Raw genomic sequence first — 57,671 nt, forward strand, 5'->3', positions numbered from 1 at the left:
CAAGAACCCGGACGTGTCGGCGGCCATGGGCACCGACAAGGCGGACAGCGCGCTCGCCACCGGCGCCGAGGTGCTCTGCGGCGCCGACAGCTCCTGTCTGATGCACCTCGGCGGCATCCTGCGCCGCCGGGGCGACCCCCTGCGGGCCCTGCACCTCGCCGAGATCCTGGCCAGTACGGAAGCGGAGCCCTACGTATGAGCGGCACCTTCGTCGGCATGCCCGCCTTCCCCGCGGCGGCCAGGGACGCGGTCCGCGACCCCGTCCTGCGCGCCAACCTCCGCCACGCCACCCACACCATCCGCGACAAGCGCGCCGCGGCCGTCGCCGAGCTGGCCGACTGGCAGGAGCTGCGCGAGGCGGGCCGGCGGATCAAGGACCACACCCTGCGCCACCTCGACCGGTACCTGGTGCGGCTGGAGGAGTCCGTCGTCCGCGCCGGGGGCACCGTCCACTGGGCGGCCGACGCCGACGAGGCCAACCGCATCGTCGCGGACCTGGTCAAGGCCACCGGCGAGCGCGAGGTCGTCAAGGTCAAGTCGATGGCCACCCAAGAGATCGGCCTCAACGAGGCGCTGGCCGCCGAGGGCATCTCCGCGTACGAGACCGACCTCGCCGAACTGATCGTGCAGCTCGGCCACGACCGGCCGTCCCACATCCTCGTCCCCGCCATCCACCGCAACCGGGGCGAGATCCGCGACATCTTCCGCGAGGAGATGGGAAAGTGGGGCCGCGCCGCCCCGGAGGGCCTGAGCGACAGCCCCGCCGAGCTGGCCGAGGCGGCCCGGCTGCATCTGCGGGAGAAGTTCCTGCGCGCCAGGGTCGGGATCTCCGGCGCCAACTTCATGGTGGCCGAGACCGGCACCCTGGTCGTCCTGGAGTCCGAGGGCAACGGCCGGATGTGCCTGACCCTGCCCGAGACGCTGATCTCCGTCGTCGGCATCGAGAAGGTCATCCCCACCTGGCGGGACCTGGAGGTCTTCCTCCAGACGCTGCCGCGCTCCTCCACGGCCGAGCGGATGAACCCGTACACCACCATGTGGACGGGCACCACCGACGGCGACGGCCCCTCCGCCTTCCACCTCGTCCTGCTGGACAACGGCCGCACCGACGCCCTCGCCGACGAGGTGGGCCGCCAGGCGCTGCGCTGCATCCGCTGCTCGGCCTGCCTCAATGTCTGCCCGGTGTACGAACGGGCCGGCGGCCACGCGTACGGCTCGGTCTACCCGGGCCCCATCGGCGCCATCCTCAGCCCCCAACTGCGGGGCACGGCCAGCGAGATCGACGCCTCGCTGCCGTACGCCTCCTCGCTCTGCGGGGCGTGCTACGAGGTGTGCCCGGTCGCCATCGACATCCCCGAGGTGCTCGTGCGACTGCGCGAGCGCGTCGCGGACGCGGGCGGCAGGGGCCACCGGCTGGAGAAGGCGGCATGGAAGGCGGCGAGTTGGGCCATGGACCGGCCGGCCGTGATGGCGGCGGCCGAGCGGGCGGCGACCCGGACCCGCAGGGTGCACCCGGCCAACCCGCCCGGCGCCGGAGCGTGGACGGCGAGCCGCGCCCTGCCCGAGATGCCGCCGGAACCGTTCCGCGACTGGTGGAAGAAGAGGAACCGATGAACTCCCGCGACCGCGTCCTGGCCCGCGTCCGCGCCGCCGTGGCCGACGCCCCCGAGGCGCCGGAGCCCGCCCGCGACTACCTCACCAGCCACACCCCGGACGACGACCCCGGCGCCCTCGTCGACCTGCTGCACGCGAACCTGGCCGACTACCGGGCGCTCGTCCACCGCACGGACGCCGAGGGCCTGCCGGCGCTGCTGGCGCGGCTGCTCGCCGAGCGCGGCGCGGCGACGGTCCTGGCGCCTCCCGGACTGCCCCCGAGCTGGCTGAGCGCGGCCGGGGCCGTCCAGGTGCGGGACCGGGCCGCGTCCACCCCGGCCGAACTCGACGCGGTGGACAGCGTGGTGACCGGCTGCGCGCTCGCCATCGCCGAGACCGGCACCCTCGTCCTGGACGGCTCCCCGGACCAGGGCAGGCGCCGGATCACCCTCGTCCCGGACCACCACATCTGCGTGGTCCGCGTGCCGGACCAGGTGGTGGCGTCGGTCCCGCGGGCGATGGGGCGGCTCGCACCGACGCGCCCGCTGACCTGGATCTCCGGGCCGTCCGCGACGAGCGACATCGAGCTGGACCGGGTGGAGGGCGTGCACGGCCCGCGCACGCTGGAGGTGGTGCTCGTCGGCGGGTGACGCCCCTGGCGTCGGCGGGCCGGCCGGGACGCCTCGGCCGCCGTGCTCCCCCCCCTGGCGTCAGCGGGTCAGCCTTGGCGCCTCGGCCGCCGCGTCCACCGGGCCAGCCAGGCGGCCGGCCAGCGCCCGGGCCCACGCCACGAGCCCGGCCCGGTCGATTCCGTACAGCGGTGTCCCCGCGTACCGCCCCAGCGAGTCCGCGCCCCGCGCGAGCAGCGCGGCGCCGCCCCTGGCGTTGCCGCGCGCCGCGTGCGTGAGTCCCACGGCGAGCTGGGCGAGCCCCCGCCACAGGTCGCGCTCGCTCTCCGGCCCCGCCTTCCAGGCGTCCTCGAACACCTCGTGCGCGTGGAACGGCATCCCCGCGTCGAGCAGCCGCTGCGCCTGAGCCACGGTCTCGCCCGGGGTGCGCGCCACGCCCTCCGGCTGCCGCTCCACTCCGGGCGAGCCGTACGGCAGGGGGCGCCCCAGCCCGTCCCTGGGCCGGGCGTTGCGCGCCCGCCCCTCGGCGTCCCGGTCCCGGCGCGAAGAAGTCTCCATGCGCCCATTGTCCCCCGCCGTCGCTCCCCGTACCGGAACACCGCCCTGAGTGAGGTATGGTTCTCATGCACGACCGGCCGGGGGAAACCCCAGGTCAGACGGGCACCGGGACGTGGCGCAGCTTGGTAGCGCACTTGACTGGGGGTCAAGGGGTCGCAGGTTCAAATCCTGTCGTCCCGACTTGCGAGAACGCGAGTCAGAGGCCGTATCGGAAACATCCGATACGGCCTTCCGGCATTTTTGGGGCCGTTGGGCGCCCCGTCACGGTCACCCGGGGCCGAGAAGATGCCGCCACCCGGTCGTTCCGCCCCTTCGCGGCGGGGTTTTTCCGGTAGGACGCGCGGCCCCGATAGGGGGCCCAATTCCCAGGGCTAGGGGTGGTTTAGGGGAATGACTGTGCCCGGCGGGCGTGAGTAATGTTCGCCGTAATTCGGTAAACGGAAAAGGGTGCAGAAGTGGCTAACTTTGACCAGGAATTGAGTCTGCCGGCCTGGCCGCAGTACGGCGACGAGGAGCGCGAGGGACTCATCCGCGCCCTGGAGCAGGGCCAGTGGTGGCGCATGGGCGGCAGCGAGGTCGACACCTTCGAGGCCGAGTTCGCCGCCTACCACGGCGCTCCCTACGCCCTCGCGGTGACCACCGGCACGCACGCGCTGGAGCTGGCCCTCGAAGTGATGGGGATCAAGCCGGGCGACGAGGTCATCGTCCCCGCCTTCACCTTCATCTCCTCCTCGCAGGCCGTGCAGCGCTTCGGCGCGGTCGCCGTTCCGGTCGACGTCGACCTCGACACCTACAACATCGACCCCGCCGCCGCGGCCGCCGCCGTCACCGACCGGACCCGGGCGATCATGCCCGTCCACATGGCGGGCGTCGTCGCCGACATGGACGCCCTCGGCAAGATCGCCGCCGACGCCGGCATCCAACTGGTCCAGGACGCCGCGCACGCGCACGGCGCCGGCTGGAAGGGCAACCGGATCGGCGAGCTCGGCTCGATCGCCGCCATGAGCTTCCAGAACGGCAAGCTCATGACCGCGGGCGAGGGCGGCGCCGTACTCTTCCCCGACCGCGAGTCCTACGAGCTCGGCTTCCTGCGGCACAGCTGCGGCCGCCCGCGCGGTGACCGCACGTACCGGCACGCCACCTCCGGCTCCAACTTCCGGATGAACGAGTTCTCGGCGAGCGTGCTCCGCGCCCAGCTGAGCCGGCTCGACGCGCAGATCGACACCCGCGAGGAGCGCTGGCCGCTGCTGTCCCGGCTGCTCGCCGAGGCCGGTGTGGTGCCCCAGGGCGACGACGAGCGCGTCGACCGCCACCCGCACTACATGGCGATGTTCCGGGTCCCGGGGATCACCGAGGACCAGCGCAACGCGCTCGTCGACGACCTGATCGCCCTCGGTCTGCCCGCCTTCGCCTCGTTCCGCGCGATCTATCGCACCAACGCGTTCTGGGAGCACTCGGCTCCCGAGGAGACGGTGGAGCAGATAGCCGCCCGCTGCCCCAACAGCGAGCTGATCAACGCGGAGAGCATCTGGCTCCACCACCGCACCCTGCTGGGCACCGAGGAGCAGATGCACCAGGTGGCCGAGCGCGTCGCCGCCGCCGTGGCCGCCCGGTGAGCGAGTCCGCCCCGCCGATACCGGTGGCCGTCGTCGGCCTCGGGTGGGCGGCCAGGGAGATCTGGCTGCCCCGGCTGCGACGGCACCCCCGCTTCACCGTCGCCGCCGTCGTCGACCCGGTCGCCGAGGCCCGCGCCCGGGTCGCCGAACTGGCCCCGGGCGCACGGGCCGTGGCGTCCATCGAGGACATCGACCCGGCCGAGGCCCGCCTCGTGGTCGTCGCCGTACCCAACCACCTGCACGCCGCCATCGGCGTCGGCCTGCTGGAGCGCGGGCACACCGTCTTCATCGAGAAGCCGGTCTGCCTCAGCTCCGAGGAGGCGCTCCGGCTCGTCGAGGCCGAGGCCGCCGGGGACGGGGTGCTGCTCGCGGGCAGCGCCGCCCGCGGGCGCGCCGACGTACGCGCCCTGTACGAGGCCGTGCGCGGCCTCGGCGCCATCCGGCACATCGACGCCTCCTGGGTCCGCTCGCGCGGCGTGCCCGGCGCGGGCGGCTGGTTCACCAACGGCGAGCTCGCGGGCGGCGGCGCCCTGCTGGACCTCGGCTGGCACCTGCTCGACGTGGTCGGCCCCCTGACGGGCGACGCCGACGCCGAGCAGGTCGTCGGCGCCGTGTCGGCGGACTTCCTCGCGGACGCCCGGGCAGCGGCCGGGTGGCGCGGCGACACGGACACCGGACGGGCGGCCGGCGTCGACGTCGAGGACACCGCCCGCGGCTTCCTGGTGTACGACAACCGGATCTCGCTCGCGCTGCGCGCGAGCTGGGCCTCGCACGAGGAGTTCGACACCACAACCGTCACCGTCGAGGGCACGGCCGGAACCGCCACGCTGCGCTGCACCTTCGGCTTCAGCCCCCGCCGCTCCGGCGTCTCCCGGCTCCTGCTCACCCGGTCCGGCGAGACCACCGCGGTGCCGTTCGCCGAGGAACCCATCGGTACCGAGTACGACCGCCAGCTCGACGACATCGCGGACCGGCTCGCCGCCCCCGACAGCAAGGGCCGGGCGGCCCGGGAGGCCCGGCGCACCGTCGGTGTGATCGAGCGTCTCTACCGCTCGGCGGGCTCACCGCGCCACAGCGCGGAGCCCGCCGCCGCGACGCGGGTCACGCGGTGACACCGCACCCGATCCGTACCGGCACAGCCACAGCTCAGGAGTTCTGATGAAGATCGACATCGCTTCTCTGGCACGCGAAGGCCGGCCGACCGCCGTCGTCTTCGACCTGGACGGCGTGCTCGTCGACAGCTTCGACGTGATGCGCGAGGCGTTCCGCGTCGCCTACCGCGAAACCGTCGGCGACGGTCCGGCCCCGTTCGAGGAGTACAGCCGTCACCTCGGCCGGTACTTCCCGGACATCATGCGGACCATGGGCCTGCCCCTGGCCATGCAGGAGCCCTTCGTGAGGGAGAGCTACCGCCTGGAGGGGAAGGTCCGGCTCTTCGACGGCGTCCGGGAGCTGCTCGCCGAGCTGACCGCGGGAGGCGTCCGCCTCGCCGTGGCCACCGGCAAGAGCGGCGACCGGGCCCGTTCCCTGCTGCGGCGGCTCGACGTGATCGACCACTTCGAGTACGTCATCGGCGGCGACGAGGCACCCCGCGCCAAGCCCGCGCCGGACATGGTGCTCAAGGCGCTGCGCCTGCTCGGGGTGGGCCCGCACGAGGCCGTGATGGTCGGTGACGCGGTGACGGATCTGATCAGCGCCCGGGGCGCCGGCGTCTCGGCCGTCGCCGCGCTGTGGGGGGAGACCGAGGAGAAGGAGCTGCTCGCCATGCTGCCCGACGCGGTGCTGCGCGAGCCGGCCGAACTGCTCGACCTGGTCCACGTACGCGTCGCCATCTGAGCCTGTCTTCGCACCCCCGCCGTCCGCCCGGAGGGCGGGGTGCGAAGACAGGCTCCGCCCCCACGGGGAAGGGCCCGGAACGCTTCGGCGTTCCGGGCCCTTCCCCGTATTCCCCGGGGGGTTACGCCGCCACCGGGGCCTCGCCCAGCACCAGCTGGTACGCGGTCGGCGCGTCGCGGTGGTCCGGGCCGGTCAGCGCGGAGCGCAGCGCGCGGGCGGCCGAGGCCGCGGCCTCGGGGCCGATGCCCAGCCGGGTGTGGACCTCGTGGGCGTGGTCGAACAGCTCGTAGTTGAGGGTCGGGGTGGTCCGTACGGTGTGCCGCAGGTCCTGCGCGTACCGGGCCCACACCGGGCGCAGCACGGGGTCGAGGGCGGTGGAGGCGGTGGTCGCGAAGAGGGCCTGCGCCTCCTTGCCCGCCCGCTTGTGCAGGTCGCGGCGGGCCGTCGGAGCCAGGGTGCGGCTCCAGTGCTGCCAGCCGAGGAAGAGGAAGGGCAGCCGGTCCCGCTCGGGCAGCAGCTCGGTGAGCAGCCGCAGGTGCAGGGAGGCGACGGAGAACTCGTCGGCGGGGGCGAGCCGCTCGCCGCCGAGCAGGCCGAGGGCCAGATCGCCGGTCAGGATCGACAGCGCCGGGGGGCCCGCGGCCGCGCGCTCGGGCGTGCGGGCCACGTCGACGGCGAGGCCGAGCCGCGCCGAGTCACGGGTGAGCCGCCGCTCCAGCGCGTCGACGGCCTCGGGCACGGCCTCGAAACGCACCTCGATGCCGGCGGGCTGCTGCCCGGCGGCATCGACGTGGTGGAAGCGCCACCGGCCCGAGCGGTCGGCGGCGCGCAGTTGCTCCACGAGGCCGGGAACGAGGTCGGAGACGAACAGCCCGACCGGGTCGCCGGCCGCGCGGTGGCCCGTCGCGGGCAGCGGGCGGATGGACAACGAATGATGCGTCATCGCGGGAATTCCTCGCGCTTCTGGGGGCGGAATGAGGGAATGGCTCGTCACGGACCCTAGGCTTCGTTCTCCACCCCCCGACACCCTTGGAATCCCCTTATTCCGAAGGTGAATCCCCCCGGTCCGGAACGAGCCGGAAGAATTCCCGGTACGCGTCGAGCTGGTGGTCCAGCATGTGCGTTCCCGGGTGGGCGAGGCGGCCCAGGAGCGCCGCCCGCTCCAGGAGGGCGGTGCGCGGCGGCTTCATGATGATGTCGGCGACCACGGCGCCGGCCGGCAGCCCGCCCGGCTCGAACGGCAGCGGATCGTCCGGCCGCATGCCCAGCGGGGTCGCGTTCACCGCCAGATCGGCGTCGGCCAGCCGGGGCGCCGCCGTGGCTCCGGCCCGGCCGGGCCAGTGCGCTTCCAGCCGGGCCAGGAGCGCGTCCACGCGCGCGGTGTCGGGGTCGGCGACGGACAGGCGCGCGACCCCGGCGGAGAGGAGGGCCGCCGCGATCGCGCTGCCCGCGCCGCCGGCGCCCACCAGGGCGACGCGCCGGCCCGCCGGTTCGTGTCCGGCCGCCCGCAGGCCACCGACGAAGCCGGTGCCGTCGAAGTTCTCCGCGTACCAGGTGCCGTCCGGTTCGCGGCGCATCGCGTTGGTGCTGCCCGCGACCGCCGCCGCGGTGCTCACCCGGTCGGCGAGCGCCAGGGCGGCGGCCTTGTGCGGCACGGTGAAGAGCATCCCGTCGAGGTTGCCGATCGCCTTCAGGCCTTGGACGACCCGGGTGAGGTCCGCCGCGGCCGCCCGCACCGGCACCAGGACCGCGTCGGTGCCCAGCCGTGCGAAGAGCGCGTTGAGCAGTGCGGGGGCGCGGACCTGGGCCACCGGGTCGCCGAGGACGGCGTAGAGCCGGGTGGTCCCGGAGACGGCGGGGGCGCTTGCCGGACCGGACGTGCGGGACGTGGTCATGCCGCCAGCAACTCCCCGACCGTGAGGGCGAGTTCGATGGACTGACGGGTGTTCAGGCGCGGGTCGCAGAGGGTCTCGTAGCGGGCCACGAGATCGTCGTCGGAGAGCTCCTGGAGGCCCCCGAGGCATTCGGTGACGTCCTCGCCGCTCGACTCGACGTGCAGCCCGCCCGGCCAGGTGCCCAGCTCCCGGTGGACCTCGAAGAAGCCGCGCACCTCGTCGAGGATGTGGTCGAGCCGCCGGGTCTTGTAACCGCTGGGCGACTCCTGGGTGTTGCCGTGCATGGGGTCGCACTGCCAGACCACCGGGTGGCCCTCGGCCGTGATCCGCTCCACGATCGGCGGCAGCGCCTCGCGGATCCTGCCGTGCCCCATCCGGGTGATGAAGGTGAGGCGGCCGGGGGTGCGGTCCGGGTCGAGGCGGCGCGCGTACTCCACGGCCTCGTCCGGGGTGACGTTGGGGCCGATCTTGACGCCGACCGGGTTGTCGATCAGCTCGGCCAGCGCGATATGGGCGTGGTCGAGCTGCCGGGTGCGCTCGCCGATCCACAGGAAGTGGCCGGAGCCGCCGTAGAGCCCGGGGGTGCGGCTGCCCGGCGGCCGCTCGCGCAGCAGCGCCTGCTCGTAGGGGAGGACCAGGGCCTCGTGGCTGACGAAGAGTTCGTGGCCGTCGTGGGCCGAGCCCCGTACGACGCTCATCGCGGCGGACGCGTGGGCGTGGGCCCGTACCAGCCGCTCGGGGTCGGGGACGCGGGCGGCCAGGTCCGGCTCGAAGGAGTTGACCATGTCGCCCCGGTAGGCGGGCAGTCCGAGCGCGTCGGTGTCCGAGGAGCGCGGCTTGGCGTACTGCCCCGCCATGCGGCCGACCAGCACCACGGGCGTGCCCGCCGTGCGGGTCAGGGCCGCGCCCATCGTCACCAGGCAGCGGACGGTGGCCCGCAGCCGGGCCTCGGTACTCGCCGCGAAGCTCTCCGCGCAGTCCCCGCCCTGGAGCAGGAACGCCTCGCCGCGCGAGACCGCCGCGAGGCGCTCGCGCAGCCGGTCGACCTCCGCGGGGGCGACGATCGCCGGCGCCTCGCGCAGCCGCTCGACCACGGAGGCCACGTGGTCCTGATCCGGCCAGCCCGGCTGTTGCAGCGCGGGCTTGGCGAGCGCTTCGGCGAGGGCCGGCCGGCGCCCGCCCTGTGCGGGCCCGAAGGGGCCCGGCCCGGCAAGGGCCGTCGTAGTGGCGGTCACGCCGACTCCCAGTGGTTCCTCGATGTCCGACTCAAGCTGACAGCCAGATTGTTTCGGCGCCCGGGGCCGCGAGGTACCCCACTTCGCCCCCTAACCGCCTCGTGGACGGCCGGGGAAGGCGGCCGCGCGGGGCAGGGTGGGACCATGACACGCACCATGACATCCGACGAAGCCCAGAACTGGATACGCCCCTTCGGCCCCGCGGGCACGGCCGACGACTCCGTCCCGAGGCTGGTCTGCCTGCCCCACGCCGGCGGCTCCGCCAGCTTCTACCGGCCGCTCGCCGAGGCGCTGGGGGAGCGCGTGCCCACCCTCGGGGTGCAGTACCCGGGCCGCCAGGACCGCTACCGGGAGCCGGTGATCAGCGATCTCAGGGAGCTGGCCGGGGAGGTCTTCACGGCGCTGCGGACGCTCAAGCCGGGGCCGGTGGCGCTCTTCGGGCACAGCATGGGCGCCGTCGTGGGGTACGAGGTGGCGCTGCTGATGCGGCGCGCGGGGCTGCCCGGGCCGGTGCGGCTGTTCGCCTCCGGGCGCCGGGCCCCGTCCCGCTACCGCTTCGAGAACGTCTGGCGGCGCGACGACGCCGGGATCGGGGCGGAGCTGCGGCGGCTGGCCGGCACGCACGCCGAACTGCTCGCCGACCCCGAGGTGGTGGAGCTCGTCCTGCCCGCCGTACGCGGCGACTACCGCGCCATCGAGAACTACCGGCACGACCCCGCCGAACGGCTGGGGTGCCCGCTGTCGGTGCTCACCGGCGACGCCGATCCGATGGTGAGCGCCGACGAGGCCGAGGACTGGCGCGGCCACACCGAGGGCCCGTTCTCCGTGCGGACCTTCACCGGCGCGCACTTCTACCTGCTCGACCACATCGCGTCGATCGCGGGTGCCGTCGAGGCGGACCTCGCCGCCGACCGGGTGGCGGGCGCGGTCTGAGCGGAACGCCGGACGCCCGTCGTCCGGGGCCGTGCGGGCCCCGGGCGACGGGCGGTTCAGCTCGCGGCCTCCAGGTGCCAGCTGAGGTCCGACGGCAGCTGCTTGCGGTGCTTGATGTTCAACTTGCGGTAGACGCGGGTCAGATGCTGCTCGACCGTGCTCGGGGTGACGTAGATCTTGGCCGCGATCTCCCGGTTGGTGTATCCCATCGCCGCGAGCGCCGCCACCCGCCGCTCGGAGTCGGTCAGGGCCGCGAGGTGATCGGTGCCGCCGGAGTCGGCCAACACCTCCACCAGCTCGCGGCTGACCGACAGCAGCTCCCGGACGAGCGGCTCGGCCTCGCACATCCTGGCCATGTGCAGCGCGCGCCGGTGCAGCATGCGGGCCCGGCGGTTGTCGTCGAGGCGGTGGTAGGCGTCGCTCAGATCGGCCAGGGTGCGGGCCTGCTCGTAGCGGTCGCCGCAGCTCTCCATCAACTCCAGTACCTCCAGCAGGAGTTGCGGGCGGCGCGGAGCGGGGCTCACCGCGGCCATCAGCCGCAGGGCGAGCGCGCGGTTGCGGGCGCCGCGGTCGCCGGTGCGGGCCAGCAGGTCGCTGACGAGCTGCCGCGTCTGGTCGTGGTTGCCCAGACCCAGCCACGCCTCGGCCGCGCCCGCCGCCCACGGGACGATCCCGACCGGGTCGAGTCCCCAGCCCCGGACCAGGTCGCCGCAGGAGAGGAAGTCGGCCAGCGCCACATGGTAGTGACGGGTCATCAGATAGAGCTGGCCGCGCCCGTACAGATAGTGCAGCCCGTACCGGGTACGGAACATCGCGTCCGGCACCGGCTGCGCCAGTACCTCCGCGGCCTCGTCGAACCGCCCCAGCCGTGCGTACGCCTGGAGGAGGTTGCCCAGCGGCAGCCCGGCCGCGACGCCCCAGGCCCGTACGTTCAGCTCCTCCAGGGCGGCGGTGCACGCCTCGACCGTGCCGGTCAGGTCGCCTCGGCGCAGCGCGACCTCGGACTGCACGGCGAGGACGACGGCCCGCCACGGCAGGGTCCGGCCGCCCTTCTCGCGCTCGAAGAGCCGCTCGCACCACTCCATGACGCTGTCGAGCTGGTTCGCCGCGGTGAGGGTGGAGAAGGAGAGCAGCGCCGCCTCGTCGACCCAGCAGGTGTGCTGGCCCAGGTGGAGGTCGCGCAGGGTCTCCTTCGCCCGGGAGACCGCCTTCGCCGACTGCCCCCGCGAGAGCAGCCCGGAGAGCGCGGCGGTGGACTGGAGCCAGGGGTCGGCCAGGGGTGACAGCAGGTGGACGTTGCCGTCCGGGCCGCCGGACGGCGGTCCGACGCGCCGGGCCAGCGTCGGGTGGGTGATCGCCAGCCACTGCTCCAGTCCGCGCAGCTCGGCCGCGGCCTCGCTGTCCTGTTCGGCCTGCGAGCGCAGCAGGTCCAGCAGCTCCACCGCCTCGTCGGTCCGGCCGTGCCACAGCAGATGGCGTACGAGGTTGAGGCCCTCGCGCCGCTGGAGGTGGCCGGCCCGCAGCGCCGCCGTCAGCTGGGGGATGTGCCGCCCGGTCGAGCCGGGGGACATCGTCCACTCGGCGTGCGCGAGCCGGGCGCGCGTCATGGCGGCGACGGCCGGGTCGGTGGCGCCCTCCAGCGCCAGTTCGAGGTAGCGGGCGGCGCGCTGGAGGTCGTGGGCGCGCAGCGACTGCTCCGCGGCCTCCTGGAGGAGCGGCGTCGCCCACGGCGGCGGCGGGGCGCCGGCCTCCAGCAGATGGCCGGCCATCGCCGGCAGCGGCGCGCCACAGTCGCCGAGCAGCTCGGCCGCCCGCCGGTGCAGCGCCGCCCGGTGCTCGGCGGGGATCTCGTCGAGGACGGCGGCGCGGGCGGAGGCGCGGCGGAAGGCCCCCGTCCCGTCCAGCACGCCGGCGTCCCGCAGCTGGGCCGCGATCTGCTCCTCGGCCTTGGGCGCCAGGTCGATCAGACGGCCCGGCGCCACCCACTCGGCGCTCTCGTCGAGCAGCGCGCGGGCGCGGGCGACCTCGAGCATCCGCGGTCCGCCCCGGTGGAGGTAGCTGAGGACCGCGAGTTCGTAGCGGCCCGAGCCGTCCCGCGAGGCGAACCGGTCCTCGACGAGGGCGTCGAGGAGCAGCGGGTTGCCGCCCGTCTCCTCGTGCAGGCGCTGCGCGTGGCGGTCGCCGGTGGCGGTGCCCACCCGCAGCGCGAGGAACTCCCGTACGCCCTCGGCGGAGAGCGGGGCGAGGGGGATCCGGTGCAGATGGGGCTGGCGGTGCAGTTCGGTGACGAACGGCGAGGGCACGCCCGATCGCTGCCCCTCGTCGGTGAGGACGATCATGATGCGGCCGGTCAGGCTGCGCCGGACCAGCTGGATGAGGAAGCAGAGGGAGGGGATGTCGGCGTGCTCGATGTCGTCGACGGTGACCACCAGCAGCCGGTCGGCCGCGACCTCGTTCAGCCGCAGGACCAGGTGGTGGTGGACGGCGAGCAGCTCCTCGGGTGCGACGTCGGAGCTGAAGCCCACCGCGTGCCGGGCGGCCTGGGCGAGCAGTTCCTTGATCTCCTCGGGGTGGCGGCCGGGCAGCGGCGCGCCGTGCAGGAGCTGGCGGACCACGCCCAGCGGCAGAGTGCTCTCGTTGGGCACACAGGAGGCGCTGAGGACCAGCGCTCCCTCACCGAGCTGCTGCTCGACGAAGGCCTGGAGCACCGAGGTGCGGCCGGTGGCGGGCGGGCCGGAGACCAGGGCGACCTGCCCCTGCCTCCCGCTGGAGCGGGCGGCCAGTTCTCCGAGCTGGGCGAGGTGTTCTCGCCGCTCCACTAGATGCATTACTTTCCCCCATTGATATCCGTCGCCCTGCCGTTTTGTGCTAGCGGGCTGGAAACGATCGGAAACATAACACCGAAGCGGCCACGGGACGGTGAGGTTCGGCCCATGCCCCGGCAATGCCGGTCGGGGGAGAGGTCGCGTGTTTTTCCGGTCGGTCGACCGGTTTTCAAAAGGTCCGGGCCTCCGCCGCGGCGGAGGCCCGGCAGAATGCTGGGTTCCGCCAGCGAAAATCCGACCCCAGTGCCGGTTTTTGCCGTTGATCTGCCGGTTCGTCGAAGGTGAGTGTTAATTACATTCAATTCTGTGGCGCCGGTGCCTCCTCATTACCGCCGCATGGGCGCACGCGTGGAAGGCTCCTCCAGCGAGCATTCCGCAATGGTGCAGCCATCTCGGGAAGCCAGCGGATCCTCATGCGGAATAACCTGATCCGGAAATTCCGCGCCCGAATCGCCATGCCATGCGGCGGCCCGCCGATATTTGGCGACCCGTGCCGTACGCGGCAGTTGTACGTACGCCACGCAGCGCACCAGAGGAGTACGGAAGGCGTACTCCATCTGGTCACCCGAGGCGAGTGCGGCGGGCACCCGGCGCAGCAGGCCCGCCTGTTCGAGATGGCGCAGGCAGTGCGCCGCCTCGTCGTGGTCCCGCCCGCCCACGGCCGCGACCGCCGCCGCCGTGACCCGGGTGCCGAGCGCGGCGGCGTCCTGGAGCACCGCCCGGTCATGGTCCGGCAGGGTGTCGAGCCGGGTGGCGATGATGCTGTACACGGACTGCGGCACCGGGAGACCGGTGGCGTCCGGGAGGTGGTCGGCCTGGCTCAGGGTGCGGGCGGACAGCTCCCAGGAGAGCGGCGTGCCGTCGCGCAGCGCCTCGGCGTACTCGACGGCGAAACGCGGATTGCCGTCGATCCGCGCCATGAGCGCGGCCCGCGAGGGCAGGCCCACCCGGGTGTGCAGCCCGGCGCCGTTGCGCAGCGGCGGCATGGACAGGACCGCGTCGAACAGCTCCGCCGTGGCGTCCTCGGGCAGCGGCTCCAGCAACAGCGTGGACAGCTCCGGCCGCCCCTGCCCCCAGCGCGGGCGGCGCTGGAGCAGCTCGGGGCGGGCGGTCGCGACGATCAGCACCGGGACGGAGCCGGGCGAGGCCAGGTCGTCGAGCAGGTCGAGCACCGCGTCGTCGGCCAGGTGGAGGTCGTCGATGATCACGGTCAGCGGCGCGTCGGTCGCCAGCTCTTCGAGGAACCGCCGCCAGGCGGGCAGCGCCTGGGCCTCCTCCTGCTCCGCGTCACCGTCCGGCCGGGGCAGGGCCAGCGGGGCGAGCCGGGACATCAGCCAGTCGGCCGTCCGCGCGGTGCCGGCGAGCGCGCGCACCGCCCGGTCGAGCCTGTCCTGGGCGGCCTCGGGCGGATCGTCCGGGCCGATCCCGGCGTACGAGGCGAGCAGGCCGCCCAGCAGCCCCGGCCGGGCGGGCTCGCGGAACGGGGGGACCCGGCCGACGAGGCGGCGCACCCGCTCGTCGCCCGCGCCCGCCGCCGCGGCGAACTCGGCCACCAGCCTGCTGCGTCCGCTGCCGGGCGGACCGACCACGGTCACCAGATGCGGCCGGCCGCCGGTGCGCACCGCGTCGAGCCGTCCGCGCAGCGCCCCGAGCTCCTCGCCGCGGCCCGTGAACGGCGCGGGCCCGGTGGACGCGGGGCCGCTCGGCAGCAGACCGGTCACCAGCCAGCCGCCGAGCTGGTCGACGGCCGGGGAGTGCACCACCGCGCAGTGGCCCGCCCGTGCCGTGGTGTCGCAGACCCGGATGGTGCCCGGGCGGACGAAGTCCAGAAGCTGCTGGCAGCGGTCGAGGACCCCGCCGGTCAGGTCGATCCGCCGGTCGCCGCCGCAGTGCCGGGAGAGCAGCGCCTCGCCGGTCGTCACGGCCGCGGAGACCTCCATCCGCGTGATCACCCCGTTCGGCGCGTGGCCGCCGAGCCGGCGCTGCACGGCCAGGGCGGCGCGCATGGCCCGCTCGGCGATGTCCTCCTGGCTCCTGGGCACCCCGAACGCGGCCTGCCACATCGACCCGATGACCCCGGTGACCACCCCACCGTGCCGGCGCACCTCGTCCCGGACCGCCGCGCCCGCGAGCCGCAGCCCCTCGGCGACGCACTCCGGGTCGTGGTGCTGGGCGTGCGGGTCGAAGTGGGCGCGGACCATCAGCACGCTGACCAGCTTCCACTCGACGCTCACCGGGGGCGTGTCGTACCCCGGCTCGCGCTCGCCGCGGTCCGCGGTCCACGGGGCCGCGGGCGTGTCCCCGGAGGCGGGCAGCAGGGAGGCGTCGTGGTTGAGGATCGACTGCTCCAGGTCGCGCAGCGCGCGGCCGGGGTCCAGCCCCAGTTCCCGGGCCAGGGTGTCCCGGGTGCGGCGGTAGGCGCTGAGCGCCTCGGCGTGCCGGCCGCACCGGTAGAGCGCGAGCATCAGCTGCCCGCACAGCCGCTCGCGGGCCGGGTTCGCCTCGTACTCCGCCAGCAGCTCGGCGACGAGCTCGTGGTGGGAGCCGGCGGCCAGTTCGGCCTCGACGCAGTCCTCCAGGACGTCGAGGCGGGCGCTGCGGACGAGCCCCGTCTCCGGCCAGTCGACGCCGGCCTCGACGAGGTCGGCGAGGACCGGGCCGCGCCAGAGCCCCAGCGCCTCCCGCAGCAGGGCGACGGCCGGCTCCCGGGCGCCGGCGGCCATCTCGGCCCGCCCCTGCTCCACCAGCGCCTGGTGGCGGCACCAGTCGATGTCCTGCTCGGGCACGCGCAGCACGTATCCGTGCGGCCGGGTCTCCAGGGCCACCGAGGTGTCCGTGGCCGAGTGCAGGGCCCGGCGCAGACCGGCCACCACGTTCTGCAGCCCCTTGCGCGCGGTGGGCGGGACGTCGTCGCCCCACAGGGCGGTCAGCAGGCGGCTGGTGGCCACCGTCCTGTTGGCGTGCAGCAGCAGGATCCCCAGCGCGGCCCGCTGTTTGAGGCCGCGGATCAGCACCGTCTGCCCCTGGTGGACCACGGTGAGCGGTCCGAGGAGGTTGAACTGCATGCGCACGGCCCTCAATTCACGACGGGGAAGTGGGGAGCGGGGGAGCGGGGGTAGGGGGAGGGGTTCGGCCGCTGAGCGGCACCGGCATTCTTCGTAGCTCGTTTTGCCTGGTCAAGCCGGATTACTGGGGCGGGGGGCCGGGGGAAGGCGAGGTCGGGACACCCAGCGTGATGACAGGTCTGGACCAGGCCGGGGAAATGGGAGCACCCCTCCACCGGACGTTGACAGAGTGTCAACTTCTATGAAGTCGGTCACAGTGCCCGGCGATTGGCGGTCCATGACCACGGAATGGGTGGCTCCGTTCCGTGACGGCCTAGGCTCCCGGCTGTGATCGAAAACCCGGCAGACCGTACGTACCTGGGCATCGACGTGGGCGGCACCAAGGTCGCGCTGCGCCTGGAGGGGGCCGGACGGCCCCCGGCGCAGGACTCCTTCCCCTGGCACCCCCAGGCCACCGCCGCCGAGGACATGGCGGCGCTGGCCCGGCACGTCCAGGAGTTCCTCGCCGGGGAGCGGGAGCCCCTCGCCGCGGCGGGCGTCGCCGTACCCGTGACGCTCGACGAGCGGCAGCACGTCACCGCCTGGCCCAACAGGCCGTCCTGGCGGGGGCTTGACCTCGGGGCACGGCTGCGCGCGCTGCTGCCCGGGGCGCGATTGGAGATCGGGGACGACGGCGACCTGGCCGCGCTCGCCGAGGCCGCGCACGCGGGCAGCCGCGACCTGGTCTACCTCGGGGTCGGCACCGGCGTCGGCGGCGGCCTGGTCCTCGACGGGCGGCCCTGTCCGGGACCGGCCCGGGGCTCGAGCGAGCTGGGCCACATGGTCGTCGACCGGTCCGGGCCGCTGTGCGACTGCGGCCGGCGCGGCTGCCTCCAGGCCTTCGCCTCCGGCCCGGCCACGCTGCGCAGGGCGGCCCGACTGCGCGGCCGCGCGGTGGAGTTCGCCGAGCTGCGGGCGGCCGTCGAGGCGGGCGAACCCTGGGCGCGGGAGACGGTCGCCGCGACCGGCGAGGCGCTGGCGCTGGCGGTGGTCTCGCTCGGCGAGGCGCTGCACACCGGCACCGCAGTGATCGGCGGCGGGTTCGCCGCGGCGATCCCCGCGGTGGTCGAGGAGACCGCCCGGTCCGTGGCCGCGCTGGTCCGGCCCGGGGTCCGCCCGCCGCGCGTGGCGGCGGCCGGCCTCGGCGGCCTCTCCTCGCTCCACGGCGCACTGCTGCTGGCCCGGCAGGGCTGACACCCCCGCCGGGCCGGCGGTCCCGGACGCGGTCAGTGCGGGACCTTGGCGAGCAGCGCCCGGGCCGCGAGGCGGTAGCCGTAGGCCCCGAGCCCGACGATGATCCCGGACGCCAGCGGGGCGATCACCGACTCGTGCCGGAACGACTCGCGCGCCCACACGTTGGACAGGTGCACCTCCATCCACGGCCGCGGATAGCTGGCCAGGGCGTCCCGCAGCGGCCAGCCCGTGATCATCAGGGCGCCCGGGTTCACGATCGCGCCCACGGTGTCGTACGAGCCGTGGATACGGCCGATGAGCTCGCCCTCGACGTCGCTCTGGAACGAGGTGACCGTCCAGCCGCGCTCGGCGACCTCGTCGGCCACCGCCTTCTCGATGTCGGCGAGCGTGTCGGTGCCGTAGATCTCCGGCTCGCGCCGGCCCAGGATGCCCAGGTTCGGTCCGTTGAGCAGCAGCAGTTCAGGCATGGTCGGCCCTTTCGCCGGTCGGGGAGGTACGGGGGGCCCGGTCCATCGCGGTCAGCGTCTCGGCGACCACGTGCCGGGGAACATCGGGGACGAGCTCGGCTCCGCCGGGCCCGTCGAGGACGAACGTCAGGCCGTGCGTGGCCTTCTTGTCGAGCGCCATCAGGGCGACGAGACCGTCCACGTCGACCTCGGGCGGCAGCGCGGTGGGCAGCCCGAAGTGGCGTACCACGTCCAGGTGTTCGGCGACCCGGCTCGCGGGGATCCGGCCGAGCGCCCCGGCCAGCCGGCCCGCGAAGACCGTGCCGATGGCCACCGACTCGCCGTGCGAGAGCGCGAAGTCCGTCGCCCGCTCCAGCGCGTGGCCCAGCGTGTGGCCGTAGTTGAGCAGATGGCGGTGGCCGGTGTCCCGCTCGTCGAGGGCCACGATCTGCGCCTTGCGCGCCACGCTGGCCGCGATCTGCTCGTGCAGCGGCAGCCCGCGCAGATCGCCCGCGCCGATGAAGAAGCAGCGGGCGATCTCGCCGTACCCGCCGGTCAGTTCGCGCTCCGGCAGCGTGCTGAGGTAGTCCGTGTCGCACAGGACGGCGCTCGGCTGCCAGTAGGTGCCCACCAGGTTCTTGCCCTGGGGCAGGTTGACCGCCGTCTTGCCGCCCACGCTGGCGTCCACCTGCGCGAGCAGCGATGTCGGCAGGTGCACCACGGGAACGCCGCGGTGGAACAGGGCCGCCGCCAGGCCCACCGAGTCGGTGGTGGTACCGCCGCCGACGGACACCACCGCGTCCGACCGCGTCAGCCCGAACTCGGCGAACCGGCTGCACAGCCGCTCCACCGTGGCCAGCGTCTTGTCGTGTTCGCCGTCCCGGGCCGGCACGAACAGCGAGGGCACGCCGGGGTCCGGCACCCACTCCGGCGGCCGTGCGGAGACCACGACCACCCGCCGTGCCCCGGTGCGCGCCACCGCCTCGGGCAGCAGGTGCCGTACGCCCGGCCCGATGGTGACGTCGTACGAACGGTCCTCCAGGTCGACCGTGATGGTCCGGTGCGTACCGGTCGTCATATGAACCCTTTCCGGATGCGTGCGGGGACGCGTCGCCGTCCCCGTCCCACCTCCCGGATCCTCTGCCGGGAGGCGGGGCGGGGCCCCGTTCCGGCGCCCAAGTCAGGGAGGCCATAGGGGGACGGACAGGGGGTGAGCGACGGGGCCGCGCGATGAGACTGACGGGACGCCGGGACCATTTGCGAACAAGAGATGTGGTGACCATGCTCCGAACCGACCTGATCCGGCCGCTACCGGAACGACTGCGCGCTCATGCCGAGCAGTACGGGGACAAGATCGCTTACCGCGACGCCCGCCGCGCGGTCTCCTACCGGGACCTGTACGTCCGGACCGGCCGGCTCGCCGGGCACCTCGCCGCCCACCGGCTCCAGCCGGGCGACCGCGCGGCCATCCTCCTCGGCAACCGCGTGGAGAGCGCCGAGAGCTATCTGGCGATCACCCGGGCCAACGGGATCGGCGTCCCGCTCAACCCCCGCGCCACCGAGGCCGAACTGGCCTACCAGCTCGACGACAGCGGTGCCCGCGTCCTGCTCACCGACCACACCCACCACGCCCGCCTGCGCGAAGTGCTGCGCGAGCGGCCCGGGATGACCGTGGTCCTCGTCGGCGACGCGCCCGGCCGCGCCCCCGAGGGGACGCTCTCCTTCACCCGACTGGTCACGGACGAGCCGGAGTTCCCGGCCCGCGACGACCTCGGCCTCGACGAGCCCGCCTGGATGCTCTACACCTCCGGGACCACCGGCCGCCCCAAGGGCGTGCTCTCCACCCAGCGCAACTGCCTGTGGTCGGTGGCCGCCGGATACATCCCGGTCACCGGCCTCACCGCCGAGGACCGCGTGGTGTGGCCGCTGCCGCTCTTCCACAGCCTGGCCCACATCTTCTGCGTCCTCGCCGTCACCTCCGTCGGCGCCAGCGCCCGCATCGTCGACGGCTTCGAGGCCGACGACGTGCTCGACGCCCTGACGGAGGAGTCCGCCACCTTCCTCGCCGGCGTGCCGACCATGTACCACTACCTGGTCCGCGCCGCCCGCAGGTCCGGCTTCACCGCCCCCGAACTGCGCATGTGCCTCGTCGGCGGCGCGGTCACCACGGCGGAGCTGCGCCGCTCCTTCGAGGAGGCGTTCGGCGCGCCCCTCATCGACGCCTACGGCTCGACCGAGACCTGCGGCTCCATCACCATCAACTGGCCCACCGGCAAGCGGGTCGAGGGCTCGTGCGGCCTGCCCGTCCCCGGCCTCGGCGTGCGCCTGGTCGACCCGGAGACCGGCTTCGACGTACCCGACGGAGCCGAGGGCGAGGTGTGGGTGCGCGGCCCCAACGTGATGCTCGGCTACCACAACCGGCCCGAGGCCACCGCCGAGGTCATGCGCGACGGCTGGTACCGCACCGGCGACCTCGCCCGCCGCGACGACGCCGGGTACTTCACGGTGACCGGCCGCATCAAGGAACTCATCATCCGCGGCGGCGAGAACATCCACCCCGGCGAGGTCGAGGAGGTCCTGCGGGGCCTGCCCGGCGTCGCCGACGTCGTGGTCGCCGCCAAGCCGCACGACGTCCTCGGCGAGGTCCCGGTCGCCTTCCTCGTGGCAGGCCCCGAGGGCTTCGACCCGCAGGCACTGCTCGCCGAGTGCCGGGCGCGGCTGTCCTCGTACAAGGTCCCCGAGGAGCTGTACGAGATCGACAGCGTCCCGCGCACCGCCTCCGGCAAGATCACCCGCCATCGGCTGGCCGCCGCGCCCGCCCGGCTGCGGGCCGTCGGCACCGGCCACTACGACTCCCTGCTGCGCCTCGACTGGTTCCCGCTGCCCCTCGCGGCACGGGACACGCCCGCGCCGCGCCGCTACGCCGTCGCCGGACCGGGCGCGCGGGCCCTCGCCGCCGCCCTGCCCGAGGACGCCGAGACGACCGTCCACGCCGACCTGGACGCCGTACGGCGCGCGGTCGCGGGCGGCGCCCCGCTGCCCGAGGTCACCCTGCTCGCCGTCGCCGACGCGCCCGGCGAGCCCGGCGACGACCCCGTCACCGCCGCCCACGCGCTCGTCGCCCGGCTCCACGAGCAGACCGACGACTGGGCCGGCGACCCGCGCACCGCCGGGGGCCGCGTGACCGTGGTGACCCGCGCCGCCGTCGCCGTCTCCGCCGAGGACCCGGCCGTCGACCCGGCCCAGGCCGCCGTGTGGGGCTGGGCCGCGGGCGCCCGGGAGCGCCACGGCGACCGGCTCACCGTCGCCGACCTCGGCGCCGGCGCCGACAGCTTCCTCGCCGCCGCCCTTGCCTCGGACGAACCCCGCCTGGCCGTGCGGCCCTCCGTCGCGCTCCGGCCGCGCCTGACGCGGGTGCCCGCGGGCGACAGCGACCCCGACGCCCCGCGCCCGGCCGGACCGGTCCTGGTCACCGGCGCCCACACCGACGTCGCCGCCACCCTCACCCGGCATCTCGTCGCCGCGCACGGCGTGCGCGACCTCGTCCTGCTCAGCCCGCACGGCCGCGGCGACGAGCGGGCCGCCGCCCTCAAGGCGCACCTCGCCGAGCAGGGCGCCAAGGTGCGCCTGCTCGCCGGGGACCCGGCCGACCGCCGCGCCCTCGCCAAGGTGCTCGGCTCGCTGACCACCTCCCCGGCGCAGATCCTCCACACCGTCGGCGCCGCCCCCGCCTCCCCCGGCGGGCACCCCGACGCCGCCCTCCAGGGCGCCTGGAACCTGCACGAACTCACCCGCGACACCGACGTGTCCGCGTTCGTCCTGCTCACCTCCGCCGCCGCGGTCCTGGAGTCCGCCGACCGCGCAGCGCAGGCGGCGCACGCCGCGTTCCTGGAGGGCCTCGCCCGGCTGCGCCACGCGCACGGCCTGCCCGCCCAGACCCTCGTCTGGGAGCCGGGCACCGCCCTGCCCGCCCAGACGGCGCTCGCCATGTGGGACGCGGCCCGCGGCACCGCCCAGCCGTACCTCGCGGTGCTGCGCGTCGACGCGGACGCGGCCCGCTCCGGCTCCGCGCCGGTCCTGCTGCGCGCGCTCATCGACACCGACGCGGGCACGGCGGCCCAGAACTCCGACGCCGCCGCGACCGTGCTGCGCGACCTGCTCGACCCGCTGCCCGACCCGGCCCGGCTGCACGCCCTGACCGAACTGGTCCGGGCCGAGGCGGCGCGGGTGCGCGGACTCGCAGGCGCGCCCGACGTCGCCGCCGACCGCGCCTTCAAGGACCTCGGCTTCAGCAGCCTCGACGCGGTCTCCCTGCGCGGCGCCCTCATCACCGCGACCGGCGTGCCGCTCGCGGTGACCGTCGCCTTCGACCACCCCACCCCCGCGGCCCTCGCCGCCTACCTCAAGGCCGAGCTGTGGCAGGAGCAGCCGGTGGCCGCGGCCGTGCCCGAGCCCGCCGCGCCCTCCGAGGACGACGCCATCGCGATCGTCGGCATGGCCTGCCGCCTCCCGGGCGGCGTGACCTCACCGGCCGACCTGTGGCGCCTGGTCGAGGACGGCGTCGACGCCATCAGCCCCTTCCCCGAGGACCGCAGCTGGGACCTGGGCGAACTGTTCTCCGACGACCCCGCCGCCCGCGGCACCTCGTACGCGCGCGCCGGCGGATTCCTCTACGACGCGGGCGAGTTCGACGCCGAGCTCTTCGGCATCTCCCCGCGCGAGGCGCTCGCCATGGACCCGCAGCAGCGGCTGCTCCTGGAGACCTCCTGGGAGCTCCTCGAAGGCGCCGGCATCGCCCCCGACTCGCTCCACGGCAAGGACGTGGGCGTCTTCGCCGGTCTGATGTACCACGACTACGCGTCCCATCTGCGCCGCGCCCCGCAGGACATCGAGGGCTACCTCGGCATCGGCGCCGCGGGCAGCGTCGCCACCGGCCGCATCTCCTACACGCTCGGTCTGCGCGGCCCCGCCGTCACCGTCGACACCGCCTGCTCCTCCTCGCTGGTGGCACTGCACCTGGCGGCCCGCGCGCTGCGCGAGGGCGAGGCGTCCATGGCCATGGCGGGCGGTGTCGCCGTGATGGCGAAGCCGTCGCCGTTCGTGGAGTTCTCCCGCCAGCGGGGCCTCGCCGCCGACGGCCGCAGCAAGGCGTTCGCGGACTCCGCCGACGGCACCAGCTGGTCCGAGGGCGTCGCCCTGGTCCTGCTCGAACGCCTCGAGGACGCCCGGCGCAACGGCCACCAGGTCCTCGCCGTGCTGCGCGGCTCCGCCGTCAACCAGGACGGCGCCTCCAACGGCCTCACCGCCCCCAGCGGCCCCGCCCAGGAGCGCGTGATCCGCCAGGCGCTCGCCCAGGCCCGGCTCACCCCCGCCGACGTCGACGCCGTCGAGGCGCACGGCACCGGCACCACCCTCGGCGACCCCATCGAGGCCGGCGCGGTGCTCGCCACCTACGGCCGGGACCGGCCGGGCGACCGGCCGCTCTGGCTGGGCTCGCTCAAGTCGAACATCGGCCACACCCAGGCCGCCGCCGGTGTCGCCGGTGTCATCAAGACGGTCCTCGCGCTGCGCCACGGCGTCCTGCCCAAGACCCTCCACATCGACCGGCCGTCCACCAAGGTCGACTGGTCGCGCGGCGCCGTCGCCCTGCTGGACGAGGCCCGGCCCTGGCCGGAGACCGGCCGTCCGCGCCGGGCCGCCGTGTCCTCGTTCGGTGTCAGCGGCACCAACGCCCACGTCATCCTGGAGCAGGCCGACGAGGAGGCGCCCGCCACCGCCGGGACCGCGCCCGATGCGCCGGGCCCCGTGGCCTGGCCGCTGTCGGCGAAGACCGCGCAGGCCCTCGCCGCCCAGGCGGCCCGGCTGGCCGACCACGCCGCCGCGCACCCGGACCAGTCGGGCGCCGACATCGCCCTCTCGCTGGTCACCGGCCGCGCCGCCCTCGACCACCGTGCCGTGCTCCTCGCCGAGGACCGTACGGCGGCCGTCGAGGCGGCCCGCGCACTGGCCGGGGGCCGCCCCACCGCCGACGCCGTCACCGGCGCGGTCGCCCCGGGCCGTACCGCGTTCGTCTTCTCCGGACAGGGCAGCCAGCGCCTGGGCATGGCCCGCGAACTCCACGCGGGCGAACCCGTCTTCCGCGAGGCCTTCGACGAGGTGTGCGCCGCTCTCGACCCGCATCTGACGGGCCGTCCGCTGCGCGAGGTGGTCTTCGGCGACGACGCCGGACTGCTCGACCGCACCGAGTACACCCAGCCCGCGCTCTTCGCCGTCGAGGTCGCGCTCTTCCGGCTCCTCGCGTCGCGCGGCGTCGAGCCCGCCCTGCTCTCCGGGCACTCCATCGGCGAACTCGCCGCCGCCCATGCCGCCGGGGTCTGGTCCCTCGGCGACGCCGCGCGGCTCGTCGCCGCGCGCGGCCGGCTGATGCAGGCGCTGCCCGCCACGGGTGCCATGGTCGCCGTACAGGCCACCGAGGAGGAGGTCACCGGGCTGCTTACCGACCGGGTGAGCCTCGCCGCCGTCAACGGCCCCCGGGCCGTGGTGGTCTCCGGCGCCGAGCCCGACGTCACGACCATCGCCGCCGAACTGGAGCGGCGCGGCCACAAGACCAAGCGGCTGCGCGTCAGCCACGCCTTCCACTCGCCGCTCATGGAGCCGATGCTGGAGGACTTCCGGGCCGTCGCCGAGAGCATCGCGTACGCCGAACCGGCCATCCCCCTCGTCTCCGACCTCACCGGCCGGCTCGTCGCCCCCGGCGAGCTGACCCGCCCCGAGTACTGGGTCCGGCACGTCCGCGGGACGGTCCGCTTCGCCGACGCCGTACGCACCCTGTACGCCGAGGGCGCCCGCACCTTCGTCGAACTCGGCCCCACCGGGGTCCTCACGGCGATGGTCCAGGACTGCCTGGGCGACGACGGCGACGGCGCCGTCGCGGCCCTCGCCGTGCTGCGCCGCGACAAGCCCGAGCCGCGCTCCCTGACCACCGCCCTCGCGCAGCTGCACGTGCGCGGCGTCACGGTGGACTGGGCCGGGCCCCTGACGGAAGCGGGCGCGCGCACCGTACCGCTGCCCACCTACGCCTTCCAGCGCCGCCGCTACTGGCTGCCCGCCTCCGACGGCGGCGCCGCCGACGTCGCCGCGGCCGGTCTCGCGGCCGTCGACCACCCGCTGGTCGCTGCCGTGGTCGCCGTCCCCGACGAGGACAAGGTGGTCGGCACCGGCCGCCTCTCGCTCGCCACGCACCCGTGGCTGGGCGAGCACCGCGTCTCCGGCCACGCCGTGGTGCCGGGCACCGCCGTGCTCGACATGGTGCTCCGCGCCGGTGACGAGGCCGGCACGCCGCTCGTCGACGAACTGGTCATGGAGGCGCCCCTGGTCCTGCCCGAGCGGTCCGCCCTCCAGGTCCGGATCACCGTCTCGGCCCCCGACACCACTGGCCGCCGCCCGGTCACCGTCCACGCGCGCCCCGACGAGGCGTCCCTGCTCGCGCCGTGGACCCTGCACGCCTCCGGCTTCCTCGCCGACGAGGAGAGCGACGGCGCCGGGACGCCGTTCCCGGCCGAGTGGCCGCCCGCCGGTGCCGTCTCCGTGGACACCGACGGCTTCTACGAGCGCCAGGTGGCCGAGGCCTTCGGCTACGGCCCGGCCTTCCAGGGGCTGCGCGCCGCCTGGACCGACGGCGACGTCCGGTACGCCGAGGTGGCGCTGCCCGACGACAAGGCGTCCGAGGCCGAGCGGTTCGGCCTGCACCCCGCCCTGTTCGACGCTGCCCTCCACTCCGACAAGGCCACCGAGGCGCCCGGCGCCGCGCCCCGGCTGCCGTTCGCCTTCGCCCGCGTGGCGCTCCACGCGACCGGCGCGACCGCGCTGCGGGTCCGGATCGCCCCCGCGCCCGGCGGCGGCACCCGGGTCGACCTCGCCGACCCCTCGGGCAGCCCCGTCGCCACCCTCGGCGCGCTCACGCTGCGCCCGGTCGCCGCGGAGAAGCTGGGCGGTGACCGGGACACCTCGGCGGACCTGCTCTTCCGTACCGACTGGAAGCCGCTGCCCCTGCCGGGCGGCGCCGCCCACGACGGCATCGCCGAACTCCGGCTCGGCGCACCCCTGCCGGACGCCCCCTGGCCGGTCCATGACGACCTGGACGCCTGGCTGAGCGGCCCGGACACCCCCGGGGTGCTCCTCGCCCGGCTGCCCGCGTCCGGCGCCGACGACGCGGAGGCCGTGCGCGACGCCACCGGCCGCGTCCTGGACCTGCTGCGCGACTGGCTCGACCGGGACGTCCCGGAGACCGCCCGCCTGGTGGTCCTCACCCGGGGCGCGGTCGCCGTGCACAGTGCCGACGAGGTCACCGACCCGGCCGCCGGAGCCGTCTGGGGGCTGCTGCGCGCCGCGCAGTCCGAGCACCCCGGACGCTTCGTCGTGGCGGACACCGGCGACGACGTCCCCGCCGGGCTGCTCGCGGCGGCCCTGGCCACCGCAGAGCCCCAACTGGCCGTCCGCGCGGGCGAGGTGAGCGTGCCGCGGCTCGCCCGCCTCGCCACCGAGGCGCCGCTCGCGGTCCCGTCCGGCGCCCCCACCTGGCGTCTGGCGGCCACCGCGGACACCGGCTCCCTGAGCGACCTGGCCCTCGTCGCGGGGCCCGACCCGGACGCGCCGCTCGCGGCGGGCCAGGTGCGGGTCGCGGTCCGCGCCTGCGGCGTCAACTTCCGCGACGTCCTGGTGGCGCTGGGCATGGCGCCCGGCCAGACCGGCCTCGGCGGCGAGATCGCCGGTGAGGTCCTGGCCGTCGGCCCCGGCGTCACGGACCTCGGGCCCGGTGACCGCGTGATGGGTCTGACCGACGACTTCGGCGGCTTCGGCCCCGTCGCCCTCACCGACCACCGGATGCTCGCCCGCGTCCCCGCCCACTGGTCCTTCGAGCAGGCCGCCGCGGTGCCGGTCGCCTACCTCACCGCGTACTACGGCCTGAGCGACCTGGCGCGGCTGGCGCCGGGGGAGTCCGTCCTGGTGCACGCCGCCGCCGGTGGCGTGGGCACGGCCGCGGTCCAGCTCGCCCGGCACTTCGGCGCCGAGGTCTACGGCACCGCCAGCCCCGGCAAGTGGCCCGCGCTGCGCGCCCAGGGCTTCGACGACGCCCACCTGGCGTCCTCCCGCGACGCGGACTTCGCCGACCACTTCCGCACCGCCTCCGGCGGCCGGGGCGTCGACGTCGTCCTCAACTCGCTGGCCGGTGAACTCACCGACCGCTCGCTGGAACTGCTGGCGCCCGGCGGCCGGTTCCTGGAGCTCGGCAAGACCGACGTCCGAACCGCCGAGGAGGTCTCCGGCACCCACCCGGGGGTCCGCTACCAGGTGTACGACATCCGCGACGCCGGCCCCAGCCGCATCCGCCGGATGCTCACCGAGCTGATCGCGCTCTTCGAGAGCGGCGCGCTGTCGCTGCCGCGGATCACGGCGTACGACGTGCGGCGCGCCCCGACCGCGTTCCGCAGCCTCGGCCAGGCCCGGCACACCGGCAAGGTGGTCCTCACCGTGCCGCGGCCGCTCGACCCGGACGGCACGGTGCTCATCACCGGCGGCACCGGCACCCTCGGCGGTCTCGTCGCCCGTCATCTCGTCGCCGAGCACGGGGTACGCCGTCTGCTGCTCACCGGCAGGCGCGGCGCGGACACCCCGGGCGCGGCCGAACTGGTCGCCGAACTCACCGGGGCGGGTGCCGAGGTGACGGTCGCGGCGTGCGACGTGGCGGACCGCGAGCAGGTGCGCGAACTGCTCGCCGCCGTTCCCGCCGCGCACCCGCTGACCGGTGTCGTGCACACCGCGGGCGTGGTCGACGACGGCGTCGTCACCGCCCTCACCCGCGAGCGCTTCGACACCGTGCTGCGGCCCAAGGCCGACGGAGCGCTCCACCTCGACGAGCTGACCCGGGGCACCGACCTCGCGGCGTTCGTGATGTTCTCCTCGGCCGCGGGCACCCTCGGCAACGCGGGACAGGGCAACTACGCGGCTGCCAACGCGTTCCTGGACGCGCTGGCGCACCGCCGGCACGCCGCGGGACTGCCCGCCGTGTCCCTCGCCTGGGGCCTGTGGGCGCAGGCCAGCGGCATGACCGCCGCCCTCGACCAGTCCGCCGTCGCCCGCACCCGGCGCGGCGGCATGCGGGCCCTGACGAGCGAGGAGGGCATGGCGCTCCTCGACGCGGCACTGCGCGGCGCCGACCCGGCGCTGCTGCCGGCGGCGCTCGACCTCGGCACGGCCCCCGACGGGGACGTCCCCGTCCTGCTGCGCTCGCTGGTGCGCCCGGCGCGCCGGGCCGCCCGCAAGGCGGCCGACCAGGCAGCGCCGCACCTGACCCGGCTCGCCCCGGAGGCCAGGTCGCGGGCCCTGCTCGAACTCGTACGGGCCCAGGCCGCCGAGGTGCTGGGCCACGGCTCCGCCGACGACGTGGCCGCCGAACGCGCGTTCAAGGACGCCGGGTTCGACTCGCTGACCGCCGTCGAGCTGCGCAACCGGCTCACGGCAGCCACGGGACTGCGGCTGTCGGCGACCCTCGCCTTCGACCACCCGACCCCGCAGGCGCTCGCCCGGCACATCGAGAGCGAGCTGACCGGCACCGCCGAGGCCGCGCCCGTACGGACCGCGGCGCCCGCCGACCCGGACGACGACCCGATCGCGATCGTCGCCATGGGCTGCCGGTTCCCCGGCGGCGTCGGCACCCCCGAGGAGTTCTGGCGGGTGGTGGAGGACGGCACCGAGGTCATCGGCGGCTTCCCGGCCGACCGCGGCTGGGACCTCGACGCGCTCTTCGACCCCGACCCGGACCACACCGGCACCTCCTACACCGACCGGGGCGCGTTCCTGGACGCCGCCGCGTTCGACGCCGAGTTCTTCGGCATCTCGCCGCGCGAGGCGCTCGCCATGGACCCGCAGCAACGGCTGCTCCTCGAAGTGGCGTGGGAGACCTTCGAGGGCGCCGGGATCGACCCGACGTCCCTTCAGGGCAGCGACGTCGGCGTCTTCACCGGCGTCATCAACCACGACTACGCCCAGCGGCTCCAGCAGGCGCCGGCGGAGCTGGAGGGCTACCGGCTGACCGGTATCTCCGGCAGCGTCGCCTCCGGCCGCCTCGCCTACACCCTGGGGCTGCGCGGGCCCGCCCTCTCCGTCGACACCGCCTGCTCCTCCTCGCTGGTGGCGCTGCACCTCGCGGTGCGCTCGCTGCGCCAGCGCGAGTGCTCCATGGCGCTCGTCGGCGGGGTCACCGTCATGGCGACGCCGGACAACTTCATCGAGTTCTCCCGCCAGCGCGGCCTCGCCGCCGACGGCCGCGTCAAGGCGTTCGCCGCCGAGGCCGACGGCACCGTGTGGGCCGAGGGCCTGGGGCTGCTGCTCGTCGAGCGGCTCTCCGAGGCACGCCGCCGGGGCCACCCGGTGCTCGCCCTGGTCAAGGGCACCGCCGTCAACCAGGACGGCGCGTCCAACGGGCTGACCGCGCCCAACGGCCCGGCCCAGCAGGACGTCATCCAGCAGGCCCTCGCCGACGCCGGGCTGACGGCCGCGGACGTCCAGGCCGTCGAGGCGCACGGCACCGGCACCGCGCTCGGCGACCCCATCGAGGCGCAGGCGCTGCTCGCCACCTACGGCCGGGCCCGCACCCCGGACGAGCCGCTGTGGCTCGGCTCGGTCAAGTCCAACATCGGCCACACCCAGGGCGCCGCGGGTGTCGCCGGACTGATCAAGATGGTCCTGGCGATGCGGCACGAGCTGCTGCCCAGGACGCTCCACGCCGACACCCCGTCCCCGCACATCGACTGGGAGTCCGGCGCCGTCGAACTCCTCCAGGAGGCCCGGCCGTGGACGGTCGGGGCGGACGAGCCGCGCCGCGCGGCCGTCTCCTCCTTCGGCGTGAGCGGCACCAACGCCCACGTCGTCCTGGAACAGGCCCCCGCCGAGCCGGTCCCGTCCGGGCCCGGCGCCACCCCCGCCGCCCCGGCCGGGGACGCCGCCCCGGCGCTCCCCGTCCTGCTCTCCGCGCACTCCGCGACGGCCCTGCGCGCCCAGGCCGCCCGGCTCGCCGCGCGGGTCGCCGACGCCCCCGAGGTGCCGGTCGCCGACCTGGCGTACTCACTGGCGACCACACGCGCCCGGCTCGACCACCGGGCCGTGGTCGTCGCGGCCGGCCACGAGGACCTGCGGGCGGCGCTCGACGCGCTGGCCGCCGGCGGCCCCGGCGCCGTCACCGGCTCCACCGCGCCGGGCGGCACCGCGTTCCTCTTCACCGGACAGGGCAGTCAGCGCCCCGGCATGGGACGCGAACTGTACGAGCGGTTCCGGCCGTTCGCGGCGGCGTTCGACGAGATCTGCGCCGCGTTCGACCCGCTGCTGCCGCGCCCCCTCGCGGACGTGGTCATGGAGGGCGACCCGGAGCTGCTCGCGCGCACCGAGTTCACCCAGCCCGCGCTCTTCGCGGTGGAGGTCGCGCTCTTCCGGCTGCTCCGGACGTGGGGCGTACGCCCCGACCACCTCGCCGGGCACTCCATCGGCGAGCTGGCGGCGGCCCATGTGGCGGGCGTGCTCGACCTGGACGACGCGGCGGCCCTCGTCGCGGCCCGCGGCCGGCTCATCCAGGCCCTGCCCGAGGGCGGCGCGATGATCGCCGTCCAGGCGGCGGAGGCGGACGTCCTGCCGCTGCTGGAGGGCGTCGGCCACCTGGTGGGCGTCGCCGCCGTCAACGGGCCCGGGGCCGTGGTGATCTCAGGTGACGCCGAGGCGGCCGGCCGGATCGCCGACGTGCTCGCGGAGCGCGGTCTGAAGACCAAGCGGCTGCGGGTCAGCCACGCCTTCCACTCCCCGCTCATGGAGCCGATGCTGGAGGAGTTCCGCTCCGTGGCCGGGCGGCTGACCTACCACGAGCCGGAGATCCCCGTGGTGTCCGGCGTCACCGGCGCGCTCCTGGCGCCCGAGGAGCTGTGCTCGCCCGAGTACTGGGTCGGCCATGTCCGCGCCGCGGTCCGTTTCCACGATGTGGTGCGGACCCTGGACGCCCTGGGCACCGGCACCTACCTGGAGCTCGGCCCGGACGCGGTGCTCACCGCGATGGTGCGCGAGTCGCTCGCCGGGCAGGACGCGGACCCCGCCGACGGGGCCGCTGCCGCCGCCCTGCTGCGGCGCGGGCGCGACGAGGCCACGACCCTGCTCACCGCGCTCGCCGAGGCGTACGTCCGCGGCGCCGCCGTCGACTGGACCGCCGCCTTCGAGGGCCTCGGCGCGCACCGCGTCGACCTGCCGGGCTACGCGTTCCAGCGGCAGCGGTACTGGCCGGAGACGGCCGCCGCGACCGGCGGCGCCGCCCCCGGGCTGCGCGCCACCTCGCACCCGCTGCTCGGCGGCGGCCTCGACATGGCCGACGGCGGCGGGGTCGTGCTCACCGCGCGGCTCTCCGCGCGCGGCCACGCCTGGCTCGCCGACCACGAGGTGTCCGGCACCGTCCTGGTGCCGGGGGCCGCGCTGGTGGAGATGGCGGTCCGGGCCGGCGACGAGGTCGGCTCCTGCCACCTCGCCGAACTCGTCCTGGAGGCACCGCTGGTGCTGCCCGCCGAAGACGCCCTCCAGGTGCAGGTCGTCGTCGGCTCCGGCGACGGCGCCGGACGCCCGGTGAGCATCCACTCGCGGGCCGCCGACGCCCCGGCGGGCGCGCCGTGGACCCGGCACGCCCAGGGCACCGTCACCGACCGGCCCGCTGAGCCGGGCGCCCCGCTCGCCGCCTGGCCGCCGGCCGGGGCCGAACGGCGCGACATCGGCGGTTTCTACGCCGCCAAGGCCGGGCAGGGCTTCGCCTACGGGCCCGCGTTCCAGGGCCTGAAGTCGGTGTGGACCCGCGATGAGGAGATCCTCGCCGAGGTCGAGCTGCCCGCCGAACTGGCCGCGGAAGGCACCCGGTTCGGGCTGCACCCCGCGCTCTTCGACGCCGCGCTCCACGCCGCCGACCTCGCCTGGGCGGACGACGCCCCCGGCGCGGACGGAGAGCGCACGGTGGCCCTGCCGTTCGCCTGGAACGACGTCACCCTGCACGCCTCCGGCGCCACCGCGCTGCGGGTACGGATCGTCCCCGCCGGGACGGAGGCCTTCTCCCTGGAGGCCACCGACCCCACCGGCGCGCCGGTCCTCACGGTCGGCTCCCTGGTGCTGCGCCGCATGCCGGCCGCGCGTCTCGGCGCCGCCGCCGACACCACCGGCGACCACCTGTTCCGAGTGGTGTGGCAGCCGGTGCAGACGCAGGCGCCCCGGTCGCAGACGACCTGGGCCGTCCTCGGCGGCGACGCCGGACCCGTGGCCGCGCCCAACGCCGCGTACGCCGACGCCACCGCCCTCGCCGACGCCATCGAGGCGGGCACCGCCCCGATGGACGCGGTGCTGCTCGGGGCGGTCGACGGCGGAGTCGGCGACACCCCGGCGCGCACCCGTGCGCTCACCGGCCGGGTCCTCGGCCTCCTGCAAGGGTGGCTCGCCGAGCCCCGCCTGGAGGAGGGCACGCTGGTGGTGGTCACCCGGCGCGCGGTCCCGGCGGCGGGGAGCGAGGAGTCCTGCGACCCGGCCGCGGCCGCGGTGTGGGGCCTGGTGCGCACCGCGCAGTCGGAGCACCCGGGACGGGTCACACTGCTCGACATCGACGACGAGACCGCGCTCGCCGCGCTGCCCGCCGTGCTCCACAGCGGCGAGCCGCAGAGCGCGGTGCGCGGCGGCCGGGTCCTGGTGCCGAGGCTGGACCGGGTCGCCCCGGGCGAGCCGGCGGGCGCGGGCACGGCCCGTGCGCTGGATCCGGAGGGCACCGTCCTCGTCACCGGCGGCACCGGCACCCTGGGCGGATTGGTCGCCCGGCGCCTGGTCACCCACCACGGGGCGCGCAGGCTGCTCCTGGTGAGCCGGCGCGGTCCGCAGGCCGACGGGGCCGCGGCGCTCCAGGACGACCTGCGGGCCCTGGGCGCGCGGGTGACGATCGCCACGGCCGACGCCGCCGACCGGGCGGCCCTCACCGAGGTGCTCGACGCGATCCCGCCGGAGCACCCCCTGACGGCCGTGGTGCACGCCGCGGGCACCGTGGACGACGGCGTGGTGACGGCGCTCGACGCCGCGCGCCTCGACAACGTCCTCGCGCCCAAGGCGGACGGCGCCTGGCATCTGCACGAGCTCACCCAGCGCCTGGACCTCGCGGCCTTCGTGACGTTCTCCTCGGCGGCCGGTGTGCTCGGAAACCCCGGGCAGGCCAACTACGCGGCGGCCAACGCCTTCCTCGACGGCCTCGCGGCGCTGCGCCGGGCACAGGACCTGCCGGCGCTCTCGCTGGCCTGGGGCCTGTGGGACACCGACAGCGAGCTGACGGCCCATCTGAACGCCGACGGCCGCGGCCGCAGCGCCCTGCCGCAGCTCTCGCAGGACGACGGGCTCGCCCTCTTCGACCGGGCGCTCACCCTGGACGAGGGGCTCCTGGTGCCGGCGGCGCTCGACCTGCCGGGCGTCCGCGAACGGGCCAGGACCGGTTCCGTACCGGCCCTGCTGCGGGCGCTGGTCCGGCCGGTGCGCCAGGCGGCCGGCTCCGCGAGCGCGGGGGAGCACGGTCTGGCCGAACGGCTGGCGGCGCTGTCGCCCGCCGAGCGGGAGGCCGCCGTACTGGACCTGGTGCGGACGGCCGCCGCCGCCGCGCTCGGCCACTCCGGGGCCGGGGCCGTCAACCCCGACCAGGCGTTCAAGGACATCGGCTTCGACTCGCTGGCAGCGGTCGATCTGCGCAACCGGCTCGCCGCCGCCAGCGGCGTGCGGCTTTCGGCCACGCTGGTGTTCGACTTCCCGACGCCCGGGGCACTCGCCGCGGAGCTCGCCCGGATGGTGCTGCCGGAGCGGGACACCGCGCCCGAGGCGCTCCTCCTCGACGAGGTGGAGCGGCTGGAGCGGGCGCTGGCCGGCGGCGGGGCCGCCGACGACGCGGTCCACGCGCAGGTCACCGGACGGCTGCGCGGACTGCTCGCCCGCTGGGAGGCGGGGCGCGCCGCCGGAGGGGACGTCCTCGATCTGGAGACGGTCTCCGACGACGACCTGTTCGAGCTGGCGGAGCGCGAGCTCGGCCTGTCCTGAGAGCCCCCGGGCCCGGCGCGGTGAGCCCCGCGCCGGGCCCGGGCGCCGCCCCGGCCCGGCAGGGCCGCCCGCGGCCGGGCGCGCCGTGCCGCCGTGTTCCCCGGAACACGGCGGCATGCGGCGTTCAGGAGGGATCGGCCTTTCCGTGCCCGTCCAAAGAGGCCGCCATCCCCCTTGACAGCGAGCCGAAATAGGGGTTGATGAGGGGTGGGCGCGGGGTATCGCGGTCTTCCATCATGCTGGCATGACATCGATTGTTCGCGAATTCGCCGTAGCCGCCGACGAAAAGACAGCATGGGCCGCCCTCGCTGATGTCGGCGCGGTCAACAAGCTGATCCCCTTTCTCGGCCCCGTCACCGTCGACGGTGACGTCCGCAAAATCGACATGGGCGAGTTCGGAATCATCGAAGAGCTCGTCGTGACCGTCGACGACGAGCGCCGCCGCGTCGCCTACAGCGTGCGCCGGTCGCCGTGGCCGCTGGTCCACCACCACTCCTCGATGCAGATCCTGCCGCCCGCGCCGGGCGAGAGCGGCAGCCGTCTGCTGTGGCTCGTCGACCTGCTTCCGGCGGACGTCGCGCCGGAATTCGCCTCCGGAATGGACGGCGCCGTCGAGGCCATCCGCCATTCCCTCGCCGAGCCCGCTTCATGAGACCGTTCACGGGGGTCGAGCGGGATTACGACGAGAACCGTCGCCGCAACGACCTGCCCTCGCTGACCGGACTGCGGTTCTTCGCGGCGCTGCTGGTCTTCTTCGCCCACGCGTCGCTGCTCAACAATCCGCTGGATCTCACCGGTCCGGTGAACTTCTACGCGGACGACGACATCGCGCGGGGGATGGCGGACTTCTTCGAGCCGGCCGGGTACGTGGGGGTGTCGTTCTTCTTCGTCCTCAGCGGATTCGTCCTGACCTGGTCCTGGTCCCGCAAGAAGACGAACTCCGCGGGCTCCTTCCTGCGCCGCCGGCTGGTGAAGGTCTTCCCCAACCACCTGGTCGCCTGGGCCGTGGTCATGTGGCTGTACGCCGGGGCCTTCACACCGATGCGCGCCTGGCTGCCGAACCTGTTCCTGCTGCACTCCTACAGCTGGCGCCCCGACATCAGCAGCAGCGTCAACGTGCCCGCCTGGTCGCTCTGTTCGGAGGTGCTGTTCTACCTCCTCTTCCCGCTGATCATCGGGCCGCTCACGCGGATCGCCGACCGGCGGCTGTGGCTGTGGGCCGGCGGCATGGTGGCGGGGATCGCCGCGGTCGCGCTGGTCGCGAAGTACCTGATCCCCTCCGGCCAGTCCTTCCCGCTCGCGCCGCTGCCGATGACCAAGATGTGGTTCGCGTACCTCTTCCCGCCCGCCCGGCTCTTCGAGTTCGTCCTGGGCGCGCTGCTCGCCCGGATCGTCGCCGCGGGCCGCTGGCCGCGCGTCGGAGCCGTGCCGGTGCTGCTGCTCGCCGCCGCCGGCTACACCGCGGCGCTGAACGTCCCGGCGCCGTACGACTTCTCGCTCACCACGGTCGTGCCGATCGCCGCCATCATCTGCACCGCCGCCTCGGCCGACCTGCGCGGGGAGCGCGGCGTGCTCAACGGGCCGGTGATGGTGTGGCTGGGCACCGTCTCCTTCGGCTTCTACATGATCCAGGCCGTCCCGATCTTCTACGGCCGGCTGCACCTGTTCGACACCCACACCTACGGCTTCCTCACCGCCACCGCGCTGCTGGTGCTGCTCTTCGCGGCCACCCTGCTCGCCGGCTGGCTGCTGTACCGGTTCGTGGAAACGCCGGTCATGCGCCGCTTCGGCCGCGGCCGCCGCGACCGGACGCCGATCCCCGCGGTCCCGGCCCAGCAGCCGGGCCCGGTCCCCGCACCGACTCCGGCACCGCCGGGCACCTCCCTCTGAAAGGTTCCATCCGATGACGGCAGAGACGGCAGAGCCGTACCCGTTCGGCCCCTACGAGCGCCTCGACATGCACCCCAAGTACGCCGAGTACCGGCAGGAGTGCCCGGTCAAGCGGGTCTCCATGCCGTTCGGCGGCGAGGCCTGGCTCGCCACCCGCTACGACGACTCCAAGACGGTGATGGCCGACCCGCGCTTCAGCCGGGCCGCCACCATCGGCAAGGACGTGCCGCGCAGCCGCCAGGCCTTCGAGGACCCCATCATCGTGGCCCTCGACCCGCCGGAGCACACCCGGCTGCGCAAGCTGGTCGCCAAGGCGTTCACCAACCGCCGCATCGAGCGGATGCGCCCGCACGTCGAGTCGATCGTCACCGGTCTGGTCGACCGGTTCATCGCGCTCGGACCGGGCGCCGACCTCGCGGAGAACGTCGCCTGGCCGCTGCCGATCACGGTCATCTGCGAACTCCTCGGCGTGCCCAGGGAGGACCAGCAGACGTTCCGCGGCCTGGTCGACGTCTGGCTCACCACCGGTGAGGAGCGCCCGCTGGAGGAGGTGTCCGCCGCCCTCGACGAGCTGGTGCGGTACATGGGCGACCTGCTCGCCAAGCGCCGCGCCGAGCCGAGGGACGACCTGCTCTCCGCGCTCGTCGCCGCGCGCGAGGGCGACGACCAGCTCGGCGAGGAGGAGCTGGTGATGCTCGGCATCACCCTGCTCGCGGCCGGCCACAAGACCACCGCCAACCAGCTCAGCAGCCACATCTTCGCCCTCCTGGAGGACCGCGAGCGCTGGGAGGAACTGGTCGCGGACCCGGACCTGGTGCCCCGTGCCGTGGAGGAGCTGCTGCGGTACTCGCCGCTGTCGCCCGCCTCAGACAACACCCGTATCGCCAAGGAGGACATGGTCCTCGGCGGCCGTGCCATCAAGGCCGGCGACGCCGTGATGATCAACTACGCGGCGGCCAACCGCGACCCCGAGGTCTTCCCCGACCCGGACCGGCTGGACTTCCACCGCGAGAGCAACCCGCACGTCGCCTTCGGGCACGGCCTGCACCACTGCCTGGGCGCCCCGCTCGCGCGCATGGAGCTCCAGAGCGCGCTGCGCGCCCTGGTCACCCGGCTGCCCGGCCTGCACCTGGCCGTCCCCGCCGAGGAGGTCCCCTGGCGCATGGAGTCCGTCGCCCGCGGGGTGCGCGAGCTCAAGGTGACGTGGTGAGCGGTGTGACGGAGACGGCCTGGCGGGTCGAGGTCGACCGGAAGGTCTGCATGGGCACCGGCATCTGCGCCAGCGCCTTCCCGGCCCACTTCACCCTCGAAGGCAACAAGTCCCGGCCCACGGCGGAGCACGCCGCTCCGGACGAGGGTCTGCTCGACGCGGTGGACCTGTGCCCCATGAGCGCCATCCGCGTCACCGACACGGTCACCGGCGACCTCGTCCTGTCGGACGACTGACGCGTCGAGGTCACCGCGGCCCGGGCCACCAGGCCCCGACCGGCCCCGAGTCCGCCCCGAGCGGCGCCCAACGGGCCGCTCGGGGCCGTTGGTTGTTCCCGCGCCGCCCCTTGGCCGAAACCGCATAGGTGCAGTTCAGCCCCTCAGTGCATTTCTTGTAACAGTGGGGCTGTTGTGTGACCATGCGGGAATCGGAAGAAAGGCTTTCCCTATGCCGAGCACTGCCGCCATGACCAGAGTGCCCAACCGTGCCGACGCCTGCACGGTGCTCGACGTACTGAACCGGGTCAGCGGGAAATGGAGCATCGGAGTCCTGCTCATCGCCCTGGAGGGGCCGGTCCGCTTCACCGAGCTGGAGCGTTCGCTCCCCGGCATCAGCCGGCGCATGCTCACCCTGACCCTGCGCAACCTGGAGGCGGACGGCCTCCTGGACCGCACGGTGTACGCCACGGTCCCGCCGAAGGTCGAGTACCGGGCGACGGAGATGGCCGGCGAGCTCTACGAGTCGCTGACCGGGCTGACCGAGTGGGCGCGCCGCCACCAGGACACCATCGCGGCCCGGCGCACCGTGCCGTCCTGCGTCTCCGACGGCGCCGCCTGACCCGACGCACCGCGAAGCCCGATGGGGCGCCCCCGCTTCGGGGGCGCCCCATCGGGCTTCGGTCACACCTCTCGCGGCGGTCAACTGCCGATGCTCTGCGGGTGGTTGAAGAAGTTCGGCGCGTCGTAGCGCCGCTTGACCGCGACCAGCCGGTCGTAGTTCTCGGCGTAGTACGCCCGGCGCCAGTCGTCCCGCTCCCCGTTGGGGAAGTTCAGGTACGTCTCGCCGCTGGAGAGCGGGTCGATGATGGAGAAGGCACGGGTCGGCCACACCATGGCGGCCGCGGCCTCCTCGGCGGTCGGCTCCTTGAACGCCATGCTCGCCATCGCCACGAAGAACTCGGCGTCGCGGTGGACATAGGCGGTCTCGGTACGGAACGGCCGCTTGGAGACACCGCCCAGGGCCATGAAGTACAGGTTGCGGGCCTGCCCGGGCCGGCGGTCGGCCTCGAACGCGGCCAGCAGGTCGGCGACGCCCTTGCGGCCGGTGGGCCGGTCGAGCAGCCGGGTCAGCTCGCGCATGAACGGGACGCGCTGGAGCTGCGCGGCCGGGTTGGAGCCGGTGCGGTGGCACTGCTCCGCCGTGAGCTGCTCGCAGCCGTACACGTGCTTCATGGCGTCGGCGTACGGCAGGTCCTGGACGGTGCGCAGCGTGGGCGTCGCGCCGGCCTCGGCGGCGAGCTCGTTGAGGGCGGTCTCCAGCTCCGCCTGCGGGCCGAGGTAGCCACCGGTGATCTGGACCATCGGTACGTTGCCGGCGGCGCCGTCGGCGAGGAACACGCTCAGCGTCGAACCCAGGTTGTCCGAGCCGAAGTAGAGCCACTCCTGCCAGGCGTTGATGACCTCGAGCGCCTTGTCGTACGGCCACAGGGTGTTGTAGAAGACCATGGTCGGGGCGTTGATCGGGCGCACCTCGAACTCGGTGACCACACCGAAGTTGTTGCCGCCGCCGCCGCGCAGCGCCCAGAACAGGTCGGCGTTCTCCGAGGAGCTGGCGCGCACCTGCGAGCCGTCGGAGAGCACCAGCTTGGCCGAGACCAGCCGGTCGCTGCCGATGCCGAACTTGCGGGTCTGCAGGCCGATGCCGCCACCGGAGAGGTAGCCGCCGGGGCAGACGGTCGGGCAGGTGCCGCTGATGACCTGCTTGCCGAGCGGCTTGAGCTTGGTGAGGACGTCGACGCCCTGGGCGCCGGGGCCGACCTTGACGGTGCTGGTGCCGACCGTGGCGTGGTTGATGCGGCCGACGTCCAGGATCATGCCCTTGGTGGTGGACCACCCGGCCAGGTTGTGGCCACCGCTGCGGATCCGGGTGGCGATGCCGTTGTTGCGGGCGAACTTGATGGCCGTGGCCACGTCCGCCGGGGTCTCGCAGTAGACGATGCCCTCGGGGTTGAGGGAGTCGAACTCCCCGAGGATGACCTGCTTGGCGTAGGTGTAGCCGGTGTCCGTGGGCAGCACCACGTCACCCTGGAGCATCGGGCGCAGCTTCTCCCACTCACTGGTGGTGGCGCTGTACGCCGCCCTGGCGGTGATTCCCGCGGCGGTCGTGGCGAGCGCCACGCCCGCGCCACCGCGGAGAATGGACCGTCGACTCAGCATGATTCCTCCTGGACGAGTTCGCCGTGGCGGCAGAACAATTCCCTGTCATTCGCTGTGAGCCTAGGAGGGGGTGGCGGGGCAGGGGCACCCCTATCCCACCCCGGTCATTTCCGCGCAACGGCAGGAAGAGGGGAGGGGAGAAAAGGGGAAAGAGGAAAGGGGAAAGGGGAAAGGGCGAAAGGAGCGTGGCGGTGGACGCGGGCGCGAGCGGAAACGACGACATGACGAAGCCCGGCAAGCGACTGCCGGGCTTCGCCATGGGCGCCGGCGGCGGATGCCGCCGGCAACGGGTTCCGTCCAGGAGCGGGGGATGTCCCGTCCGGACCCGAACTCAGGGGTTACGCGATGACGGTTGGCACCGCCTGCTGCTCGTCGGCCGGCTCCACGGCGCCGCCCTGCGGGGCCTTGGGGGTGCGGATGACGACGGCGGCGACCACCAGCGCGGCGGTGACGAGCCCGGCGGAGACCATGAACGCGAGGTGGTAGCCCTCGGTCACGGCGTGCACCAGGTCCTTGCCGTCCTCGGTGGCCTTGTCGGTACGGGACGCCGCGAGCGTGGCGAGGATGGCGAGGCCGACGGCGCCGCCGATCTGCTGCATCGTGTTGTTGATGCCGGAGGCCAGACCGGAGTCCTCGGGGCGGGCGTTCGACATGGCGAGACCCACCAGGGCGGGGAAGGCCAGACCGCCGCCGATACCGAGCAGCACCAGGGCCGGGAGCACGTCCTGGACGTAGGAGCCGCCGACCGGGGCGCGGCCGAACAGCGCCAGACCGCCGGCGATGAACGCCAGGCTCGGCAGCAGGACCGCCTTGAGGCCGAACCGCATGTTCAGCTTGGGGGAGACCGTCATCGACAGGACACCGATGAGCACGGCCAGCGGCAGGAACGACAGGCCGATCTCCAGCGGCTCGTAGCCGAGGACGCGCTGGAGGTAGAGCGTGCCGAGGAAGAACTGGCCGAACATGCCCGCGAGCATCAGGGCGAGGACGCCGTTGGCGGCCGACAGGTTCGGCACGCGCAGGATCGACAGCCTCATCAGCGGCGTCTTCGCGGTGGCCTGGCGGCCGATGAACGCGGCGAGCAGCAGGATGGCGACGGCGCCGAGACCCAGGGTGTGACCCGAGAGCCAGCCGTGCTCCTCGACCTTGAGGATCGTGTAGACACCGACCATCAGGGCGCCGGTGACCAGCACCGAGCCGAGGTAGTCGACACCGGCGCCGAGACCCTGCGGCTCGTCCTTGGAGAGCAGCTTCATCCCGGCGATCACGACGATCACGCCGATCGGCACGTTCACGTAGAAGATCCAGCTCCAGTTGATGCCCTGGGTGAGGGCACCGCCCGCGAGCAGGCCGATGGCGGCGCCGCCGGAGCCGACGAAGCTGTAGATGCCGATGGCCTTGGCCTGGCCGGCCGGGTCCGGGAAGAGCGTCACCAGCATGCCCAGGATCACCGCGGAGGAGATCGCGCCGCCGGCGCCCTGGACGAACCGGGCCGCGATCAGCATGCCCTGGCTGGTGGCGGCGCCGCACCACAGCGAGGCACCCGTGAAGACGACGACGCCGACGACGAACAGGTTCTTACGGCCGAGGAGGTCGCCGAGCCGGCCCGCGAGGAGCAGCAGACCGCCGAACGCGATCAGATAGGCGTTGACGACCCACGCGAGGTTGGACGGGGAGAATCCCAGATCGCTCTGAATGGACGGCAACGCCACATTGACGATCGTCTGGTCCAGGATAATCATCAGGAATCCGGCGCACAGCACAATGAGTGCTGCCCATCGGTTCGTCGGCGGAGCCTTTTCAGCTGCCGAAGACATGGCGGTACCTCCGCTAGGTAAATCGTGGGGACGATGAGGGAAATCTTGGGGACGTTTTCCAGCGTGCTCGACGGCGGGAGAACGCACAAGAAGGAACTTTTTTGTTTCACAGGAACATCGATGTTCCCGAGCAGGTCACAGGCGTGCGGCCGGGAAAAGTCACCCGGTCGCACGGGCGGGGGGCTCACACCACGACGACGACCTTGCCGGTGATCTGCCCAGTGTCGGCGAATTCATGGGCCGCCACCAGCTGTTCGAGCGGAAAAGTACGCTCGACGTGCGGACGCAGCGCTCCCTCCTCGACCAGGCCGGTGATACGGCGCAGCTCCTCGCCGGTCGGCCGCAGCGACACCCAGGCGTAGCGGTGGCCGAGTTCGACGGCCTCCCGCTCGGTGACCCCGGGATCCAGGGTCGCGCCGAGCAGCAGCCCGCCCGGCCGCAGCGCCGTCAGCGACCGCTTTCCGTACGTCCCGCCGACGAGGTCGAGGACGACGTCCACGTCCCGCGCCGCCTCGGTGAAGTCGACGGCGGTGTAGTCGATCGGCTCGTCCACCCCCAGGGAGCGCAGGAAGTCGTGCTTGACCGCACGGGCGGTGCCCAGGACGTACGCGCCGCGCAGTTTGGCCAGTTGGACGGCGAAGTGCCCCACGCCACCGGCGGCCGCGTGGATCAGGATCCGGTCGCCGGCCCCGAGCGAGGCCTGCTCGACCGCCCGCAGCGCGGTGAGCGCCGCCACGGGCAGCGCCGCTGCCTCGACGTGTCCCAGACCCGCGGGCCTGGGCGCGAGCGCCACGGCGGGCACGGCGACGTACTCGGCGTACGTACCGATGAAGTACACCCCGTACACCGCGTCGCCCGGGGCGAACCCCGTGACACCGGGACCGGTCCCGGCCACCACCCCCGACAGGTCGGAGCCGAGCGTGAACGGCGGGTGGCCGGCCTGCGCCGGACCTGAACGCACCTTGGTCTCACCGAAGTTGACGGACGCCGCGTGCACCCGCACCAGCACCTCGCCGGGCCCCGGCGACGGCCGCTCCGCCTCCACCACCCGCAGCACCCGCGGCCCGCCGAACTCGTACTGGATCGCGGTCCGCATCCGGTGCCTCATCCCTGCTCCTCCCGTCGTCCTGCGCCGTGCCCCCAGCCTTCCGGCACGGGCCCGGACAGCGGGGACGCGGCGGGAAGTTAGGGAGGCCATAGGGGGAGGCTCTGGGGATCGGACCGGCCCCGGCGCGGCAAGACTGGGCGGCGAACACGCTGGGTGACCAAGCACCTCTCCGCGAATTCGCGCAGCGGCGGTGGGCCGATCGGAAGGATCACATGGATGTCGAGTGACGAGAAGCTGCGCGACTACCTCAAGCGCACGCTTGCCGACTTGCGGCAGGCGCGGAACCGGTTGAGCGAGGTCGAGTCGGCGGGCAGCGAGCCGATCGCGGTCGTGGGGATGGGGTGCCGTCTGCCGGGCGACGTCCGTTCGCCGGAGGACCTGTGGCGGCTGGTGGCCGAGGGCCGCGACGCGGTCTCGGAGTTCCCCGCCAACCGCGGCTGGGACCTGGAGAACCTGTACGACCCGGATCCCGACCGGCCCGGAAAGAGCTATACGCGCCACGGCGGTTTCCTGCACGACGCCGACGCGTTCGACAACGAGTTCTTCGAGGTCTCACCCCGTGAGGCGCTGGCGATGAACCCCCAGCAGCGGTTGCTGCTGGAGGTGGCGTGGGAGACGTTCGAGCACGCCGGACTCGACCCGGCCGCCCAGCGCGGCAGCGACACCGGCGTCTACGCCGGTGCCATGTACTACGACTACGACCCGGGCATCGGGCAGACGCCGGAGGACGTCGAGGGGCACCTCGGCATCGGCAACTCGGGCAGCGCCACCACGGGCCGTATCGCCTACACCCTCGGCCTCGAAGGCCCGGCGGTGACCGTCGAGACGGCCTGCTCCTCCTCGCTGGTGGCGATCCACCTCGCGGTGCAGGCGCTGCGGCAGGGCGAGTGCTCGATGGCCCTGGCCGGCGGCGCCGCCGTGATGGCGACTCCCGCGACGTTCGTGGAGTTCTCGCGCCAGCGGGCGCTCTCCGCCGACGGCCGCTGCAAGGCGTACGCGGCGGGCGCGGACGGCACCGGCTGGGCGGAGGGTGCCGGGCTCGTCCTGCTTGAGCGGCTGAGCGACGCCCGGCGCAACGGGCACCAGGTGCTCGCGGTGATCCGTGGCTCGGCCGTGAACCAGGACGGCGCCTCCAACGGTCTGACCGCGCCCAACGGCCCGGCCCAGCAGCGCGTCATCCACCAGGCCCTCGCCAACGCCCGGCTGACGACCCGTGATGTCGACGTCATCGAGGGACACGGCACCGGCACGACCCTCGGTGACCCCATCGAGGCGCAGGCCCTGATCAACACCTATGGCAAGGGCCGGGAGAAGGACCGGCCGCTGTGGCTGGGTTCGCTCAAGTCCAACATCGGCCACACCCAGGCCGCCGCCGGTGTCGCCGGTGTCATCAAGTCGGTCATGGCCCTGCGCAACGGGGAACTTCCGCGCACCCTGCACGTGGACGAGCCCAGCCCGAAGATCGACTGGGAGGCTTCCTCCCTGCGGCTGCTGACCAAGGCGCGGCCGTGGCCCGAGGCCGACCGTCCGCGCCGGGCCGGCGTCTCCTCCTTCGGTGTCAGCGGCACCAACGCCCACCTCATCGTGGAACAGGCGCCCGAGGCGACACCGGCGGAGGAGGCGGACGAGCCGGGCACGCCCGCGTTCACCGACGCGGCGCCGCTGGTGCTGCCGCTGTCGGCGAAGTCCCCGGCCGCGCTGCGCGCCCAGGCCCGGCAGCTCGCGGACCACCTGGCCCGCCACCCGGAGCTGACCCCGCACGCCATCCTGCCCACCCTCACCCGCCGTACCGCGCACGCCCACCGCGCCGCCGTGATCACCACCGGCACCGGGCACCTCCAGGACGCCCTGACCGCGCTCGCCGCCGGCACACCCCACCCGCACGTGATCACGGGCCAGGCCGTCAGCGGCGGCAGGACGGTGTTCGTCTTCCCCGGGCAGGGCACGCACTGGGCCGGTATGGGCGCCCGGCTGATGGAGGCAAGCCCGGTCTTCGCCGCCAGCGTCCGCGAGACCGCCGCCGCCATCGCCCCGCACACCGACTGGGACCTCGTCGACGTCCTGCACCAGCGCGACGGCGCTCCCTCCCTCGACCGTGTCGACGTCCTCCAGCCCGTCTCGTTCGCGGTGATGGTGGGTCTGGCCCGGCTGTGGCAGGCCCATGGCATCGAGCCCCAGGCCGTGATCGGCCACTCCCAGGGCGAGATCGCCGCCGCCCACATCGCCGGGGTACTCACCCTGGAGGACGCCGCCCGGGTGGTCACCCTGCGGGCGCGGACCATCGGCGCCCACCTCGCCGGACTCGGCGGCATGATGGCCGTGAGCCGCCCGCACGACCAGGCCCGTGAGCTGATCCGGCCCTGGGACACGCGCATCGAGGTGGCCGCCGTCAACGGGCCGTCGAGCACGATCGTCGCGGGGGACCCGGCCGCGCTGGAGGAGCTGAAGGCGCACTGCCGGACGCTGGACATCAAGTCCCGCATCCTGCCCGTCGACTACGCCTCCCACACCAGCCACGTCGCGAAGATCGAGGACCAGCTCCACGAGCAGTTGGCCGGGATCGAGCCCGGCCAAGCCGCCGTCCCCTTCTACTCCACCCTGGAGCAGCGGCTCATCGAGGACACCACGGTCCTGGACGGCGACTACTGGTTCCGCAACCTGCGGCACACCGTCCACTTCCACGCCACCCTCCAGAAGCTGGTGGAACAGAACCACACCACCTTCATCGAGATCAGCGCCCACCCGGTGCTGGGCCCGAGCATCCAGGAAATCCTCGACGACGCCCCCGACGCGGGCCTCGCCACCGAATCGCTGCGCCGGGACGACGACTCCGCCCAGCAGTACCTGACCGCTCTCGCCCGGATCCGCACCCACACCACCACCCACCCCCAGCCCCCCACCGCCGAACCCGCCACGCACCCCCTGCCCACCTACGCCTTCCAGCACCAGACGTACTGGCTGAAGCCGAAGCAGAACGCGGCGGCGGAACTGGCCACGGCAGGCATCAGCACCTCCGGGCACCCGCTGCTCGGCGCCTTCGTCGAACTCCCGGACTCCGGCGGCCTGGTGGCGACCGGGCAGATAGCCCTCGCCACCCACCCCTGGCTCGCCGATCACGCGGTGTCGGGCACCCCCCTCGTCCCGGGCGCCGGACTCGTCGAACTGGCCCTGCGCGCCGGAGCGGAGGCGGGCGCCGAGCGACTGGAGGAGTTCCTCATCGAGTCGCCGCTGGTCCTCGCGGACCGGGGAGCGCTGCGGCTGCGCGTCGTCGTGGGCGAGGAGGACGAACGCGGTCACCGCGCCGTCGGCGTGTACTCCGGAGCCGTCGAGGAGGGCGCCGCCACGGTGTGGACCCGCCACGGCAACGGTGTGCTCACGGCCCAGGGCGCCGCGCCGGGCGGCTCACCGGAGCCGTGGCCGCCGGCCGGGGCGACCCCGGTCGGGCTGGACGGCTTCTACGAGCGCAAGGCCGCCGAAGGGTACGGGTACGGCCCGGCGTTCCAGGGGCTGCGGGCGGTCTGGGTCCGCGGTGAGGAGACCTTCGCCGAGGTCCGCCTCCCCGAGGGCCCGCAGGACGACGCACCCCGGTTCGAACTGCACCCCGTACTGCTCGACGCGGCCCTGCACGCGGCCGCCGCGACCGCCGGCGACAGCACTGAGGACGGCCTTCTGCTGCCGTTCGCGTGGCACGGCGTCACCGTGCACGCCACCGGCGCCTCCGCCCTGCGCGTACGGATCACCAGGAAGGCCAACACCGCGCTCGCCCTCGACCTGGCGACCCCGGACGGCGCCCCGGTGGCCACCGTCGACGAGCTCGTCCTGCGTCCGGCCACGGGGGAGCTGCTCGCACCGTCCCCGGTGCGCGACTCCCTGTTCCGCACCGAGTGGACCGAGGTCACCCGCCCGGCCGAGGCGACCGGGGACGTCGACGTAGTCGACACCACCCGCTGGACGGGCGCCGAAGGCCCCGACGGCGTACGGGAGTTCACCTCGCGTCTGCTGGGCGAGCTCCAGGCGTGGGACGCGCGCTCCACGGCCGGGACCGGGCTGCTGGTGGTGACGCGCGGCGCCGTGTCCGTACGGCCGGGTGAGGGCGCCGATCCCGTCGCCGCCGCCCTGTGGGGCCTTCTGCGCACGGCGCAGGCCGAGCACCCCGGCCTCATCACGGTCGCCGACGTCGACCCGGACACCGACACGGAAGCCGACGCCCACACCTTGCGCGCGCTGCCCGGTCTCGCGGAGCCGCAACTGGCGCTGCGCGCGGGCGAGGCGTACGCGCCACGGCTCGTACGGGACACCGGCGCCGGCCCGGCAGGGGCACGGCCGCTCGACCCCGAGGGCACCGTCCTGATCACCGGCGGCACCGGCACCCTGGGCCGCCAGGTGGCCCGCCACCTGGTCACCGAGCACGGCATCCGGCAGTTGCTGCTGATCAGCCGGCGCGGCCCGGACGGCGCGGGAGCGGACGAGGTCCGCGACGAACTGACCGGGCTCGGCGCCCACGTCACCATCGCCGCCTGCGACGCCGCGGACCGCGAAGCACTCGGCGAACTCCTCGCCGCCGTCCCCGACAAGCACCCGCTGACCGCGGTGGTGCACACGGCCGGCGTCCTCGACGACGGCATGCTGGCCGATCTGACGCCCGAGCGGTTCGCCACCACCCTTCGCCCCAAGGCGGACGCCGCCTGGCATCTGCACGAACTCACCGAGAAGCTGGACCTCGCCGCCTTCGTCCTGTTCTCGTCGGCGGCCGGCACCCTGGGGAGCCCCGGCCAGGCCAACTACGCCGCTGCCAACGGCTTCCTGGACGGCCTCGCCGAGCTGCGCGCCGCGCGCGGGCTCCCCGCGGTCTCGCTGGCCTGGGGCCTGTGGTCCGAGGCGTCCGGGATGACCACGCACCTGGCGGGCAAGGACCTCGGCCGGCTGTCCCGGCGCGGCGCGGTGGCCCTCGGCACCGAGGAGGGCCTGGCCCTGTTCGACGCGGGGCTGCGCTCCTCCGAGGCCCTGCTGCTGCCGGCCAGGCTCGACTTCGCGGCGCTGCGGGCGGAGGCGGCCGCCGGGCGCACCACCCCGCTGCTGCGCTCGCTCGTCCGGACGCCCCGGCGTACCGTCCAGCAGACCGGCGCCGTGACGGAGGAGTCGTTGGCCGCGAAGGTCGCCGCGATGGACGCGGGGGACCGGCACGCGTTCCTGCTCCAGCTGGTCCTCACCCGCGTCGCGGCCGTCCTCGGCCACGACGGGGCGGACGCGGCCGTCGCGGAGCTGACGTTCAAGGAGATCGGCTTCGACTCCATGCTCGCGGTGCAGCTGCGCAACAGCCTCGCCGAGGCCACCGGGATCCGGCTGCCGGTCACCCTGGTCTTCGACTACCCCACGCCGTCCGAACTCGCCGGGCAACTGCTGGGCGAACTGCTCCCCGACGAGCCGGCCGCAGCCGGACAGAGCGTAGCCCCGGGCGACCGGGAGACCGACGAAGCGCTGGAACGCATCGCCGCCATGGACGTCGACGACCTCGTCGCCCGTGCGCTCGCCGCCGCCACCACCGAACCCCAGCCCTCCGGGGAGGCATCGTGACCACGCCCAACGACAAGATCGTCGAAGCCCTGCGCACCGCCGTGATGGAGAACGAGCGGCTGCGCGCGGAGAACACCCGTATGACACAGTCCGCGCACGAGCCGATCGCGGTCGTGGGGATGGGGTGCCGTCTGCCGGGCGACGTCCGTTCGCCGGAGGACTTGTGGCGGCTGGTGGCCGAGGGCCGGGACGCGGTCTCGGAGTTCCCCGCCAACCGCGGCTGGGACCTGGAGAACCTGTACGACCCGGACCCTGACCGGCCCGGCAAGAGCTATACGCGCCACGGCGGCTTCCTGCACGACGCGGCCGGGTTCGACGCCGGATTCTTCGAGGTCTCGCCGCGTGAGGCGCTGGCGATGAACCCCCAGCAGCGGTTGCTGCTGGAGGTGGCGTGGGAGACGTTCGAGCACGCCGGACTCGACCCGGCCGCCCAGCGCGGCAGCGACACCGGCGTCTACACCGGCCTCATGTACCACGACTACGCCTCCCAGCTCACCCAGATCCCGGTGGAGCTGGAGGCGACCCTGGGCGTCGGCAACAGCGGCAGTGTGGCCTCGGGCCGTCTGTCGTACGTGTTCGGCCTCCAGGGGCCCTCGCTCACGGTGGACACGGCGTGCTCGTCGTCACTGGTCTCGATCCACCTCGCGGTGCAGGCGCTGCGGCAGGGCGAGTGCTCGATGGCGCTCGCCGGTGGTGTCGCGGTGATGGCCACCCCGGCGACGTTCGTGGAGTTCTCGCGCCAGCGGGCGCTTTCGGCGGACGGCCGCTGCCGGGCGTACGCGGCGGGCGCGGACGGCACCGGCTGGGCGGAGGGTGCCGGGCTCGTCCTGCTTGAGCGGCTGAGCGACGCCCGGCGCAACGGGCACCAGGTGCTCGCGGTGGTCCGTGGCTCGGCCGTGAACCAGGACGGTGCCTCCAACGGTCTGACCGCGCCCAACGGCCCGGCCCAGCAGCGCGTCATCCACCAGGCGCTGGCCAACGCGCGGCTCACCCCGGGTGACGTGGACGCGATCGAGGGGCACGGCACCGGCACGACCCTCGGTGACCCGATCGAGGCGCAGGCCCTGATCAACACCTATGGCAAGGGCCGGGAGAAGGACCGGCCGCTGTGGCTGGGTTCGCTCAAGTCCAACATCGGCCACACCCAGGCCGCCGCCGGTGTCGCCGGTGTCATCAAGACCGTGATGGCCCTGCGCAACGGGGAACTCCCGCGCACCCTGCATGTGGACGAGCCCAGTCCGAAGATCGACTGGGACGAGACGTCACTGCGGCTGCTCACCGAAGCCCAGCCGTGGCCCGACGCCGACCGTCCGCGCCGGGCGGCCGTCTCCTCCTTCGGTGTCAGCGGCACCAACGCCCATGTGATCGTGGAGCAGGCGCCGCAGGTCCAGCCGGCCGAGGAGACGGCAGAGCCGGAGATCTTCGCCGGGGGAGCGCCGCTGGTGCTGCCGCTGTCGGCGAAGTCCCCGGCCGCGCTCCGTGCCCAGGCGCGCCGGCTCGCGGACCACCTGGCGGAGAACCCCCACCTCACGGCCCACGACATCCTGCCGGCCCTCACCCGCCGGACGCCTCTCACCCACCGGGCGGCCGTGGTCACCACCGGCGGCGAGGAGCTGCGGGAGGCCCTCGTGGCACTCTCCGCCGACGCCGCCCACCCCCATGTGGTCACCGGCAAGGCCGCGAGCGGCGGCAGGACGGTGTTCGTCTTCCCCGGCCAGGGCACGCACTGGCAGGGCATGGGCGCCGAACTCCTCCAGTCCAGCCCGGTGTTCGCCGCCAGCGTCCACGACACGGCCCGCGCGCTGGCCCCCCACACCGACTGGGACCTGCTGGACGTCCTGCGCGGCCACCCGGACGCGCCCCCGCTGGAGCGGGTGGACGTCCTCCAGCCCGTCTCGTTCGCGGTGATGGTGGGTCTGGCCCGGCTGTGGCAGGCCCATGGCATCGAGCCCCAGGCCGTGATCGGCCACTCGCAGGGCGAGATCGCCGCCGCGCACATCGCCGGGGCGCTCACCCTGGAGGATGCCGCCCGGGTGGTCACCCTGCGGGCGCGGACCATCGGCGCCCACCTCGCCGGACTCGGCGGCATGATGGCCGTGCACCGCTCGTACGACGCCACCGTGGAGCTCATCGGGGGCTGGAGCGACCGGATCGAGGTGGCCGCGGTCAACGGCCCGACCAGCACGATCGTCGCGGGGGACCCGGCCGCGCTGGAGGAGCTGAAGGCGCACTGCCGGACGCTGGACATCAAGTCCCGCATCCTGCCCGTCGACTACGCCTCCCACACCAGCCACGTCGCGAAGATCGAGGACCAGCTCCACGAGCAGTTGGCGGGGATCGAGCCCGGCCAAGCCGCCATCCCCTTCCACTCCACCCTGGAGCAGCGCCTCGTCACCGACACCACGGTCCTGGACGGCGACTACTGGTTCCGCAACCTGCGCCACACCGTCCACTTCCACGCCACCCTCCAGAAGCTGGTGGAACAGAACCACACCACCTTCATCGAGATCAGCGCCCACCCGGTGCTCACCCCGAGCATCCAGGAAATCCTCGACGACGCCCCGGCCGCCACCTTCACCACGGAGTCACTGCGCCGCCTCGAAGGCTCGCCCCACAAGTTCCTGACGAGCGTCGCGCAGATCCGCACGCACACCACCACCCACCCCCAGCCCCCCACCGCCGCGATCCCGGCCCACCCCGTCCCCACGTACCCGTTCCAGCACCAGAACTACTGGCTGCGAACCAAGGGCCCGTCCGTGGGCGGTTCGATCGACCCGATCGACACGCCCCTGGAGGCCACGGAGGAGAACATGTCGCTCGCCGACCGTCTCGACGGCCTGTCCGACGACGAACAGCACAAGGTGCTCGTCGAGTTGATCTGCGCGGAGGGCGCCTCGGCCCTCGGCCGGGAGGGGGAAGTCCTCGACCCCGAGGGCGCCTTCTTCGAGGTCGGCTTCAACTCGCTGGCCGCCGTGGAGATGCGCAACCGGATGGGCGAGGCCACCGGACTCAAGCTCCCCGTGACGCTGCTCTTCGACTACGCCACGCCCCTCATGCTCGCCGACCACCTCCTCGACAAGCTCACGAAGACCAGGAGTGCCTGACATGTTCGCAGTTGACGCCTACCTCGCCGCGCTCGGCTACACCGGTTCCCGGGACCTGACCCCCGAGACCCTGCGCGACCTCCAAAAGCGCCATCTCGTGGCGATCCCGTTCAACAACGCGCTGCGCACCGACCAGGGCACGCAGTCCGTCGCCGACGCCGACATCGACCTCGACGCGGCCTTCGCGTCCGTGGTGGAGAAGGGCTCCGGCGGTGTCTGCTTCGAGCTCAACGGCCTGTTCCGCAAGCTCCTGACCGAGCTGGGCTTCCAGGTCGAGCACCTCTCGGCGGGGGTGCGCGGCCCCGGCGGCACCTTCGGGCCCGACCTGGAGCACATGCTCCTCGGCGTCCGTCTCGACGGCGACCTGTGGCTGGTGGACGTGGGCTTCGCCGGCCCCGGCTTCCTGGAGCCGCTGCGGGTCGGCGACGGGATACAGCACCAGTACGGCGTCGACTACCAGGTCGTGCCGCAGGACGGCTACTTCGCGGTGAAGCGCCGTATCCGCGACGCCGACTGGCAGGACGTCTACCGCTTCAAGGACCAGGCCCGCGACCTCTCCGAGTGGTCGGCCGCCGCCGAGGCCGCGGCCGACGGCGAGGACGCCTGGAACTGGGAGGGCGAGCTGGTCGCCGCCGACACCGTCATCCGGGCCCGCTCCTTCGAGCAGGGCCAGCGGGTCCTCGTCGGACGGCGGCTGCTCACCGTCGACGACGGCCGCGAGACGGTGAAGGTGCTGATCACCCCCGAGGCGTACGAGGAGGCCGTCCAGCGCATCCTCGGCCAGGTCGCCTGATGCCGGCGGAACTGGCCTCGCGGGTCCTGATCGTCGGGTACGGGCCGGTCGGCCAGCTCCTCTCCGTGCTGCTGGCGCGCAAGGGCTGGGACGTCACGGTGCTGGAGCGCTGGCCCCGCCCGTACACGATGCCGCGCGCGGTGGCCTTCGACGGCGAGTGCGCGCGCATCCTGGCCGACGCCGGGGTCGGCGGCCACATAGCGGAGTTCGGCGAGCCGTCGGGCGACTACATCTGGCGCAACGCCGACGGGGACGACCTGCTGCACTACGTGTCGCCCGCCACCGGTGGCCTGTCCGGATGGCCCGACTCCACCTCGATGTACCAGCCGGGCCTGGAGTCGGCCCTGATCGCCCGGGGCGAGGGCCTGCCCGGTCTGCGCGTGCTGCGCGGGCACCGGGCCGTGGGGCTCACCCGCGAGGCGGACGGGCCGGTCACCGTCGAGGCGGCCGACGCGTCGGGCGGGACCCTGCGGATCACGGCGGACTGGGTGGTCGGGTGCGACGGAGCCAACAGCTTCGTCCGGGGCGCGATGGACGCCGACTGGACCGATCTCGGCTTCCGCTACGACTGGCTGATCTGCGATGTCGTCCTGAAGGAACCGCGCGCGTTCTGGCCGAACAACCTCCAGATCTGCGACCCGGCCCGGCCCCGCACCGCGGTGTCCGCCGGTCCCGGGCACCGTCGCTGGGAGTTCATGCGGGTGCCCGGCGAGTCGCCGCAGGAGTTCGACAGCCGGGACACCGCCTGGCGGCTCCTGGAGGAGTTCGACGTCCGGCCCGACAACGCCACCATGGACCGGCACGCCGTCTACACCTTCCAGGCGGGCTGGGCCAACAAGTGGCGGGACGGGCGGCTGCTCCTCGCGGGCGACGCGGCGCACCTGATGCCGCCGTTCGCGGCCCAGGGCATGTCGTCGGGGTTCCGGGACGCGGCCAACCTCGCCTGGAAGCTGGACCTGGTCCTGGCCGGGCACGCGGACGAGGCAGTGCTGGACACGTACACCGACGAGCGGCGCGAGCACGTGCGGCACGCCGTCGACATGTCGGTGAGCCTCGGCAAGGTGATCTGCCTGACGGACCCGCGGGCGGCCGCGGAACGCGACGAGCTGATGCTCGCCATGCGCGGCCGCACGGTGGGCGCCACCGCCCAGCCCTCGGCGGTGCACCCGCTCACGGGCGGGTTCCTGCACGAGGACGGCGCCGCCTCCGCCGGTGGACTGACGCCGCAGGGCCGGGTGTCCGGCTCCGGCGCGGCCCGGCTCCTCGACGAGGAGACGGGCACCGGCCTGCGGCTGCTGACCACGGTGCCGCTGACCGAACTCCTCGACGCGGAGCGCCGCGCGTTCCTCTACGGGCTCGGTGTGCGGACGGTACGGATCGTGCCGCCGGGGACCGCCCCCGGCGACGGGACCACGGTGCGCGACGACGAGGACGTGCTGCTGCCGTACCTGGCCCAGCACGGCGCGGTCGCCGCGCTCGTACGGCCCGACTTCTATCTGTACGGCACGGCGGGCGACGGCGACGCGCTGCGGGCGCTCGTCGACGGACTCCGGGCCCGGCTGGGAGACCACGCCCTGCGGCGGTGAGCGTGGCCGCGGGGACCGACGAGACGCGGGCCGTGACACCTGTCACGGCCCGCGTCTCGTCTTCGGGACCCGTCGGACCGCGGGCTGCCCCCGGCTCAGCGGGGGGAGCTGATCTGGCCCAGGAACAGCCCGCGTGCTGCCGTCGACGACGGAGCCGACGCCGTGCCGGGTCCCGGGCACGGTGCTCACAACGTATCGCCGCGATCCCCTCCCGCCGATCCGGAATGCGTGGCCGTTTCCCGCAGCCGGGGGCGGACGCGTCAGGAGCCGGCCAGGGTCCGGGAGGGCAGCTCACCGAAGCGGGTGCGGTAGCTGTCCGCGAACCGGCCCAGGTGGGTGAAGCCCCAGCGGTAGGCCGCCTCCCCCACGGTCAGCCGGGCCGGGTCGGCCTGGCGCAGCTCGGCGTGGACCCGGCTCATCCGGACATCGCGCAGATACGCCATCGGGGACATGCCGAGGTGGCGGCGGAAGCCCTCCTGGAGCCAGCGGACGCCGACCTGGCCTATCCCGGCGAGCTCGGTGGTGGTGTACGGGCGCTCGGGATGGGCGTGTATCGCGTCCACGACCCGTTTGACCGGCCCGGGCAGCACGGCCCTGACCGGCTTGTCCAGCTCCTCGCGGTAGCGGTGACCGGCCGCCAGGAGCAGGCCGGTGAGCAGGGCGTCCTGGAGGCGGGCCGCCATGAGCGGCTGGGCGAGCGCCCCGTGTTCGTTGTCCATCTCCCGTACCACCAGGGCCACCATGCGCGACCAGCTCAGACCGGGCCCCTGGGTGAGGTCGAGTTCGGGTGCCAGGCGCGTCCCGGCGGGTACCGAGCGGTCGAGGAGGACCTCCAGGTGGCGCAGCAGGTCCGGGGCCTCCACCTTGACGGCGAGCAGGCGGCAGTCCCGGTTCCACCGCTCCAGCGTCGGCTCGCCCTCGGGATGGAAGACGGCCGCGCGCCGGGCGGTCGCGGTGGCGCGGGTCCGCGCCTGGCGCCAGGTGAGCTCCCCGGAGAGCGGGACGTCGACGTGGTACGCCCCCAAGTCGCCGAAGCGCATGCGCACATCGGTGCCCCAGCGCAGGTCGCCGAGGGTGAGCGGCCCCAGCCGCCCCACGTCGAAGACGGCGTCGAGCCGGTGCGTCCGGTCCAGTACGTCCATGGAGGTGGCGTAGTACGCCTCACCGATCACCTGGCGCGCCTCGTCGAGGTCCCCGGTACGGAAGGAGAGCCGGGACGCGGTCGGGGTGCCCCGCGTGCCCGAGTGCGAAGTCGCCTGCATGGCCCCATCTTCCCGGTGGGCGGCCCCGGCCGTCACCACCGGCCGCCCACCGGGTCCAGGGCGGGCGCGGGAAACCGCGCCGGGCGTGGCATTCCCTCGCGGGGCCCGCCCGGGGGAATGGAGGTGATCCCGGAGAAAAGCGGTGCGGCCCCTCTGTGTTTACCCGGAAAGGTGGTGAACGCGTCGTACGCTGAAGCGGTTATCGGCTATCGGGTCATCATCGGAACGCTCCGGTCCGTCCATGGAGGGTCCGCGGGACGGCTGACGGGAGAGGCGATGCGGGAGATCACCCGAAGGGGAGTTCTGGGGGCCGGACTTGGCGCGGTCGCGGCGGTCTCGGCCGCCGGGTGCGGGGCCGGCGGGGAGCAGGGAGCCGCCGGGGGAGCGCAGCCGCCGGGGAACGGGCCGGGCCGTCCGGCCGCGCCCAACGCCCCGGTGAAACCGCACTTCAGGATGGTGGGTGACGGCTCGACCGCCGACACGGGCCCGCAGCCGAACCAGCCCGCCGGGCCCCAGGGGCTCGAACCGGGCCAGACACCTCCGCAGTTCGTGGTCTTCTCCTGGGACGGCGCCGGGGAAGTCGGCAACGGGCTCTTCCCGCGCTTTCTGGAACTCGCCCGCGACCACGGCGCCTCGATGACGTTCTTCCTCTCCGGGCTCTATCTCCTGCCGGAATCCGCCAAATCGCGCTACCGGCCGCCCAACAATCCCGTCGGCGCCTCGGATATCGGTTATCTGAACGACGCACATGTGCGCGAGACGCTTCATTGTGTACGGGAGGCGTGGTGGGACGGGCACGAGATCGGGACGCATTTCAACGGCCACTTCTGCGCGGGCTCCGGATCGGTGGCCCACTGGTCGCCCGGCCAGTGGCGCAGTGAGATCGAGCAGGCCGTGTCCTTCGTCACCGAGTGGCGGACCAACACCGGCTGGCACGCCCTCGAACCGCTGCCCTTCGACTACCGCAAGGAGCTGGTCGGCGGACGCACCCCGTGTCTGCTCGGCCAGGGCAACCTGCTGCCCACCGCCCGGCAGCTCGGCTGGCGCTACGACGCCTCCTCGCCCGGCGGGCGCCAGGTGTGGCCCCGCAAGCGCCAGGGGATCTGGGACCTGCCGCTCCAGGGCGTGCCCTTCCCCGGGCACTCCTTCGAGGTGCTGTCGATGGACTACAACATCCTCGCCAACCAGTCCGCGAACACCACCCGGGGCGTGCCCTCGCGCTATCCGGCCTGGCGGCAGCAGGCGACCCGCGCCTATCTCGCCGGTTTCCAGCGCGCGTACGAGACGAACCGCGCGCCCTTCTTCATCGGCAACCACTTCGAGCAGTGGAACGGCGGCATCTACATGGACGCCGTCGAGGAGGCCCTGAAGGGGATGGCCGGCAAGAAGGACGTACGGCTCGTGTCCTTCCGCCAGCTCGTGGACTGGCTCGACGCCCAGGACCCCCGGGTCCTGGACCGGCTGCGGGCGCTCGACGTCGGCCAGGCCCCGGCGGGCGGTTGGAACGCCTACTTCAGGACCGCCTGAAAGACCCCCCTCCCGAACAGCATGGACGACCTGAACGAAAGGGCCCCTGTCGTGCACGAGATGAGAGCCGAGCGGGACCCCGGCGGGAACGGAACGGCGGAGCAGGCCGCCCTGCTCTGGCACGTCATGAGCGCCGACGAGCCGAGGACGATGTGCGGGCGCGCGCTCGCCCGCCCGGAGGCCGCGGTCCCGCCGGACCCGGACCTCTCCGACGCCGACCGCTACTGCGCCGCCTGCATGGCGGCCTGCTGAACTCCCGCTTCCCCCCGGCCGCTCAGGGGCGGCCCGCCGGCTCCTCCTGCCGTATCTCCGCCGGGATGTGCGGCGCCGTCACCCAGGCGCCGAGCGTCAGCCACACCACCGCGAAGAGCCAGCCCCCGATCACATCGGTCAGCCAGTGCACGCCCAGGTAGATGCGGGAGAGGCCGACCGCCGCGCCCCACAGCAGGATCAGCGCGGCGGTGAGCCGGGCCGAGGACGAGCGGGACCGCCTCGTCACGCCCCACGCCAGCAGACCGGCGGTCAGCGCCGCGGTGGCGGTGTGACCGGAGGGGAAGGAGTGGCCCGAGGCATACGTGCCCCAGTCGGCCAGCGTGGGGCGGGGGCGCGCGATGGCGGCCATCACCGCGAACCGCACCGCCTGGCCGAGGGCGAGGACCGCGAGGGCTCCCGCCGCCGCGCACAGGCGCTGCCGGGGGTCCCGTCCGGCCAGCAGCCCGGCGCCGACGGCCAGCAGATAGGGGAGCGGCCCGGAGCCGGTGGCGGTCAGCACACGGGCCGACGCGCGCGCCACCGGCGGGCGGTGGTGCACCGCCCAGGCGTGCGCGGCCAGGTCGCCGGGCAGCGGCGCCCCGTCCCGTACGGCCACGACCACCGTGAGGAGGACGAACAGCAGCAGGCACACGCCCGCCGCGACGTGCCGGGCCCTGGTCATCGGGCCGCCACCAGCGGGCGGGGCCGGGTCCCGCCGGGCCGGTCCACCAGGGGCGCGGCCCGGCGCGCGAGCAGTATGAGGACCGGGGCGACCCCGGCGCCGACGACCGGGCGGGCCGGCACGTGGTGCGGACAGCGGATGCCGACCGAGTCCCGGACCGCGGTGCCGACCGGGCCCGGCGCGTCGCGCGCGAGCTCGGTGGTTCGGATGTACCGGCCGTTGTCGACGTGCATCAGCGGGTGTCCTCTGCGGTGCGGGCGCGGCGGGCGCGCAGGATCTCCAGGGCGATCGGAAGCAGCGAGACGGCGACGACCAGCGCCACCAGCGGCAACAGATAGCGGTCGATATGGGGAATGGACGAACCCAGCGCATACCCACCCAGGACGAGTCCGCACGTCCACACCGCGCCCCCGACGACCTGCCAGAGCGCGAAGACGCC

35 protein-coding genes and 1 tRNA gene (2 of these 36 only partly in view) are annotated in these 57,671 nt (G+C 74.1%); 21 read left to right on the forward strand and 15 right to left on the reverse strand.

Annotation, left to right across the window (positions count from 1 at the left end; translation table 11 throughout):
- The 3 genes in view from ABZ404_RS12490 to ABZ404_RS12500 are tightly spaced (each overlapping or abutting the next) and all read left to right on the forward strand, a layout consistent with a single transcriptional unit that may run on beyond the window.
- Positions 1-199, forward strand: the 3' end of a protein-coding gene (locus ABZ404_RS12490) for a (Fe-S)-binding protein (RefSeq protein WP_358835311.1). 557 nt of this gene lie to the left of the window's left edge; the window shows 199 of its 756 coding nt (coding positions 558-756); its start codon lies off the left edge, out of view; its stop codon occupies positions 197-199.
- Positions 196-1,614 carry a LutB/LldF family L-lactate oxidation iron-sulfur protein gene (locus ABZ404_RS12495; RefSeq protein ID WP_358835310.1) on the forward strand — a complete coding sequence of 473 codons (1,419 nt, stop codon included), beginning with the start codon at positions 196-198 and terminating at the stop codon, positions 1,612-1,614. The genes ABZ404_RS12490 and ABZ404_RS12495 overlap by 4 nt, the downstream gene beginning before the upstream one ends.
- Entirely contained in the window at positions 1,611-2,243 is a 633-nt protein-coding gene (locus ABZ404_RS12500) for an LUD domain-containing protein (RefSeq protein ID WP_358835309.1), read from the forward strand. Before ABZ404_RS12495 ends, ABZ404_RS12500 begins: the two co-directional genes overlap by 4 nt.
- A 60-nt stretch (positions 2,244-2,303) precedes the next feature.
- On the opposite strand, the gene ABZ404_RS12505 is transcribed toward ABZ404_RS12500, so the two are convergent.
- Positions 2,304-2,780, reverse strand: a complete 477-nt coding sequence (locus tag ABZ404_RS12505; RefSeq protein WP_358835308.1) for a DUF309 domain-containing protein — start codon at positions 2,778-2,780, stop codon at positions 2,304-2,306.
- A gap of 106 nt (positions 2,781-2,886) precedes the next feature.
- Here ABZ404_RS12505 and ABZ404_RS12510 point away from each other — a divergent pair.
- From ABZ404_RS12510 to ABZ404_RS12525, 4 genes are all read left to right on the forward strand, one after another.
- A tRNA-Pro gene (locus tag ABZ404_RS12510) sits at positions 2,887-2,960 on the forward strand.
- 275 nt (positions 2,961-3,235) lie between these two features.
- Positions 3,236-4,396, forward strand: coding sequence for a DegT/DnrJ/EryC1/StrS family aminotransferase (locus ABZ404_RS12515; protein ID WP_358835307.1), 1,161 nt, complete (start codon positions 3,236-3,238; stop codon positions 4,394-4,396).
- Entirely contained in the window at positions 4,393-5,508 is a 1,116-nt protein-coding gene (locus ABZ404_RS12520; protein ID WP_358835306.1) for a Gfo/Idh/MocA family oxidoreductase, read from the forward strand. Before ABZ404_RS12515 ends, ABZ404_RS12520 begins: the two co-directional genes overlap by 4 nt.
- Positions 5,509-5,554: 46 nt before the next feature.
- Positions 5,555-6,232, forward strand: coding sequence for an HAD-IA family hydrolase (locus tag ABZ404_RS12525; protein WP_358835305.1), 678 nt, complete (start codon positions 5,555-5,557; stop codon positions 6,230-6,232).
- 121 nt (positions 6,233-6,353) lie between these two features.
- On the opposite strand, the gene ABZ404_RS12530 is transcribed toward ABZ404_RS12525, so the two are convergent.
- The 3 genes from ABZ404_RS12530 to ABZ404_RS12540 all read right to left on the reverse strand — a co-directional run bounded on the left by ABZ404_RS12530 (position 6,354) and on the right by ABZ404_RS12540 (position 9,263).
- Positions 6,354-7,175: a hypothetical protein gene (locus ABZ404_RS12530; protein ID WP_358990369.1), complete on the reverse strand. Its 822-nt coding sequence runs from the start codon at positions 7,173-7,175 to the stop codon at positions 6,354-6,356.
- A gap of 97 nt (positions 7,176-7,272) precedes the next feature.
- The gene (locus ABZ404_RS12535; RefSeq protein ID WP_358835688.1) at positions 7,273-8,127 is read right to left on the reverse strand and encodes a shikimate dehydrogenase; all 855 of its coding nucleotides are present in this window, start codon (positions 8,125-8,127) and stop codon (positions 7,273-7,275) included.
- Entirely contained in the window at positions 8,124-9,263 is a 1,140-nt protein-coding gene (locus ABZ404_RS12540; RefSeq protein ID WP_358835695.1) for a 3-deoxy-7-phosphoheptulonate synthase class II, read from the reverse strand. The genes ABZ404_RS12535 and ABZ404_RS12540 overlap by 4 nt, the downstream gene beginning before the upstream one ends.
- A 255-nt stretch (positions 9,264-9,518) precedes the next feature.
- Here ABZ404_RS12540 and ABZ404_RS12545 point away from each other — a divergent pair, with 255 nt between their 5' ends.
- A complete protein-coding gene (locus tag ABZ404_RS12545; RefSeq protein WP_358835689.1) occupies positions 9,519-10,295 on the forward strand; it encodes an alpha/beta fold hydrolase in 777 nt (258 codons plus the stop codon).
- Positions 10,296-10,351: 56 nt separating this feature from the next.
- On the opposite strand, the gene ABZ404_RS12550 is transcribed toward ABZ404_RS12545, so the two are convergent.
- Entirely contained in the window at positions 10,352-13,123 is a 2,772-nt protein-coding gene (locus ABZ404_RS12550; protein WP_358835690.1) for an AAA family ATPase, read from the reverse strand.
- Positions 13,124-13,446: 323 nt separating this feature from the next.
- Positions 13,447-16,185: a BTAD domain-containing putative transcriptional regulator gene (locus tag ABZ404_RS12555; protein WP_358835691.1), complete on the reverse strand. Its 2,739-nt coding sequence runs from the start codon at positions 16,183-16,185 to the stop codon at positions 13,447-13,449.
- A gap of 327 nt (positions 16,186-16,512) precedes the next feature.
- Between ABZ404_RS12555 and ABZ404_RS12560 the strand changes: the two genes are divergently transcribed.
- A complete protein-coding gene (locus ABZ404_RS12560; protein ID WP_358835692.1) occupies positions 16,513-17,418 on the forward strand; it encodes an ROK family protein in 906 nt (301 codons plus the stop codon).
- A 32-nt stretch (positions 17,419-17,450) separates the two neighbouring features.
- Here the strand turns inward: ABZ404_RS12560 and ABZ404_RS12565 are convergent, their stop codons facing one another.
- Together ABZ404_RS12565 and ABZ404_RS12570 are read right to left on the reverse strand one after the other, a co-directional pair.
- Positions 17,451-17,885: a type II 3-dehydroquinate dehydratase gene (locus ABZ404_RS12565; protein ID WP_358835693.1), complete on the reverse strand. Its 435-nt coding sequence runs from the start codon at positions 17,883-17,885 to the stop codon at positions 17,451-17,453.
- The gene (locus tag ABZ404_RS12570; RefSeq protein ID WP_358835694.1) at positions 17,878-18,942 is read right to left on the reverse strand and encodes a 3-dehydroquinate synthase family protein; all 1,065 of its coding nucleotides are present in this window, start codon (positions 18,940-18,942) and stop codon (positions 17,878-17,880) included. The genes ABZ404_RS12565 and ABZ404_RS12570 overlap by 8 nt, the downstream gene beginning before the upstream one ends.
- Before the next feature lie 203 nt (positions 18,943-19,145).
- On the opposite strand from ABZ404_RS12570, the gene ABZ404_RS12575 reads away from it, so the two are divergent.
- From ABZ404_RS12575 to ABZ404_RS12600, 6 genes are all read left to right on the forward strand, one after another.
- The gene (locus tag ABZ404_RS12575; RefSeq protein WP_358990398.1) at positions 19,146-33,992 is read left to right on the forward strand and encodes an SDR family NAD(P)-dependent oxidoreductase; all 14,847 of its coding nucleotides are present in this window, start codon (positions 19,146-19,148) and stop codon (positions 33,990-33,992) included.
- Between the two features lie 244 nt (positions 33,993-34,236).
- Positions 34,237-34,644 (forward strand): SRPBCC family protein, encoded by a 408-nt coding sequence (locus tag ABZ404_RS12580; protein ID WP_358830626.1) that lies wholly within the window; start codon positions 34,237-34,239, stop codon positions 34,642-34,644.
- Positions 34,641-35,882 (forward strand): acyltransferase, encoded by a 1,242-nt coding sequence (locus tag ABZ404_RS12585; protein ID WP_358830627.1) that lies wholly within the window; start codon positions 34,641-34,643, stop codon positions 35,880-35,882. Before ABZ404_RS12580 ends, ABZ404_RS12585 begins: the two co-directional genes overlap by 4 nt.
- 13 nt (positions 35,883-35,895) lie before the next feature.
- Positions 35,896-37,092 carry a cytochrome P450 gene (locus ABZ404_RS12590; protein WP_358830628.1) on the forward strand — a complete coding sequence of 399 codons (1,197 nt, stop codon included), beginning with the start codon at positions 35,896-35,898 and terminating at the stop codon, positions 37,090-37,092.
- Entirely contained in the window at positions 37,089-37,328 is a 240-nt protein-coding gene (locus tag ABZ404_RS12595; RefSeq protein ID WP_358830629.1) for a ferredoxin, read from the forward strand. The genes ABZ404_RS12590 and ABZ404_RS12595 overlap by 4 nt, the downstream gene beginning before the upstream one ends.
- 229 nt (positions 37,329-37,557) lie before the next feature.
- A complete protein-coding gene (locus ABZ404_RS12600) occupies positions 37,558-37,929 on the forward strand; it encodes a helix-turn-helix domain-containing protein (protein ID WP_358830630.1) in 372 nt (123 codons plus the stop codon).
- Between the two features lie 80 nt (positions 37,930-38,009).
- Here ABZ404_RS12600 and ABZ404_RS12605 read toward each other — a convergent pair whose 3' ends face one another.
- The 3 genes from ABZ404_RS12605 to ABZ404_RS12615 all read right to left on the reverse strand — a co-directional run bounded on the left by ABZ404_RS12605 (position 38,010) and on the right by ABZ404_RS12615 (position 42,452).
- A complete protein-coding gene (locus ABZ404_RS12605) occupies positions 38,010-39,527 on the reverse strand; it encodes an FAD-dependent oxidoreductase (RefSeq protein WP_358830631.1) in 1,518 nt (505 codons plus the stop codon).
- 338 nt (positions 39,528-39,865) lie between these two features.
- Positions 39,866-41,344 carry a DHA2 family efflux MFS transporter permease subunit gene (locus ABZ404_RS12610; protein ID WP_358830632.1) on the reverse strand — a complete coding sequence of 493 codons (1,479 nt, stop codon included), beginning with the start codon at positions 41,342-41,344 and terminating at the stop codon, positions 39,866-39,868.
- 184 nt (positions 41,345-41,528) lie between these two features.
- Positions 41,529-42,452 (reverse strand): NADP-dependent oxidoreductase, encoded by a 924-nt coding sequence (locus ABZ404_RS12615; protein ID WP_358830633.1) that lies wholly within the window; start codon positions 42,450-42,452, stop codon positions 41,529-41,531.
- Positions 42,453-42,668: 216 nt separating this feature from the next.
- Here ABZ404_RS12615 and ABZ404_RS12620 point away from each other — a divergent pair, with 216 nt between their 5' ends.
- Genes ABZ404_RS12620 through ABZ404_RS12635 form a run of 4 tightly spaced genes read left to right on the forward strand, consistent with a single transcriptional unit; the run spans position 42,669 to position 53,509 of the window.
- Positions 42,669-48,026, forward strand: coding sequence for a type I polyketide synthase (locus ABZ404_RS12620; RefSeq protein ID WP_358830634.1), 5,358 nt, complete (start codon positions 42,669-42,671; stop codon positions 48,024-48,026).
- Entirely contained in the window at positions 48,023-51,130 is a 3,108-nt protein-coding gene (locus ABZ404_RS12625; protein ID WP_358830635.1) for a beta-ketoacyl synthase N-terminal-like domain-containing protein, read from the forward strand. Before ABZ404_RS12620 ends, ABZ404_RS12625 begins: the two co-directional genes overlap by 4 nt.
- A gap of 1 nt (position 51,131) precedes the next feature.
- Complete coding sequence (locus ABZ404_RS12630; protein ID WP_358830636.1) at positions 51,132-51,923, forward strand: arylamine N-acetyltransferase; 792 nt, start codon at positions 51,132-51,134, stop codon at positions 51,921-51,923.
- Positions 51,923-53,509: a bifunctional 3-(3-hydroxy-phenyl)propionate/3-hydroxycinnamic acid hydroxylase gene (locus ABZ404_RS12635; RefSeq protein WP_358830637.1), complete on the forward strand. Its 1,587-nt coding sequence runs from the start codon at positions 51,923-51,925 to the stop codon at positions 53,507-53,509. Before ABZ404_RS12630 ends, ABZ404_RS12635 begins: the two co-directional genes overlap by 1 nt.
- 260 nt (positions 53,510-53,769) lie before the next feature.
- On the opposite strand, the gene ABZ404_RS12640 is transcribed toward ABZ404_RS12635, so the two are convergent.
- On the reverse strand, positions 53,770-54,771 hold the full coding sequence (locus ABZ404_RS12640) for an AraC family transcriptional regulator (protein ID WP_358830638.1): 1,002 nt from the start codon (positions 54,769-54,771) through the stop codon (positions 53,770-53,772).
- Positions 54,772-55,047: 276 nt separating this feature from the next.
- Here ABZ404_RS12640 and ABZ404_RS12645 point away from each other — a divergent pair, with 276 nt between their 5' ends.
- On the forward strand, positions 55,048-56,298 hold the full coding sequence (locus ABZ404_RS12645) for a hypothetical protein (protein WP_358830639.1): 1,251 nt from the start codon (positions 55,048-55,050) through the stop codon (positions 56,296-56,298).
- 51 nt (positions 56,299-56,349) lie between these two features.
- Positions 56,350-56,550 carry a hypothetical protein gene (locus ABZ404_RS12650; RefSeq protein WP_358830640.1) on the forward strand — a complete coding sequence of 67 codons (201 nt, stop codon included), beginning with the start codon at positions 56,350-56,352 and terminating at the stop codon, positions 56,548-56,550.
- A 22-nt stretch (positions 56,551-56,572) separates the two neighbouring features.
- Here the strand turns inward: ABZ404_RS12650 and ABZ404_RS12655 are convergent, their stop codons facing one another.
- The 3 genes in view from ABZ404_RS12655 to ABZ404_RS12665 are tightly spaced (each overlapping or abutting the next) and all read right to left on the reverse strand, a layout consistent with a single transcriptional unit that may run on beyond the window.
- On the reverse strand, positions 56,573-57,232 hold the full coding sequence (locus ABZ404_RS12655) for a phosphatase PAP2 family protein (RefSeq protein ID WP_358830641.1): 660 nt from the start codon (positions 57,230-57,232) through the stop codon (positions 56,573-56,575).
- Positions 57,229-57,465 (reverse strand): hypothetical protein, encoded by a 237-nt coding sequence (locus ABZ404_RS12660; RefSeq protein ID WP_358830642.1) that lies wholly within the window; start codon positions 57,463-57,465, stop codon positions 57,229-57,231. Before ABZ404_RS12660 ends, ABZ404_RS12655 begins: the two co-directional genes overlap by 4 nt.
- Positions 57,465-57,671: the 3' end of a DedA family protein gene (locus ABZ404_RS12665; RefSeq protein ID WP_358830643.1), read on the reverse strand. It continues 459 nt past the right edge of the window; only the last 207 of its 666 coding nucleotides appear in the window; its start codon lies beyond the right edge, outside the window; its stop codon occupies positions 57,465-57,467. The genes ABZ404_RS12660 and ABZ404_RS12665 overlap by 1 nt, the downstream gene beginning before the upstream one ends.

It is taken from the genome of Streptomyces sp. NPDC005878, from assembly GCF_040629815.1.
GTDB lineage: Bacteria > Actinomycetota > Actinomycetes > Streptomycetales > Streptomycetaceae > Streptomyces.

Excerpts from the sequence above, each read along its gene's own strand:
- ABZ404_RS12495 (WP_358835310.1), top strand. The coding sequence starts at position 196 with ATGAGCGGCACCTTCGTCGGCATGCCCGCCTTCCCCGCGGCGGCCAGG.
- ABZ404_RS12500 (WP_358835309.1), top strand. The coding sequence starts at position 1,611 with ATGAACTCCCGCGACCGCGTCCTGGCCCGCGTCCGCGCCGCCGTGGCC.
- ABZ404_RS12505 (WP_358835308.1), bottom strand. The coding sequence starts at position 2,780 with ATGGAGACTTCTTCGCGCCGGGACCGGGACGCCGAGGGGCGGGCGCGC.
- ABZ404_RS12525 (WP_358835305.1), top strand. The coding sequence starts at position 5,555 with ATGAAGATCGACATCGCTTCTCTGGCACGCGAAGGCCGGCCGACCGCC.
- ABZ404_RS12530 (WP_358990369.1), bottom strand. The coding sequence starts at position 7,175 with ATGACGCATCATTCGTTGTCCATCCGCCCGCTGCCCGCGACGGGCCAC.
- ABZ404_RS12535 (WP_358835688.1), bottom strand. The coding sequence starts at position 8,127 with ATGACCACGTCCCGCACGTCCGGTCCGGCAAGCGCCCCCGCCGTCTCC.
- ABZ404_RS12545 (WP_358835689.1), top strand. The coding sequence starts at position 9,519 with ATGACATCCGACGAAGCCCAGAACTGGATACGCCCCTTCGGCCCCGCG.
- ABZ404_RS12550 (WP_358835690.1), bottom strand. The coding sequence starts at position 13,123 with ATGCATCTAGTGGAGCGGCGAGAACACCTCGCCCAGCTCGGAGAACTG.
- ABZ404_RS12555 (WP_358835691.1), bottom strand. The coding sequence starts at position 16,185 with ATGCAGTTCAACCTCCTCGGACCGCTCACCGTGGTCCACCAGGGGCAG.
- ABZ404_RS12565 (WP_358835693.1), bottom strand. The coding sequence starts at position 17,885 with ATGCCTGAACTGCTGCTGCTCAACGGACCGAACCTGGGCATCCTGGGC.
- ABZ404_RS12570 (WP_358835694.1), bottom strand. The coding sequence starts at position 18,942 with ATGACGACCGGTACGCACCGGACCATCACGGTCGACCTGGAGGACCGT.
- ABZ404_RS12575 (WP_358990398.1), top strand. The coding sequence starts at position 19,146 with ATGCTCCGAACCGACCTGATCCGGCCGCTACCGGAACGACTGCGCGCT.
- ABZ404_RS12580 (WP_358830626.1), top strand. The coding sequence starts at position 34,237 with ATGACATCGATTGTTCGCGAATTCGCCGTAGCCGCCGACGAAAAGACA.
- ABZ404_RS12585 (WP_358830627.1), top strand. The coding sequence starts at position 34,641 with ATGAGACCGTTCACGGGGGTCGAGCGGGATTACGACGAGAACCGTCGC.
- ABZ404_RS12590 (WP_358830628.1), top strand. The coding sequence starts at position 35,896 with ATGACGGCAGAGACGGCAGAGCCGTACCCGTTCGGCCCCTACGAGCGC.
- ABZ404_RS12600 (WP_358830630.1), top strand. The coding sequence starts at position 37,558 with ATGACCAGAGTGCCCAACCGTGCCGACGCCTGCACGGTGCTCGACGTA.
- ABZ404_RS12605 (WP_358830631.1), bottom strand. The coding sequence starts at position 39,527 with ATGCTGAGTCGACGGTCCATTCTCCGCGGTGGCGCGGGCGTGGCGCTC.
- ABZ404_RS12610 (WP_358830632.1), bottom strand. The coding sequence starts at position 41,344 with ATGTCTTCGGCAGCTGAAAAGGCTCCGCCGACGAACCGATGGGCAGCA.
- ABZ404_RS12615 (WP_358830633.1), bottom strand. The coding sequence starts at position 42,452 with ATGAGGCACCGGATGCGGACCGCGATCCAGTACGAGTTCGGCGGGCCG.
- ABZ404_RS12620 (WP_358830634.1), top strand. The coding sequence starts at position 42,669 with ATGTCGAGTGACGAGAAGCTGCGCGACTACCTCAAGCGCACGCTTGCC.
- ABZ404_RS12630 (WP_358830636.1), top strand. The coding sequence starts at position 51,132 with ATGTTCGCAGTTGACGCCTACCTCGCCGCGCTCGGCTACACCGGTTCC.
- ABZ404_RS12635 (WP_358830637.1), top strand. The coding sequence starts at position 51,923 with ATGCCGGCGGAACTGGCCTCGCGGGTCCTGATCGTCGGGTACGGGCCG.
- ABZ404_RS12640 (WP_358830638.1), bottom strand. The coding sequence starts at position 54,771 with ATGCAGGCGACTTCGCACTCGGGCACGCGGGGCACCCCGACCGCGTCC.
- ABZ404_RS12645 (WP_358830639.1), top strand. The coding sequence starts at position 55,048 with ATGCGGGAGATCACCCGAAGGGGAGTTCTGGGGGCCGGACTTGGCGCG.
- ABZ404_RS12655 (WP_358830641.1), bottom strand. The coding sequence starts at position 57,232 with ATGACCAGGGCCCGGCACGTCGCGGCGGGCGTGTGCCTGCTGCTGTTC.
- ABZ404_RS12660 (WP_358830642.1), bottom strand. The coding sequence starts at position 57,465 with ATGCACGTCGACAACGGCCGGTACATCCGAACCACCGAGCTCGCGCGC.